Source organism: Saccharopolyspora gregorii (genome assembly GCF_024734405.1).
Taxonomy (GTDB): Bacteria; Actinomycetota; Actinomycetes; order Mycobacteriales; family Pseudonocardiaceae; genus Saccharopolyspora_C; species Saccharopolyspora_C gregorii.
The window spans coordinates 3607343-3664889 of sequence record NZ_CP059556.1; the positions used below are offsets into that span (position 1 = coordinate 3607343).

The window sequence follows — 57547 nt, forward strand, 5'->3', positions numbered from 1 at the left end:
TCCGGTTCCAGCACGTGTACCCGCCGCCCCCACCGCGCATGCACCGCGTTCGGATGCGGCCCACCATCAGCCAACCGATACCCATACGGCGGACGGCCGCCAAGGAAACGTCCCTGCGATCGCACCTGGGCCGCCATGGCGGCCTTCACCCGATGCCGAGCCCGCACCACCTCGCGCTGCGCCTGCGCACCCAGCAACACCATCAACGCCTCGACAACCGGACTGCCCAGCTCCACCGGACCGCCAGCCTCGGGTAACCAGACTTGCACCCCGAGCTCGTTCAGCCGGGCTACAACGTCTCGAAACTGATCACCGTAGAAAGCGCGCTCGTATTCGCCCACTACCACGGCATCGAACTCGCGATCCCGATCCTCCGCGGCCGTCAACAGGGCGGCCGCGGCCCGCCGATCCCACCACGACCACCTCCGGGACCAGCCCTCATCAAAATAGTCGGCCACGATCGCGCCGACCCCCTCAACCAACTCCTCCGCCACAGCACGCTGCCACCCACGCGACGTCCCCCGATCCTGAAACTCACTAGTCGACATCCGCCCATAAAACGCAAACCGCACACCAACAGCCGGTTCTCCGGCCCCTGGCAGCGAGGTGCGACGACGTCCCGCGACAGCATCCGCAAAGCCCGACCCACTCAACCTGCTCATCTCGGCCCCTTCCCTAGCCCTAGAAGCCGAGACCCACAGGCCCCTCACCCATGACAACGAGCCCTTCCGCTTCCACCCGAACAGAGCAGTCGCCCCAGAAATCGACAACGGGACCCCCACAGCAGGGACGTTGGAGAGAGCGCGGCCGGGATCGCCATTTCACGGACGGCTGCTCTCCGGGCCCACGACCTTCGCTACGCCGTGAGGCTGCTGACGAGTTCCGAACGAGCGCATGCGACGCAGGTGGCGCGGCAGGCCACGGAACGGGACCGGTCGTGGCCGAGCGTCGTCGCGGAAGTAGGCGTCCGAGCCTCCGTCGACGAACACGACGCTTCCCACCAGGAAGTCCGCGGCCTCGGAGCGCATGAACACCACCCGATCCGCGAGCTGCGAGGGATCGCCGTAGCCACCGATCGGGACCGGGAACGACTTGATCGCGCCGGCCTGGGAGGCATCGGCCAACTGACCTTCCAGCAACGGGGTCAGGACGGCACCCGGAGCGAGAGCGTTGAGCCGGATCCCCGAACCCGCCGATTTCCCGGCAGCACCGCGTTGCGGCGCACCCAGCGGCTCAGCGCGATCTTGGAACCGGCGTAGAGCATCGCGGCAGCGGTTCTCCCGTACCACCGCACGCTGCGCAGCGCCTTGTCCGCGTCACCGGCCAGCAGTGCGCGAATCGCACGACCTCGCACCACGGGTGTCGTGGTCGTGGAGTTGCTGGAGAACACAACGACCTTGGCGTTGCCCGCGGCGGCCAGAGCGGGGCGCCACTGCCGCAGCAGCTCCACCGCACCGATCGTGGAATTCGGGGCCTACGTCACGCATCCGGCTGGGCGACGAAGCGGCTCCGGAACGGCACCGGGGCACGACGTTCGACGAGCTGTTCAGCGCGGGAACGCATGGCGCCTAGCACCATCTCCGGTTGCGTGACTATGTAGAACTCGCCCTGCGCGGCCTGATCCATGATCGTCTCGGCGGCCTCGGTAGGCGTGATCGCGCGCTCGCGGACCGCGAACATGTCACGGCGGTGCTGTTCTGCCGCGTCCACATCGCCGTGGTCAACGCCGCCGGCGCTGGTGAAGATGTCCGAGTCGACCGCTCCGGGCAGCACGGCCGCGACGTTGATCTCCACGCCGAGGAGCCCGATCTCCTGGTGCAGGCATTCGGCGATGGCGAGCACGGCGTGCTTGCTCATGATGTAGGACGACTGCATCGGCATGGACACCACCGAGCCGATGGAAGCCATCACCAGCACGTGTGCGCTTGCCGGGGCTGCGATCATGCCTGGGAGGAACGCCCGGGCGGTGTGGAACACGCCGTTGATGTTGACCTCCACCAACCGCTGCCAGCTGTCGGCAGGGGTGTCCCAGAGGTAGCCGAACTGCTGCAGTCCGGCGTTGGCGACCAGCAACCGCACCGGCCCCAGTTCGGCGCCCACCCAGTCGGCCATCGCCGCCATCGCCTCGGCGTCGCGCACGTCGACGACGTAGGGCACGCCGCGCCCGGGGGCAGGAAGTTCACCCGCCACCCGGCGCGCGGCGGCCTCATCGATGTCGGCGATCACGACCGTCATGCCCAGTCGTCCGGCCAGGTGGTGGGCCAGACCTTCGCCGATCCCGGCTCCCGCGCCGGTGACCACGGCCAGCCCGCCGCCGAAGAGCTCCTGCTGGGTCGCCATGCCTGCCCCTTCGCTCAGCGGGTTTGGCTGCCGCCGTTGAGGTCGATGGTCTGGCCGGTCAGCCAGCCCGCCTCCGGGGAGGCGAGGTAGATGACGGCGGCACCGGCGTCCTCCGGCGTACCGAGCCTCCCCGTCGGGATTCCCGCGGCGACCTCCTCGGTCCCGGTACCGCGCCCGGCGTTGCTCATCAGACCCAGCGCCAGCACGTTCGCCGTGACGCCCGCGGACGCCTCTTCCTGGGAGATGTGGCGGATGAAGCCCTCCACACCGCTCTTGCCCGAGCCGTAGAGCGCCACACCCATGCTCAATCCGACGCGGCCCGCGCCGGAGGAGATCTGCACGATCCGCCCCCAGCCCGCCTCGCGCATGCCGGGCAGCACGGCGTGCACGCAGTTCATCGCGCCGAACAGGTTGATCTCCACGGGGGTGCGCCACTTCGCCGGGTCGAGATCGCGGAACGGGCCGTAACCCATGTCGCCGATGTCAGCGGGGATTCCCGCGTTGTTGACGAGCACGTCGACCGGTCCGCCGAGTTCCGCTCCTGCCTTGGCCACCCCGGCACGCACGCCGTCGAGATCGGTGACGTCGAAAGGCACCGGGACGGCTCGACCACCGGCCTGCTCGATCTGGGCGCAGGTCTCCTCGGCTCGGCCCGGTTCGAGATCGTTGACGGCGACCGCCGCGCCCTGACCCGCCAGCGCGCGGGCCATGCCGGCGCCTGCGTTGCGGCCCGCTCCGGTGACCAGCGCGATGTGGCCGGTGAAGTCGAACATGGTGCTTTTCCCTCCAGCAGTGGTGTTCTCAGCGGTGCAGCAGCAGATCGTCGGGGTCGGGGGCGCGCAGCATCGTCCAGTAATCGACCAGGCGCCACGGGCAGGACACCCACGCTCGACCGGCGGCGTTGCGGTAGTAGCCGTTGGCCGTGCCCCCGTGCTGCCAGACGGTCCGGTCCAGCTCGGCGTCGACCCCGGCGTTGTAGGCGTCGGTGGCCTCGACGGTCGGTTCAGCGGCCGCGTGTCCCCCGTCGATGAGGAACCGCAAGGTCTCCACCGCGTAGTGCACGTGCTCCTCACTGGTCACGTTGTGCCCACCGCCGTGGTTCGGCGCCGAATTCGGCCCGGCCGTGACGAAGAAGTTCGGGAACCCCGGCACCGTGATGCCCAGGTAGGCGCGCGGATCGCGGCTGTGGTCCCACTTCTGGGCCAGCGTGACCCCGTCGCGGCCCACGACGTCGAGGAAGTTCAGGTACTCCAGCTTGAAACCGGTCGCCCAGATGATCACATCGGCTTCCAGGAACTCCCCGCTGGCCAGGTGCACGCCGTTGGGCTCGATCCTGTCGAAGGTCGTGCGGTGCAGCGCGACGTCCTCGCGGCGCGCAGCGGCGAGGAAGCCGGGGTCCTTGACGATGCGCTTGGCGAACGGCGGGAAGTCCGGGGTCAGCATCTCGACCAGGTCGGGCCGGTCACCGAGCTCCTCGTGCAGGTGCTTCAAGCAGATCTGCATGAGCGCGTCGTTGGCCGGTGAGCAGGAGACGTGCTCGGCGTACCAGTCGGGGTCGATGCGAGGGATCTGGAAACCCTTGTCCGCGGTGAACCAGTGCGTCACCAGCCGGTACCACTGGTGGAAGTACGGGATGTGCCGCAACGCCCATCGCACGTCCTCGTCCACTCCGGACACGACGTTGCGCTCCGGGGTGATCCAGTGCGGTTGCCGGAACACCACGTCCAGGTGCTCGGCGCGTTCGGCGAGGTCGGCGACGACCTGCACGGCCGTGCACCCGGTGCCCAGGACCACGACGCGCTTGCCGTCGAGCTCGACGGAATCGTCCCACTCGGCGGTGTGCATGGCCACGCCCTCGAAGCTCTCCGCCCCGGGGACCTCGGGGATGGAGGCGGCGTTGAGGATGCCGGTGGCGGTGATGACGGCGTTGGCCTCGTAGACCTCCGGGGAACCGTCGGGGCCCTGCACGCGGACGTGCCACAGCAGCCGCTGCTCGTCCCACTCGCACCCCAGCACGCGCGACCGCAGCTCGACGTGGTCGCGGACCCCGTACTTGTCGGCCACGTGCCGCAGGTAGGCCATGTATTCCGGGCCCATCGGGTAGAACTTCGACCAGTCCGGGTTGAGCTCGAAGGAGTACGAGTAGAAGTGGCTCGGGGTGTCCACCGCGGCACCGGGGTAGGTGTTGCGCGACCAGGTGCCGCCGAGGTCGTCGGACGCCTCGAAGACCCGGAACTCGATGCCGGCCTCGGCGAGCTCGACCGCCGCGTTGATGCCGACCATCCCGGCGCCCACTACGGCCACCCGGAAACCGTCCGGGACCGGGCGGTGCTCGGGTTCGGAGGCGGGAACCGGTGGGAAACCGGCTTGTTCCCGCAGGTAGGCCACGTACTCCGGGCCGATGTCGTCATCGGTGGCGACCCGGCTCATCTCCAGGAAGAGCTCGTCGTCGGGCACGCGCAGCTCGGGTACGAGCTCGGAGCTCAGCACCGCGCGAGCCCGGCGGCGCACCTCCTCTGCGACCTCGGCCGGGTACTCCCCCGGTGCCGACGCCGGTTCGGCCGCCTTCGCCTTCTCCAGCAGGGAGGCGAACTCGTCCAGCAGCGACCGGTCGCCGGTCAGGTGCACCAGCGTCATCAGCAGCGGTCCCGGGGCGACCGCGTCGATCGCCGCGTTCAGCCGTTCCGGGTCCGCGTCGTGGACCGCGTTGACCGCGCGGGTCGAGCGGTCCCCCGGAATCACCGACGTCGTCATCAATCCTCCGTTTCGTGAGCGCGCGGGGTCACCACGGCAGCGGGTGGGCGACCTTCGCGCGCAGGACACCGGCGATCTCGGCCAGTGCTTGTCTGCCGCGCGCCAGGTGGTGGAGCTGCATCAGGAACCCGTGGCCGACGCCCGGATACCGGGTGAAGGTGGTCTGCACACCGGCGTCGCGCAGCCGCTCGGCGTAGCGCTCGGACCAGTCCCGGAGCGGGTCCATCTCCCCCACCGCCACGATCGCCTGCGGCAGTCCGCTCAGGTCGGGGGCGTAACAGGGCACCTCGTCCGGGCCGGTCGGGTCGGGTTCGCCCGCGCGGGCGAGTTCGTGCAGGTAGAACACGTCGTCACGGGTCAGGCCAGGACCATCGGCGAATTCCTGGACCGAGGGCGCGGCCATGTCCCGGTCGAGTCCGCCGTACATCAGGACCTGGCAGAACAACTGCGGTCCGCGGTCACGGGCGCGCAGCGCCACGAGCGCGGCCAGGGTGCCGCCCGCGCTGTCGCCCGCCACCGTGATGTGTTCGGCGCGCACGCCCAGTTCCCGGGCATGCGCAGCCACCCATGCGGTCGCTGCGCAGGCATCGTCGACCTGGGTCGGCGGTGGGTGCTCCGGCGCGAGCCGGTAGTCCACGGCGAAGACTCGATGCCCAGTGTCGGCGGCGATGGCTCGGGCGAAGGGCTCGAAGGAGTGGTTGCTGCCCATGACCATGCCGCCGCCGTGGAAGTACACGATCGCCGGGAGTTCCTCGTCCTCGGTCGGGCTGTAGATCCGCAAGGCCACGGTGCCCACACCGCTGGGGATCTCCCGGTCCTCGACCGCTGCCATCTTCGCCATGTCCGGCGGGTGCGGCAGCTGCTCCAGGCCCGCGCGGACCGCTTCCAGGCCGATCTCGCGCATCGTCCCCGCGCGCTGGGACCGGCGCTGCCGGTCCAGCGCCGCGAGATCCGGATCCAGGGCCGGGATGTGTACCGCCATCGACCTGCCTCTCCTCGTTGACCAAGCGGGTCAGAGTCTTGCGGCTCCCGACCGGTCCGGCTCGTGCGATTCCCGCTGATCGGGACACCTGTTCGCCGGTCACACCCGCGTGCGCATGTCGAGTGCGGCGAGGTGGTAGTCGATGAGGGCGGCACCGGTGTCCAGAAATGCGTCCTGCACGGCGGGTGGGGTGCGATCACCGACGACGGCCCGGAAGTAGGTCCTCGCGTCCTCCACCGTGTCCTGATCCCCGGCCCGCTTGAGCGCCGCGTTGCACGGAAACCACAGTCCCCCACCGGAACAGGCAGTCGTACCGCCGAGGTGACCGGCGGCCTCGACCACGACGACCGACAGACCCTCCCTGGAAGCCGGGTAGGCCCCCGTCAGAGCGCCGCCGCCCGGATCCCACGAAGCACATCGCGCTCATCCCATGCCACGCTCATCGCAGCGCCTCCTGCTCGTCTCTTGAGGACGCGACATCGAGGTCGTGACGGCCTCGGTAGAAAAGCAGGGGCCGTCCCCCGCGTTCGGCGCGCAAGGAGGTGACGCGGCCGACGACGATCTCGTGGTCCCCGCCATCGTGGATCGACTCGATCTGGCAATGGATCCAGGCCAGAACGCCGTCCAGCAGCACTTCACCCGCTGGGCCGCTCCGCCAGTCGACGGCGTCGAACTTCGATCCTCCGCTGGATCCGAAAGCCGCGCAGACCGCGCCCTGGTGTTCCGCCAGGACGTTGACCGTGAACCGGCCGCCTGCGCGGATGCGCGGCCAGCTCGTCGAACCCCGGCCCGGGCAGATCAACACCAGCGGCGGATCCAACGACACCGCGCTGAAGGACTGGCAGGCGAACCCGCGGGGTCGGCCGCCTCCGATCCCGGCAACGATGGTGATCCCCGTGCAGAAGCGGCCGAGCACGTCGCGGTACTCATCCGGCGGAATCAACGTTTCCCCTCTCACCGCGGTCGATCTCATCTGATCGTCGGTTCTCGCGGGGAGGGAGACCATCAGTTCTCCCGCTCATCGGGCAGCATCGTGCTGAAATGAGCGAGCGGGGCGGCCCATCCGGTCCGCCCCGCCGCATCAACGCCGGTCACCGAAGCGCGGCGAGATCCTCCGCGGTCAGCCGCCACCGCGCGGCGGAGACGTTGGCGCGCACCTGCTCAGGACGGGTCGCCCCGGTGATCACCGAGCTCACACCTCGCTGCGCGACGAGCCAGGCCACCGCCAGTTCCAGGATCGTGTGGCCTCGTTCCTCGGCGAACGCGGTCAACCGCTCGACCTCGTCGAAGTTGTCGTCGCTGACGACCTTGTCCGCCAGGAAGCTCAGCTTGTCGAACCGGCTTCCTTCGGGAAACGCTTCGCCCTTGCGGTACTTTCCCGTCAACAAGCCCGAAGCCAGCGGGAAGTACGGCACCACGCCCAGCCCGCACTGCGACGCGGCAGGCACGATCTCGGTTTCGACACCGCGGTTGAGCAGGTTCCACTCGATCTGCGTTCCGGTGAACCGCGCCACCGACCTCTGCAGGGACACCTCGGCGGAGCGGTTGATCTGGTCGGCCGAGACGTTCGACGAAGCCACGTGCAGCACCTTGCCGGTGCGCACCAGCTCGTCCAACGCCTCCAGCGCCTCGTGTTCCGGTGCCTCGGTGTCCGGGTAGTGCTGGTAGTAGACGTCGATCCGGTCGGTGCGCAACCTCCGCAAGCTGCCCTCGCACGCCTCGCGGATCCGCTTGGCCAAGGCACCCGGTGCGTACGGCTCCTCTGGGGGCCTCGGCAGGAACTTCGTCGCGATCACCACGTCATCGCGACGCGAACCCAAGCACTCCCCGATGATCTCCTCCGACCGGCCGCCGCCGTACATCTCGGCGGTGTCCAGGTGCGTGATGCCGGCTTCCAACGCCGCGTCCAGCACCGCTCGGGAGTCCTCCAACTCCAGCTTCATGCCGAAGTTGTTGCACCCCAGGCCGATCACGGACAACTCCGGCCCATCGGTTCCGAGCCGACGCTTCTCCATCTTCCACCTTCCAGTCATTCGTCGTAGGTGACCGCGACCTCGTCGGTCGCAGGCAACGCCTGGCAGGCCAGCACCCATCCCTCGGCGAGGTCCTCCGCTTCGAGGACGTCGTTGCGGGTCATGTTCACCTGACCCGCGGTGACCTTGCAGGCGCAGGCGCTGCAGGCGCCCTCGCGGCAGGAGAACGGCGCATCCAGGCCGTCCGCGCGCAGCACGTCGAGCAGAGGGGCGTTCTTCGGCCAATCCAGCACGTGTCGTTGTCCGTCGAGGTCGACGGCGACCCGCGCCGCCGGTCCCATCACCGTCTCGACTGGTGGCAGATCCGGTTCCGCGAACGGGTCGCCGGTCAGCGACTCGAACCGCTCCACGACCACCCGCTGCACGCTGAGGTCGCGCAGCGCTGCGGTGGCGGCGTCCATGAACGGCGCCGGCCCGCACACGAATGCGGCCGCGCTCGATGCGAACGGCCGCAGCAGGTCGCGCAACCGTGCTTCGGTGGGCAGGCCTTCCACGGACTCCAGCAGGTGCAGCGTCACCAGTCGGCCGGGGTGTCGTTCTGCCAGTTCGCGCAACCGCTCAGCGAAGATCACCGAGCGCTCGTCGCGATTGGCGTAGACGAGCACCACCGAACCGGATCCCCGTTCCAGCACGGAACGGACCACCGAGAACATCGGCGTGATACCGCTGCCACCGGCGACCAGCAGCAGGTCCGCATCCAGCGACGGGGGAACGAACCGGCCTGACGGGGGCAGGACCCGGAGCCGGTCACCCGGCCGCACCTCGTCGCAGATCCAGTTCGACACCAGACCACCCGCCACCCGCTTCACGGTCACGACGAGGGAGTCGTCCACTCCCGGAGCACTGGACAGCGAGTAGCAGCGAGCCGCCGCCGGCTCACCGGGCATCCGCACCGTGAGGAACTGCCCCGGTTGATAGCGAAACCGCTCGGAGAGCTCGTCGGGCACGTCGAAGACCAAGGACTTCGCGTCGGGAGTTTCGGTCACCACGTCCCGCACCACCAGGCTGTGACCCGGACCTTGAGCAACGCTGTTCTCGCTTCCGGTGTCCGCTGTCGGCACCGTCACGGCTCCGGCACCTCGATCACCCCGGCCCGGACCGCGTCGTCGATCGACTCGCGCATCTGCGAACACCCCGGCCGCAGCGCTCGTTCGGTCAGGTCGGTGGGTGTCAGCTCCGCGCAGCGGTTGGCCTCGGTCCACTGGACCGAGGTGTGCGCGAAGCTGTTCTTCTTGACCAGCACGTGATTTCCGCAGCGGCGGCAGTCGAGAGGTTGCACGGTGGTTCTCCAGAGTCTTTCCGCCGAGGGTCAGCGGGTTCCGGTCTCGGCGGCGCGTTCGGCTTCGAAGCTCTCCACCGCCGGATCCGAGGTGATCAGCCGTCCCGCGGCGATGTTGTCCTCGACCTCGCGTTGCCAGTACGAGATCGCGCGTTGGGTGTCGATCTCGAACTCGAAGCGCTGCGTCATCTCCGGAGTGACGTCCTCGACGTCGACGTAGAACTGCTCGTACCAGCGACGCAGCTGGTAGACCGGCCCGTCCTCCTCGCACAGCAGCGGGTTGTCGATCTTGGCCTTGCTCCGCCAGATCTCCACGTCCTGCACGAAGCCCTTCTCCACGCCGGCGGCGAAGGAGCCGGCCATCTCGGCGGCCTGCTCGTCGGTCATGCCCGCGGGCTTCTTCACGCTCACGCCCCACTGCAGGACGAAGCTCGTCGCCGTCACCGGGTAGTGGCAGTTGATCAGTACCGTCTCGATCGTGCCCAGCGGCGAGTCGTTCCACAGGTAGTCGATCATGTACGACGGGCCGTAGTAGGCCGCCTCGGATCGGCCGACGGCGTCGTCGCTCTGGGAATAGTTCGTGCCGATGTCGACGTCCGGGCGCGGCCGCGAGTTCATGTGCTGCGCCGCGATATGCCCTTCGAAGATGTTCTTGAACAACGTCGGGAACGAGTAGTGCACGTAGAAGAAGTGCGCCATGTCCACGACGTTGTCGACGATCTCCCGGCAGTGGGAACCCTCGATCTTGATCGAGTTCCAGGTCCACTCGGTCCAACCCGGATCTCCGAAGGACTCGATCTCCGGGATCGTGACGTCCTCCGGCGGCGGGCTGCCCTGCGGATCGTGCCAGACGAACAGCTGCCCGTTGCGCTCCAGCACCGTCCACGCGCGGGTGCGGGCGCGCGGCGGAACGCGCTTGGCGTAGGGGATGCTCTGGCAGCGGCCGTTCCCGCCCCAGCGCCAGTCGTGGAACGGGCAGGCCACCGCGTCGCCCTTCACCTCACCGCGAGTGAGGTCGCCACCCATGTGCCTGCAGTAGGCGTCGAGCACGTTGATCTTCCCGCTGCTGTCGGCGAAAACCACCAGTTTGGTGCCGAACGCCTCGACCGGGTGCGGTCGGCCGTCCCGGAAATCGGCGGCAAGCCCCAGGCAGTGCCAACCCCGGGCGAACCGGGTCGGCGGGGCCACCGCCTCGACGGTCCTGATCTCCTCGTCGGATCCAGTGGTGGTCATCGCTACCTCCGTGTCAGCGGCGCCGCAGACGGCGGACGTGGTGCATGCCGACGGTTCGGCGCCGACGCTAAGCGGCGACGCCCGGAGGCTCCATCGTTGTTCCCGCTCATCGGGATCCTCCCGATGAGCGGGAACCGCAGCCCGGCCCGAGTGCTTCCGTCCCTACCGTCTCCACCATCGCCGCCGTGGCGGCCTCACGACGCACCTGGAGGAACCATGACGCACGAAGTCGTGCAGAAGGTGGAGGCCCTGGGACCGCGGTTCGCGGCTGCCGCGGCCGACACCGAACGGCTGGGCAAGCTCTCGCCCGAGTCCGTGGCCCTGGTCCGCGAAGCAGGCGTGATGCGGATGCTCCAGCCCAAGGACTTCGGTGGTTTCGCCGCGCACCCGCGCGACTTCGCCGAAGCCGTCATGGCCGTGGCCCGGCGCTGCGGCTCCACCGGCTGGGTGTGCGGGGTCGGCGGCGTGCACCCGTGGGAGATGGCGCTGTGCGACCGCGAGGTTCAGCACGAGGTGTGGGGCGAGAACCCCGAGACCTGGATCGCCTCGCCGTACATGCCCAGCGGCGTGGCCGTGCCCACCGACGGCGGCTACGTGCTCAACGGCCGCTGGCAGTTCTCCTCCGGCACCGACCACTGCGACTGGATCTTCCTGGGAGCACTCGTCGGTGACGCCGACGGCAAGCCGCTCACCCCGCCCAGCGGGTTGCACGTGATCCTGCCTCGCGCGGACTACACGATCGTCGAGGACTCCTGGAACGTCGTGGGTCTGGCGGGGACCGGCAGCAAGGACATCGTCGTCGAGAACGCCTTCGTGCCCACCTACCGCACGATCGACTCCGCCGAGGTCGCCGAAGGGGAGATCGCCGCCGAACGCGCCGGCCGGACCGAGACCGTCTACCGGCTGCCGTTCTGGTCCATGTTCCCGCTGGGCATCACCTCCGCCGTCGTGGGCATCACCGAGGGCGTGCTCGAACACCACCTCGCCTACCAGCGTGACCGGACGATGTCGACGGGGACCAAGGTCAAGGAGGATCCCTACTCGCTGTACGCGATCTCCGACGCCGCCGCCGAGATCGCCGCGTCCCGCGCCCAACTGCTCGACGGCATCACCCGCCTCTACGACCTGGCCGACGCGGGCAAGACCATCGCCTTCGAACAGCGGGCCCTGGTGCGGCGCAACCAGATCCGCTGCGCGTGGCGGGCGGTCACCGCCGCCGACCAGATCTTCGCGCGATCCGGCGGCAACGCGCTGCGTCTGGACAACCCGATGCAGCGGTTCTGGCGCGATGCCCACGCGGGCCTGCACCACGCGATCCACACCCCGGGGCCGACCTATCACACCGCGGCGCTGACCGAGATGGACATCGAACCGTCTCCGGCGCAGCGCGTGATGATCTGAACGGCATCGCATTTCGAGGAAGGAGGCGCATGTCCCTCAGCACCGACGAACTCCGGGAACAGACGTCCCGGACGCTGCCCGGGTCCGAGCCACTGCACTACCACCGGGTCGGCGACGGCCCCGGCCTGTTCCTGGTCCACGGCAGCGGGCCAGGCGTGTCTGGCTGGGCCAACTTCGGAGCGAACGTGCCGGTGTTCTCCCGCGACCGCACGGTGATCATCCCCGACCAGCCCGGATTCGGTGCCAGCCACCGGCCCGACCTCACCGCCGCGCCGTACGCGACGACTTCGGTGGCGGCTCTCCTGCGGATCCTCGACGCCGAAGGACTCGACGTGGTCGACGTGGTCGGCAACTCGCTGGGCGGGATGGTCGCCACCCACCTGGCGCTGCAGCACCCCGACCGGGTTCGCCGGATGGTGCTGATGGGACCGGGCGGTATCGCACCACCGCTGCTGGCCCCGCAACCGACCGAGGGAATCCGGCTGCTCATCGAGTTCTGCGAGGATCCCACGCGCGAAAGGCTCGTCGCCTGGATGCGCGCCATGGTCGGTGACCAGCGCTTCCTCACCGAGGAACGCGTCGAAGAGCGCTGGAAGACCGCCTCCGCCCCAGGCGGTGTCGACTTCGTGCGCGACTTCTACCGCGCGGCGATGCGCCCCGGTGCCACGGCCGGTACTCCACTCTGGGCCCGGCTCGACGAGATCGCGCACCCGGTGCTGCTGACCTACGGCCGCGACGACCGGGTCACACCGCTGGAATCCGCACTGCATCCGCTGCGCACCATGCGCAACGCCGAACTGCACGTCTTCCCCAACTGCGGGCATTGGGCCATGCAGGAACGCCAGAACGACTTCGAGCGCGTGGTGCTGGAGTTCCTCACCCGCGACGACCGGCAGGAGGATCGATGACCGACATCAAGGCGCTCGGCTACGTCCGAGTTCGCGCCACCGACATGCGGGCGTGGAAGGAGTTCGCCGCCGAGGTCATCGGCTTCGCCTTCGGCGACGGACCCGAGCAGGAGGCGCTGTACCTGCGGGTCGACGAGCGACCGGCGCGGATCGTCGTGCTGCCCGGCGACACCGACCGGGTCGAAGCCGTCGGCTGGGAGGTCGGCGACGGGGCAGCGCTGGCGAGGGTGCGCGACCAGGTCGAGGCTGTCGGAGTCGCGACCGCACCGCTGTCCCAGGACGAGGCCGACCTGCGCCGCGTCGAGGCAGGATTCACCTTCGACGCGCCCGGCGGCACCCCGACGGAGATCTTCCACGGTTCCGGACTGGACCACTCGCCGCTGGCGACTCCGCACGGAAACCGGTTCGTCGCGGGCGAGCTCGGTCTCGGCCACGTCGTCGTGCCGGTCGACGACCTCGACGGCGCGTTTCGGTTCTACGGCGACACCCTCGGCTTTCGCAGCCGCGGCGCGTTCCGGCTGCCCACCCCGCCCGAGGCCGGACCCGTGCGACTGCGGTTCATGGGTGTCAACCCTCGCCACCACAGCCTGGCCATCCTGCCTTCGCCGGAGCTGAAGTCCCCTGCCCTGGTGCACATCATGGTCGAGTGCGAAACCCTCGACGAGGTCGGCCGGGCCCTCGACCGGCTCACGGCCAAGGGTTATCACCTGTCCTCCACCTTGGGCAGGCACACCAACGACAAGATGGTCTCGTTCTACGCCCGCACGCCCGGCGGCTGGGACCTGGAAGTCGGCTGCGACGGCATGCTCGTCGACGACGACCACTACTCCGCGGCGGAGATCACCGCCGACAGCTACTGGGGACACCAGTGGGACTTCTCCTGACCGAACCACGCTCCTCCTGATGAGGCCCGCGGCGTCTCCCGACCGCCGCGGGCCTCCCGCTGAGCGGGCAGGAACCCGCTACAGCGCCGTCGGGGATGTGAAAGTGCCGTCATGGCGGAGAATCGAGTGACAGCGGCGATCGTCGGACCGGGCAACATCGGGACCGACCTACTGGCGAAGCTGGCCCGCAGCGATCTCATCGATGTGCGGTACGTGGTCGGTGTGGTGGAGTCCGACGGCCTCGCCCGAGCACGCGATCAAGGCGTGGAGGCCTCCGCGGAAGGCGTGGACTGGCTGCTTCGGCAGGACCCGCTGCCCGAGATCGTGTTCGAGGCGACCTCGGCGAAGGCCCACCTCGCCAACGCCCCGCGCTACGCGGACGCCGACATCCAGGCGGTGGACCTGACCCCGGCGCACCTCGGACCGATGGTCTGCCCGCCGGTCAACGGAACCGAGCACCTCGACGCCCGGAACGTCTCGATGATCACCTGCGGTGGCCAGGCCACGATCCCGGTGGTGCACGCGGTCTCGCGCGTGACTCCGGTGACCTACGCCGAGATCGTCGCTTCGGTGTCGTCGCGCTCGGCCGGACCCGGCACGCGGGCCAACATCGACGAGTTCACCCGCACCACCTCCGGTGCGGTCGCCGAGGTCGGTGGTGCCGAGGAGGGCAAGGCGATCATCATCCTCAACCCGATCGAACCGCCGATGATCATGCGCGACACCGTGTTCTGCATGATCCGCCCGGATGCCGACCAGGACGCGATCACCGCCTCCGTGCACGCGATGGTCGCCGAGGTCCAGCAGTACGTCCCCGGCTACACCCTGCGCGCCGAGCCGCAGTTCGACCGGCCGCGCCCGGGGTGGAACGGCAACGCCCGCGTGGCGATGTTCCTGGAGGTCGCGGGCAACGGCGACTACCTGCCGCCCTACGCGGGCAATCTCGACATCATGACCGCCGCCGCGGCCCGCACCGGAGAGCAGATGGCCGCCGCCCGCACGAACGGAGCACAGGCATGAGCGCCCGACCGCCGCTGGCCCACGACGTCCGCATCATCGACACCACGCTGCGCGACGGTTCGCACGCCATGGCACACCGGTTCACCGAAGCCCAGGTCCGAGACACCGTCCGGGCGCTGGACTCCGCCGGAGTGGAGGTCATCGAGGTCACCCACGGCGACGGGCTCGGCGGTTCCTCGTTCAACTACGGCTTCTCGCACACCGACGAGAGGCACCTGATCGCAGCCGCCCGCGAAGAGGCCGTGCAGGCGAAGATCGCCGTGCTGCTCGTACCGGGCATCGGAACGGTCGAACACCTCAAGATGGCCCGTGACTCCGGCGCCGACATGGTCCGCGTGGCCACGCACTGCACCGAGGCTGACGTGTCCCCGCAGCACTTCGAGGCAGCGCGCGAGCTGGGCATGGAGACCGCCGGGTTCCTCATGATGGCCCACCGCACCAGCCCGGAGGACCTGGCCGAGCAGGCGCGCATCATGGTCGACGCCGGCTGCCAGGCCCCGTACTGCACCGACTCCGCGGGCGCGCTGCTGATGCACGAGGCGCGCGACCGCTTCGAAGCGCTGATCACCGAGGTCGGCGACCAGGCGTGGATCGGCTACCACGGGCACCAGAACCTCAGCTTCGGTGTCGCGAACTCGGTGATCGCCCAGGAGGTCGGTGTGCGCTACATCGACGGCTCGCTGTGCGCGCTGGGCGCGGGTGCCGGCAACTCCCCCACCGAGGTCCTGGCCGCGGTCTTCGACCGCCTCGGCGTGACCACTGGACTGGACGTGATGGGTCTGCTGCACGCCGCTGAGGAGGTCGTGCGCCCGTACCTGAACCGGTGGCCGAAGATGGACCGCAACGCGATCGTGCAGGGCTGGGCCGGGGTGTACTCGTCGTTCCTGCTGCACGCCGAGACCGCCGCGGAGCGCTACGGCGTGCCCGCGCACGAGATCCTCAAGCGCTGCGGTGAGCTCGGTTACGTCGGCGGCCAGGAGGACATGATCATCGACGTCGCGCTGTCCCTGGCGGCCGACCGGTGACCCCCGAACTGGCACGGCAGCGCGCCCTGGCGCTGTACCGGGCTCGGGCGACGCGCGAGCCGATCGCCCCGTTCACCGACGAGGATCCGACGCTGGGCATGGACGAGGGCTACGCCATCCAGCGCGAGCTGGTGTCGATGCTCCTGGCCGATGGAGACGACATCATCGGGCACAAGGTCGGGGTGACCTCGGCACCCATGCAGCGGATGCTCGGCGTCAACTCCCCCGACCACGGACCGGTCCTGGCTTCCACCCGATACCGCGACGGCGGCACCGTGAGCCTGCGCGGGTTCATCGCGCCGAAGATCGAGGCCGAGATCGTGTTCGTGCTCGGGACTCGTCTGGAGGGGCCGGACGTGACGGTGGAGCAGGCGCGGCAGGCCATCAGCGGGGTCGTGGCCGGGTTGGAGATCGTGGACTCGCGGATCGCGGACTGGCGGATCGAGCTGGCCGACACGGTCGCCGACCTGGCCTCCAACGGCGCCCTCGCGCTGTCGGACCGGGTCGTCCCGTTCGACGAGGTCGCCGATCCCCGGTTGGTGGGAATGGTGCTGTCCCGCAACGGAAACCTCGTCGACACCGGGGCCGGGGCTGCCGCGCTGGGCGACCCGGTCGCGGTGGTGGCCTGGCTCGCCAACGTCCTCGCCCGCAACGGCGTCGTGCTCGAACCCGGTCACCTGGTGATGACCGGGGCTCTGCACGCGGCGGTCCCGATGTCCGAGGGCGACGAGTTCCTCGCCGAGTTCGACCGCCTCGGCACCGTCCGCCTCAACGTCGGCCCGTAGGTCGCCGCGGGCATCGTCAGGTTCGGGCGGCCAGGAGGTCCTTCAGCTTGCCCGGCAGCCTGGCGGTGTCCGCGCTGAGCTGCGCGCCCCCTGCGATGGCCCGGCGGGCGGCCAGGAACTCGGCCGGTGCGTTGACGCATTCGGCCGCCACCAGGACGCCGTCGCGGTAGCGCAGCACGGTCTGCTGGCCCTCGCGCAGCGCGGGACGGACCACTTCCTCGTCCGAAGTGGCCGCCAAGCCCGCGATCTGGAGCTTCGCCGAGGGCTGTTCGGACCAGAACCACGGCACCCCGCGGTACGGGCGCGGATCGCCGACGAGCGTGGTGGCCGCCGCGCGGGCCTGCTCGACGGCGTTGTCCACGCTCTCCAGCCGCAACCTCGACGACGGCCCGGGCACCGGTGACGGGTCGGGCAGGTTCGCGCAGTCTCCGACGGCCAGCGTCCGGCCGTCCGAGGTCACCGAGAACTCGTCCACCACAACACCGTTGTCGCACTTCAGCCCGGCACCACGAGCCAACTCGTCGACCGGCTCGACTCCCACGCCCACCACGACCAGCGACGCCCGGAACCGGGTTCCGTCGGCCAGCTCCACGCCTGCCACCCGGTCGCCACCGACGATGCGCTGCGGGAGGGCTCCGGTGCGCACCTCGATTCCCGAGCGCTCGTGGGCGCGGCGCACGAACTCCGCGGTGGCCGAGCCCACGGCCCTGCCCATCAGCGCCGGCCCGGCTTCCAGCACCACGACCCGACACCCGAGGGCGGCAGCGGTACCGGCCACTTCGAGTCCCACGAACCCACCACCGATCACCACCACCTCGGGTGCGCGTTCCAGTTCGGCGCGCAACGCCTGCGCGTCGTCGAGCCCCCGCAGCACGTGCACGCCCGGCAACTCGGCGCCGTCGATCGGCAACCGACGGGGCCGGGAACCGGTGGCCAACGCCAACCGTTCGAAGCCCAACCTCCGCCCGGACGCGGTGATCACGGCATCCGACCGCAGCTCGGTCACCGCTTCACCCAGCACCAGCTCGATGTCGTGCTCGGCGTAGAACTCCGCGCTGCGCAGTTCCAGCGAAGCGGCGTTGCTCTTCAGGAACGCCTTCGACAGCGACGGGCGGGCGTAGGGCGGGTGCGGTTCGGCGCCGATGATCGTCACCGGCCGGTCCCAGCCGAGTTCCCGCGCGCTGCAGGCGAGTTGGACGCCCGCCTGGGACGCGCCGACGATCAGCAGTCCGCTCACAGCTGCTCGTCCGCGATGACCACGTGCAGGTCCCGGTCGGCCAGGACCAGCTGGCAGGACAGGCGTGAGGTGTCCTCCCGATCCACGGCGGTGCCGTCGAGCATGTCCTCCTCGTCCTCGCTCGGCGCGGGGAAGGCCGCCAGCTCGTCGGCGTCGACGAACACGTGGCAGGTCGCGCAGGACAGTTCGCCGCCGCACTGGGCGACGATGCCGGTGACGCCGTTGCGCACAGCTGTCTGCATCACCGAATCGCCGGCAGCTGCCTCTACGACGCGTTCGGTTCCGTCAGGCAGGGTGTAGAAGACCTTGGGCATGTCAGGGCTTTCTTGTTCGATCAGGTGTCGGTCACCACGCCACGGGCATGGAGGTCATCGGCTGCGAGATGTGCTCGCTGCTGTAGGTGGGCTCGCCGTCCAGGCGCAGTCCGGGCAGTCTGCGGAAGAGCTCGGTGATGCCGACCTGCAGCTCCATCCGGGCCAGCGGAGCTCCCAGGCAGTGGTGCAGGCCGTGGCTCAGCGTCAGGTGCGGGTTGTCGGTACGTCCGATGTCGAAGCGGAACGGGTCGTCGAAGACCTCCGGATCGTGCCCGGCCAGGCCCGGGTCGACCGCGATGGCCTCCCCCTCCTTGACCAGCTGCCCGTCGATCTCGACGTCCTCGGTGGCCACGAACGGCACGAGGCTCCCACCCCCGCCCATCTGCAGGCTGACCGCGGTGCGCCCGTGCCGCAGCACCTCCTCGGCCGCGGTGGACGCGAGACCGTCGATGTCGGCCAGCAGGCGTTCGCGCTGGTCGTCCGAGCGCAGCAGCGCCAGCACCCCGGACGCCAAGAACGTCGCGGTGTTGTCGAACCCGCCGATGATGAGGATGAACGCGATCGGCAAGATCTCGTCGTCGGTGAGCGTCTCGTCCTTGTCACGGGCGTTGGCCAGCGCGCTGAGCAGGTCCTCGCGCGGCTCCTCGCGGCGGCGGGCGATCAGCTCGCTCATGTAGCCGGCGAGCTCGGCGACGTCCTGCCCCATCTCCTCGACGGTCTTGCCGGAGGTCTCCAGGAACGACGAGCTCCAGTGCTCGAATCGCTCTCGATCCTCCACGGGAACGCCTAGCAGGTTCGAGAGCATCTGGATCGGCAGCGACATCGCGTACTCGCTGATCAGATCACGAGTACCGCCCTTGACGACCATCTGGTCGATGAGCTCGTTGGCGAAGGCCACGGCCGACTCGCGCATGGCCTTGACCCGGCGCGGGGTGATGCCCTTCTGCACGAGCTTGCGCAGCTTCGTGTGCTGCGGCGGGTCCTCGAACTGCAGCGTAGAGCGCAGCATGTCCGGGAACGGCGCCATGAACGGCACCTCCCGCTCACCGGTGCGGAACGGCTCGCGCACGAACCGCTTGTCGCTCAGCAGCTCCTTGGCGGCCTTGTTGCGGTGCACCACCCAGACGTCGCCGCCGACGGGCATGGTCACCTTGGTCATGGGGCGGTCGCGCAGGATCGCGCGGATGTGCTCGGCGGCCTGCTCCATCGGCAGCGGCCCGAAGGGGTATTCGGCGGTCTGCGTCATCGATGTCTCCTCGGCAGTCACTGCTCGGTCGAAATGGTCTGCGGGGCGGAGTCCGGGGTGATCGCCATGACCTCGTCGAAGCGCTCGGCGACGGTTTCCGGGGTCAGAGCCGGGTCGTGGATGCCGGCCGTGTTGACCACGGCCATGCGGTTGACCGCGCCACCTGCGACGTTGAATACCTCGCCGGTCACCGCGCAGGAGGGGTGGACGAGGTAGGCCGCGACCGGAGCGACGTGTTCCGGCAGGAGCCGGGTGCGCAGGTACTCCAGCACCTCCGGCGCCAGCGATTCCGCCGAGTTCTCGGCCATCCGCGTGCCCGCGCCGGGCGCGATGGCGTTGACGGTGATGCCGTGCGCGACCCCTTCGATCGCGAGGTTGCGGGTGAGTCCGAACACCGCGCCCTTGGAGGAGCCGTAGTGGGTCATGAGCGGGTTTCCCAGCATGGCGGCCGAGATCGTGTTGACGATCCGTCCGCTGCCGGAGGCCTTCAGGTGCGGCCAGGCAGCGCGTGCCAGCAGCAACGAGCCGAAGTAGTGCACGTCGAGGTGGCGCTGGTACTCGGCGAGATCGACCTCGTCGAAGCGCGCGGTGCGCACGATGCCCGCGTTGCTGATGAGCGCGTCCAACCGTCCGAAGTGCTCGACCGCAGCCGAGACCATCGATGCCGCACCGGCTTCGGTCGACACGTCCGCGCGTGCGGCCACGGCGATCCCACCAGCATCGGTGATCTCGGCGACCACAGCACCGGCGGGGTCCTCGTCTTCGACACCTGAACCGTCGGTGCGGGCGCCGAGGTCGCCCACCACCACCGACGCGCCACGCGACGCCAGCAGCAGGGCGTGCGCCCTGCCGATGCCCCGCCCGGCTCCGGTCACGACGATCGCGCGACCGGTGAAGTCCAGTTCTTCCATGCCTTGTCCAGTCCTTCGCGAGTCGGTGGTCAGGGGCGGGCCTGTCCGCCACCGGTGTCGACGGAAGCGGTCCAGATCGACCCCTTGGCCTCGCGACGGGACTTCTCCCAGTCGAAGACCTCCACACCGCCCGCGACGTAGAGGGTTTTCCGATCGGCTCCACCGAGGACGCAGGCCACCGGGATCACCTCGGTCCTGTCGAACCGAACGACGTCGGTGAGCGTCCCGCCGTCGAGCATCCGCGCGACGAAACCACCGGCCGGCGAGCACAGCCACGCGGCTCCTTCGCCGTCCAGGCACATCCCGTCGCCGGGCGCGGGCAGTTCACCGAACGCGTGCGGGCGGCTGAGACTTCCCTCGGAGTCCCGGTCGAAGGCGTGCACGGTGGTGCCGAACGCCTCGACGGTGACCACGGACGCACCGTCCGGGCTGATGGCGATGCCGTTGGCGCACTGGAACTCGCCGAGTTCCGCGAGCACCCGGGCGCTGCCGTCGGGCTCGACGACCAGCAGCGGCGAGGGGCGCGCGTCCTCGCCCCGGAACAGCTCGAAGCCGAGCTGGGTGATGTAGCAGCGGCCGTCGGTGTCGACGACCATGTCGTTGATCGGACCGGTGGCCAGGCCACTGAGGTCGGCGTGTTCGGTGAGCTCGTTTCCGTCCCAGGCCAGGACCAGGCGCTCGTGCATCGAGTTGACCACGATGCGGCCGTCCGGGAACCAACCGAACCCACCGAAGATCACCTCGGCGCCGTTGCGCGATTCGCGCTGCGAACCGTCGATGACGACCTCGGGCGCCCCGGCCTCGTCGAGCCGGAGCAGTCGGTGGTTGTACATGTCCGTCAGGTGCAGCGCGCCGTCGTGCCAGCGCGGGCACTCCGGCCAGCTGTAGCCGCTGGAGAAGCGTTCCGACGTTGCCACCGCTGCCGTGGCGAACGGGTCGGAAGTGGTTTCGGTCATCGCAAGTCTCCCTCCGCTCGACCGCAGCCGGAACCCAACCTACGCAACACTTGCGTTTTGTCAAATAAATTGCTCAATGGCCGCCCCCTAGTCCTCTTCAGTCGCGAAAATGTCCGGTGCGCCCGATGGTTCGTGCGCGTGGTGCGATCACGATCCGGCCGCACCCCGCGTCGGACAATCGACTCTCCCGATCACCGGGAGGGGCGCCTCACGCGAGCGCTTGGTCAGCGGAGGCGGCGTGGCGGGCGGCGATGAACCCGTAGACCAGACCCTGACCGATGGTCGCGCCCGCGCCCGGATAGGTCTTGCCGAAGGTGTTGGCGGCGGTGTTGCCGATGGCGTAGAGCCCCTCGACGGGCGAGTCGTCGACTCGCAGGACCCGCGCGCGGTCGTCGGCGCGAAGCCCTCCGCAGGTGCCCAGGTCGCCGAGCACCACGCGCACGGCGTGGAGAGGTCCGGACAGCGGCCGCAGGTTCGGGTTCGGTGCGATCGTCGGGTCGCCGTAGTAGCGGTCGTAGGCGCTCTGCCCCCGCCCATGGTCGTGGTCGACTCCCCCGCTCGCCAACTCGTTGAACCGGGCGAACTGCGCGGCGAAGGCCTCCTTGGGCAATCCGGCCGCGAGCGCGAGGCCGACCGGGCTGTGCGCGCGGTGGGCGATGCCGCCGTCGAACCAGGACTGCGGCAGCGGCATCCGGGGGTAGAGCGAACCGGCGAAGACGTAGCTGTTGCGGTAGCGCTGATCGAAGATCAGCCAGGTCGTTCCGACCGGATCTCCCCTCCGTTCGCGCTCCTGGACGCGTTGCCCGAAGCTCATGTAATCGGTCGCCTCGTTGACGAAGCGCCGCCCGGTCGAGTCGACCATGAACGAGCCGGGCAGCGAGCGCTCCGCGAGCAGCACCTGCGGCGGGTTCCCGCCGAACGGCGCCACTTCCGGGAACCACCACGCCTGATCCAGCAGCGCGGTGTCCGCACCGACCTCACGACCCGCTCGGATACCGTCCCCGGTGTTGCCCTCCGAGCCCAGGCTCCACCCCGGTTCCAGCGCGGTGAGCTGGTGCCGACGGCGCGTCGCGATGTCGTGGTCGAACCCGCCGGTCGCGAGCAGCACTCCGCGGCGAGCGGTCACGGTGACCTCGCACCCGCCCTGCTCCAGCACGGCTCCACCGACGCGATCCCCGTCGAGAACGAGGCGCTGCAGAGAGGTGCGCGTCCACACCGGGATCCCCGCGGCCAGCACCCCGGCGTAGAGCCCGGCGGCCAACGCCTGCCCGCCTGCCAGGTACTCGCGGCCCAGCGCCAGCCCGCCGATGCCCTGCGCGGCCCGCTTGAGCACCCGCGGCAGCGCTCTGCCCGGTAATCGGGCCAGCAGGTTCATCCACTTGTAGTCGGCGCCGGTGACCGGCATCGGCACCGGCGATTCCATGACTCCCGGTCGCAGGCGGGCGCGTTCACCACCGAGGACGGACGCGTCGAACGGTCGGCACTCGCAGGTGCGTCCGATGGCCGAGCCGCCGGGCGACTCGGGGTGGTAGTCGGAGTAGCCCTCGGCCCAGAAGAACCGCATCGGCGTCGTCCGCCGCAGCATCTCCACCGTCTTTGGCCCGCTGTGCAGGAACGCACGCCGACGCGGCTCCGGCGAGGAGTCGCATACGACCGAGTCCAGGTAGGCGCGAGCCGCCTCGGCCGTGTCCGCGGAACCGCAGTCGCGCAGCACCGGGCTCGCCGGGATCCAGAACGCGCCGCCGGAACGCGCCGTGGAACCGCCCACGTAGCCCGTCTTCTCGACGATCAGGACCCGCAGACCCTTCTCGTGAGCCGCCAACGCGGCGGCCATCCCGGTACCGGAGCCGATCACCAGCAGGTCCACCTCGTCGTCGCGCGCGGGCGCGGAGGCAGGAGGTTCGTCGTGGGTCACGATGGGGCTCCTCCGGTTCAGGGGGTCAGGTCGTTGAAGGGGTTGCGCTCCCGGCCGGGGCCGGTGAACACGAAGTCCAGCTCCACGACGGAGTCGAGCATCGCCAAGCCGGTGGCGAACAGGTCGGTGCGGATGTGCACCTGCACGGTGTTGCGGCCGTAGGCGTGCTCGGCCTCGGCGAAGACCGCGGAGGAATCCATCCTCGCGGCGACGGCCTCATCACCGTCCTCGCCGCGCGCCCGCAGCACCCGGAGATCCTTGATGCGCGCTCCGAACACCGGATCGGCTTCGATCTCGGAGCGCAAGCGCCCGACAGACGCCTCCAGCTCGTCGAGGGAATCGAAGACGAGCCCGAAGTGCAGGTAGGACTCCAGCCATTCGTTGCGGTGCGCGTGGAACGCCCCCACCGCCGGGTGCTCCTCGGCGGTGCCGATGCGCAGCGCGGAGGCGATGACCTCCTCCAACTCGGCCTGCGCCGGTTTGAGCGCCATCAGGAAGATGATGTCGCTGGCTCGATCGGGCTCGGCGCCGTTCATCGCAACCAGGTAGATCGGTTCTGGGGACAACGGGTTCGGGAACTCCCGGATCCGGGCGCCCAGCAGCTGGAAGAAGCGCGTGGCCAGCTCGCGTTCGCCGGGGCGGAAGTGCACCGCCAGGTGGGCGAGCGCGGTGGGAGTATTCGCCAGCGTGTTGAACGTTCTCGGTGCGTTTCCAGGCGATTCGGATGTCGGCACGGGCACTCCTGTTCGTTGCGGCGCCCACTCCACGGTGAGCGGACGGCTCGGCCGTGAGGTCGGTCCTGCGTACGACGCGCGATCACATCGCGACGTCGGTCGACGGAATTCGGGTCGGTGCCTTGACCCTGCGCGGCAGCCGCGACACACCGGTCGCGGCGTACCAGATGTCCATCGCCGTGGTGCGCAGCGCACCCGCGACGCGCTCCACCCGCACGAGCTCACACGGACCCGACACCGACAAGGCCATCCGCGCGCGGACTCCCTCCGGGCCGATGGGCGCGGCCACGACCGTGATGCCGGGTATGCCCAGCTGCGCATCGATCGAGAGACCACCGGAGCGCCGCACGTGGGCGAGCTCGCGCTCCAACTGCTGGGCGCTGCGAATACCGCGCGGCGACGGCGGCCCGAGGACCTCGTGCGGGAGCTCCTCCGGCGCCAGCCATGCGAGGAGCGCCCGTCCAGGAGCGGTGTGCACCGCGGGGCTGCGCGTGCCGACCGTCCAGTTGGCACCGTCGGCACCGACCCGCTCCAGGTGCACGACCTCGTCCTCGGACAGGGCGCTCAGATGCACCGACAACCCCGTGGCGCGATGCAGGTCGCCGAGCACCAACGCCGCCGCGCGGTGCACCGGGTCGTGTCGGGCGACGTGGGATCCGAGTTCGAAGACCCGGATTCCCAGCCCATAGCCGTAGCCGTCGCGCTCGACCCATCCGAAATCCACCAGCCGCTGGAGAATCCGGTGCGCGGATGACCGGGGAAGGCTGGATCGACGCGAGACCTGCGCCAGCGTGAGCCGCTGGTGCCCGCGGAGGAGCTCCAGCACCGAGACCATCCGGTCGATCATGGATGCGGGTGCGACCTGCGTCGTCTCCAAAGAGAGCACCTCCGGCGTCGTCGCCTGGTACGTCGTGGTGAGTCATCTGCCACTCCTAGCTGGGAGAACTTGTCGTCGATGAGCGAAGTGGCAGAAACTGACACCCGCGAAGGTAGCTATAAATTTGACGAAAGGCAATCTTTTGACGAGGCCCGTGCACGACGACGCCCTGAACACGCGGCCCACATCCGGGCTCGACGCCAGACGCCTGGACGTCTCCCGCACGGCGATGCGCATCTTCGGCGAGGACGGCGACATCTCGGCCACCGTCGAGCGGATCGCTGCCGAAGCCGGAGTCTCCGCACGGACTTTCCACCGCTACTTCCCCGCCAAGGAAGACGTCGTCCGACCGGTGTTCGAGCGCAGTGCCGAGCTCACCAGCGCCGCCCTGCGCGCGGCACCGCGCAACGGCGATCCGGTCGACGTGCTGGTGGACGCCATGATGGCGCTGCTCGACGAGACACGGCAGCGGATGACGCCACAGCACCAGGTCTTCATGCGGCTGGTCTCAGAACTGCCGGAGCTGCGGCTGCGCTGGCGAGAAGCCGCCGGGACGACCGAGGACGCGGTGCGCGAGTTCCTGGCCGGGCGCGTCGCACCGGACCCGGATCCTCAGCTGCAGGACCTCCCCGCGACGCTGGTCGTGCACGCCGTGCACCACGTGCTGGAGCTGTGGTTGCGCGGGGCCACACCGGAGGAGCTGGATCCGCTGCTGCGGCGGGGCCTGAGCACCGTGTTCGACGGACTGCGACTCCGCGGAACCGGGCGGGCGCGGCGCGCCAGGTGAACTCGAGGGGCCCGGCGCGACTATCCTCTGCAGACGTGGTCGAGTCCTCCAGCAGCAGCCGGTCCCGCGCGGACGCGCACCCAGAGCTGGAAACCGAGACCCTCCGCCTGATCAACCTCATCGGTTACAGCGCCCACGGGCGCACCTTCGCCCGGCGCTTCGAACGCGCCACGGGCATCTCGCTCCCCGGGAGCGACCTGCGCGCGCTGATCGCGCTGCGACCTGCGCCCCCCGCTCCGATCGGTGAACTCAGCGCGGAGCTGGGCATCGATCTCGGACAGCTCAGCAGGCAGGTCGCCACGCTCGTCGAGGAGGGCCTGGCGCTGCGCGAACCCGATTCCGCCGACCGGAGGCGGATGCTCGTCGGGCTCACCGACGAGGGCGCCCGGCTGGTGCAGCGGTGGCGGCGCAGCTGGGTGCAGGACTACCTCGACCCGGTCCGCGACCGGAACCCCGATCAGTTGGCGGCCCTGGCCGAATGGCTCGACCACGTCGCCGACCGACTCGCCGAGGCGCTCGACACCCAGGACTCCGGGCTCGGGCTGCCCGCCGGGTGGCAACGGGCCGCCAAGATCAGCGACCCGGATCCTGCGTTGAAGGACTACCTGCGCGCAGTGGTGCGATTGGCCGAGATCGTGGGCCGCTCGCACGGTTTCGACGACATGCTCTCCGCCGTCGACGCACCCGTGCGCCAGCACTCTTGGGTGACTCTTAGGCTGATCAGCACGCACGGCCCGCTCGCGGTCTCCGACCTCGCCGCCCGCATGGACATCGACGTGCCGCGCGCCAGCAAGCGCCTGCGCGCGCTGCGCGAGCTGGGACTGGTGCACCGCCGCCCCAGCGAGCAGGACCGGCGGGTCGGGGTCATCGAGGTGACACCGGTCGGCGCGGACCTCATCCGCCACGTCGAGGAGTTCCAGCTCAAGGGCTTCCGCCAGACCCTCGGCCCCATCACCCGGGCCGACCGCACTCGCTGGACCCCACCCCTGACGACTCTCGTGACACGCCTCGCGGCACCCGCCACCACCCAGCGATGATCACGTCTCCGGACAGCAGGTGAATTCGCGCTCTCCGGGCTCGACTTCGACGTGCTTCCCGTCCGGCAGAACGACGTCGGCGGTCGTGTTGGCCGGAACGATCACCGACACCCGGATCCGGCCCGGTTCGCGCTCCCACCGGCACGCGACCGTCCCGTACGGGCTGTCGTAGCCAGCTCCTGCGTGGCTGAGAGTGCCGCCGGGGTGCGGGGCGATGGCGAAGCGGTTCTGGCGGTAAGCCCGCTTCACGCCCTCGGCGTAGTCGGCGAACAAGCTCGCGTCGGCGAACTCACCGAGATGGTCGGCAACCTCGGCCAGGTGCTGCATCGTGTAGTGCAGGTAAGCCGTGGCCTCTTCGGCGCGGGGAGTTCTGCTCCTGCCCGACAGGACGTCCTGGTACTCCTCAGGTTCCACCTTGCGCCCCGCACGCTTCATCATGAACTTCCCGTAGGACCGCATCATCGGGTAGCACTCGCGCAGCAGCTCCCAACAGATGTCCTCCTCCGAGCGGCGCAATGGTCCTCCCGCACGCTGCCCCACGACCGGACCGCGGTGGACCGGCTCAACGGAATCACGGGTGTGGTCCGATGAGCGGGACACCCCACCCCACGGCATGGCATCGCCTCATAACGTCCAGCGCGCTTCGGTCACGCAAGTGCGTCGACCGGCGTTCAAGGAGGTTCGAGATGGGTAAGCGTGTTGTCTACGCCCGCAGCGTGCACGACCAGGCCGAGATCGATGCGGTGCTGGAGGTGCTGCGCGCCGGGCCTCTCGGCATGAAGATCGGCAAGAACGTGGCCGAAATGGAGCGGCGCGTCGCCGAGCTCTACGGGAAGCGTCTGGGGGTGATGTGCAACTCCGGCTCCTCGGCGATCTACCTCGCCGTCGAACTACTCGATCTGCCACGGGGTTCGGAGGTCATCACCTCGCCGCTGACCTTCTCCACCGACGTCGCTCCGCTGGTGCGCGCCGGGCTGGTGCCGGTGTTCGCCGACGTCGAACCCGACACCTACAACATCGACGTCGGCAAGATCGAAGCGCTGGTCACCGACAAGACCGAGGCATTGCTGATCCCGAACCTCGCGGGCAACGCCCCGGACTGGGACGCCATCCGCGACATCGCCGACCGGCACGGGCTCAAGGTCATCGAGGACTCCTGCGACTGCATCGGCACGACCCTGCGCGGCACACCCACCGGACTGCGCAGCGACATCACCGTCACCAGCTTCGCGATGGCGCACATCATCACCTGCGCCGGCAACGGCGGCATGGTCTGTCTCAACGATGAGCAGCTGCGCGACAAAGCGCTGATGCTGCGCCGTTGGGGACGCCGTTCGGAGCCGCACCTCTTCGGGTCCGCGGGCACCGGCAGGATCTTCCGCGAGGATCTCGACGGCATCGCCTACGACAACGACTTCATCTTCGACCTGCTTCCCTGGAACTTCGAGCCCTCCGAGCTCGGGGCAGCTTTCGGCCTGCAGCAGTTGGCGAAACTCGAGAGGAACTACGCCCGCCGGGCCGAGATCTTCCGTGCGTACAACGACGCCTTCGGAACCTATCCCCACCTGTTCTCGCTCCCCCGGCAGCTCGCGGACTTCCACACCGCGTGGCTGTGCTACCCGGTCCTGGTCAAACCCAACGCCGGTTTCGAGCGCAGCGACCTGCAGGAAGCCCTCGAAGCTGCCGGTATCGATACCCGCACGGTCTGGAGCGGCAACGTCACCCGCCACCCCATGATGCGCGGCGTGACCTACCGGGTTCCCGAGAACGGGCTCCCGGTCGCCGACGAGGTCTTCCAGCGCGGCATGTCCCTGGGCATGAGCCACGGCACCACCGACGACGAGCTCCAGCACGTCGTCAGCAGCATCCACGACTTCGCGAAGCAGCACGCGTGAGCGGAACCGCCGACGTTCAGTCCCCTGTGGACTCCCGCACGATCACCGCGGCGTCCACATCGGGGGATTCTTCGGAGTCGACCGGTTTCCCCTCGGCGTGCAGCAACGCCAGTCCCGCCCAATAGCGGCCCACGTTCACCGGATCCAGGCGGATGCTGGAGATCGAGGGCAGGAACACCCGGGCCAACGGACTGTCGTCGTGCCCGATCACCGACAGATCCCCTGGCACGTCGAGACCGTCGCGGACCGCGGCACCGATGACAGCGGCCGCCGCGTCGTCGTTGTAGGCGACCACACCGGTGCGGCCCTGCGACCTCCAACGCCGCACGGCGGCGAACGCGGAATCATCGCGATGATCGACGGTCACCACATCGATCTCCCCGGCGGCTTCCTCGGCGACTCGTGCGCGGCGCTCCACCAGCGGGGACAGGCGAGGATCGGGGGAAGCGGCGAAGGCCAGCCGCTCGTGCCCGCGAGCTCGCAGATGCTCGACCTGCAGCCTCGGGCCCGCGGTGAAGGCCGAGCTCTCGAAGAACCGCTCCGCGTGCTCAGGAGTCGGGAAGACATCGGTGACGCCGCAGGCACGCATGGAAGCGATCTCGTCCGAGTCGAACGGGGTGAAGCCCAGCACCACCGACGGTGCGAGCAGTTCCCAAAGAGGGCGCGTACGCCCGAACTCGTGGCGCGTGTAGGTGACCAGCGAGTACCCGGCCTCGTCGAGCGCCAGCGAAGCCTCCTCCAGATGGCGTCGCATGGTGAACTCGATCGGCCAGTCCGGCAGCACGAGAAGAACGAGCCTGCTGCTGCCACGACGCAAGGCCTGCGCCTGCCGATGCGGCCGATAACCGAGCCGCCCGGCCTCGGCGAGCACGCGCTCGCGCGTGGCCTCCGAGATCGTCTGTCCCGGCGTGTTGTTCAAGACGAACCCCACCGTCGCACGCGACACGCCCAGAGATCGGGCCACATCGGCCGCGGTCACCCGCCGCCCCGATGCGGAACCGCCCATCGCGACCACCTTCACTTCCTTGCACGTGCTAGTAGCGCCGACGGTAACAGGTTCGACTCACGCAGATCGCGTACTTGCACGTGCTAGTAATCACGCACTAGCCTCCCCGGAACTATCACGTGCTAGCTCATGCACCTCAACACGGAGTCGCCATGAAGGCAGAAAACGGCCCCGAAGTCTCCGCTCCGTCCCCCATCCCCACCAAGGTGACGCCCTCACCTGATGCACCGACCAGCGGCGGAGAGCAGCCTCCCGTCTCCTCCCGCTACATCTGGCTCATGGTCGTCGCGCAGTTCGGCGTGTTCCTCGCGCTCATCACACCGATCGCCGTCTCCCTCTCCATCCGCGTCAACCAGCTCGCCCCCGGACACGAGGAATACCTGGGCTACGTCACCGGAGTGGGAGCCGCGGTCTCGGTTATGGTCGGACCGCTGCTCGGGGTCCTCTCGGACCGCACCCGCAGTCGGCTCGGCCGGCGCAAGCCCTTCCTCATCGCCGGCCTGGTGCTCGGACCGATCTCACTGGTCGTGATCGCACTGGCGCCCTCCATGATCGTGCTGGCGGTCGGCTGGATCATGAGCCAGGTGACGTGGGGACTCGCTCTCGGCGGCCTCACCAATTCGATGGCCGACCGCGTCCCGGAACAGCAGCGCGGACGCCTCGCGGGGTTCGTCGGTTTCGTCAACCTGGTCGCCCCCGTGGCCGGCGTCGGCATCAGCAGCGGATTGGCCGGCAACAACCTCCTGTTGTTCGGCGTCCCCGGCCTGCTCGGAGCCCTCCTGCTGGCCCCGTTCATCCTCCTCGTCCCCGAGTCCGACAGCCGGAACATGCCCGACATGGGTCGGCTCTCCCCGGGCACCGTGCTCGGCAAGTACGTGTTCAACCCGGCGCGCTACCCGGACTACTCGTTGAACCTCCTGGGGCGCGCGCTGTTCTACTTCGGACTCACCTTGTGCACCACGTTCACGGCCTTCTTCCTCGCTTCTCGGATGGGCGTGGGGGTGCAAAACGTGGCCGGCACGATGGCCGTGCTCTCCGCGCTCGGCGTGGTGGCCACCGCGATCGGTGCGCTGGGGAGCGGATTCCTGTCCGACCGCTTGCGGCGTCGCCGCGCCTTCGTCCTGGCGTCGGGGATCCTGTTCGGGCTCGGCTCGGTCGGGATGGCGCTGTCGCCGACCGTGCCGCTACTGTTCGCCTCCCAGCTCACCACGTCCCTGGCTCTCGGCATGTTCTCGTCGGTGGACCAGGCGCTGGCACTGGACGTGCTGCCGGAGCGCGCCACCAACGCGGGTCGGTTCATGGCCATCTTCGGCCTCACCGCCAGCATCCCGCAGTCCGTCGCGCCGCTGGTGGCCCCGGTCTTCCTGACGATCGGCGTCGCCGCGGGCCAGAAGAACTACCCCCTGCTGTTCGCGATCGCCGGCGCGTTCACCGTGCTCGGCGGCATCGTGATCACCCGAATCAGGTCAGTGCGTTGAGAAGTGGAGCGGTCTTGCCCATCGATCAGCAGGCGGGATTCATCACCGCCCCGTTCGGCGACTGGACCCGGCCCGGCGCCGCGGCGCCGTACTTCCGCCGCGAGTTCCAGGCGCCGAGCGCCCCCGTCAGAGCCGTGCTGCAGGTCAGCGCGATCGGGCTCGTCGAACCGCACCTCAACGGGTCCCCGGTCGGCGACGAGGTCCTCGCGCCCGGTTGGACGTCGTACCGTCACCGGCTGGCCGTCTCGCACTACGACGTCACCGGGAGAATCGCCACGGGTCCCAACGTCATCGGCGCGATCCTCGGCGAGGGATGGGCCGTCGGGCGCCTGGGTTTCGAAGGACGGCGCAACCACTACAGCGACCGGCCCGCCTTGTTCCTCCGCCTCGAGCTCGACTACGGCGACCACACCGAGATCATTGGCAGCGACCAGGAGTTCCAAGTCTCCACCGGTGCCGTGCTGAGCAACGACCTCTACGACGGCGAAAGCCACGACGCCAGGCTGGAACCCCGCGGATGGGACCAACCCGGTTTCGACGCCGCCAAGTGGAGCCCAGCCGAGCCCTTCGAGTGGAACCTCGACGCTCTCATCGACACGGGCGCACCGCCGATCCGCCGGATCGAGGAGATCGATCCGGTCGACGTGGCGACGAGCCCGAGTGGCAAGACGATCCTCGACTTCGGACAGAACATCTCGGGCCGCGTGCGCTTCACCGTCACCGGCAAGGCCGGCCAAACGGTTCAGCTGCGGCATGCCGAGGTCTGCACCGGCGGCGAGATCGACACCGAAACCCTGCGCACGGCCGTCGCCACCGACCGCTACGTGCTGCGCGGCGGAGGGACCGAGACGTGGGAGCCGAGGTTCACCTTCCACGGGTTCCGCTACGTCGAGCTCGGCGGCGATGTCGAGCCCGACAAACTGCGCGCCGTCGTGCTCCACAGCGACATGCCCCGCACCGGGTGGTTGGAGACCTCCGACGACCGGTTGAACCGGTTGCACGCCAACGCCGTCTGGTCCATGCGGGACAACTTCGTCGGGGTCCCGACCGACTGCCCGCAGCGCGACGAGCGGCTGGGATGGACCGGTGATCTCAACGCCTTCGCACCCGCGGCGAGCTTCCTGCACGACGTGCGCGGCGTCCTCGACTCCTGGCTGGCCGACCTGGCCGCCGAGCAGCGGGAGAAGGGGTACGTGCCGTGGGTCGTGCCCGACGTGCTCTCGACTCCGTCACCTCCGACCGCGTTGTGGAGCGACGTCGCCGTCAGCCTCCCCTGGGCCCTCTACCGCGAGTACGGCGACGCGGAGATCCTCCGCCGGAGCTACCCGTCGATGACGACGTTCATCCGGGACGTGGCCGACCGGCTCGACGACAACGACTTGTGGAGCACCGGTTTCCAGTTCGGTGACTGGCTCGACCCCGATGCCCCGATGGACAACCCCGCCGGCGGCAAGACCGACCGGCACCTGGTGGCGCAGGCGTTCCTGTGCAAGACCACGCGCGAGATGGCGCTGGCCGCCGAAGTCCTGGGCGAGGACACGACCGAGTTCGCGCAGCTCGCCGACCGGGTGCGCACCGCGTTCCGCCGCGAGTACGTCACCCCGTCAGGACGGATCTCCGGGGAGACCGCGACCGCCTACGCACTGGCGATCCGCTTCGGCATCCTCGATGACGACCAGCGGACCACGGCGGGCGACCGACTCGCCGAGCTGGTCGCCAAGGACGGCTACCGGATCGCCACCGGCTTCGCCGGGACGCCGCACGTCACCGCAGCCCTGTCGGAGACCGGGCACCTGGAAGAGGCCTACCTGCTGCTCACCGAGACCGGCTGTCCCTCGTTCCTCTACCCCGTGACCATGGGTGCGACGACGATCTGGGAACGATGGGACTCCATCCGCCCGGACGGAACCATCAACCCCTCCGGCATGACCTCGCTCAACCACTACGCGCTCGGCGCCGTGGTGGACTGGATGCACCGGGTCATCGGCGGCCTGGAAGCGGATGAACCGGGCTACCGCAGCATGATCATCGCGCCGCAGCCCGGCGGTGGTCTCACCCGCGCGAAGGTCGATCACGACACCCCGCACGGCCGTGCGTCCGTGGCCTGGCGCATCACTGACCAGCGGATGCGCGTGGAGGTGAGCATCCCCGCGGGCACCACGGCCACCGTGGTGCTTCCCCTCGACCCGGAGGCGCGCGTCGAGCGCGTGGCCGGAGGTGAGCACCTCTGGGAGTACGCCCTTCCCGAGGACGTCTCGGCCGAGCGACACACGATGGACACCCCGTTGCAGACGCTCGCGAAAGACCCCGCCGTCTGGCGAGACCTCACGGCCGTGTTCGCCGAGCACCTGCCGGGCATCCCCATCGACGGCACCGCACCCGAAGCCGCGGGCATCTCGCTGAACGGCCTCCTGCAGCACATCCCGGGCGCCTCCCCCGACTTCGAGTCGGACCTCCGCGACGCACTCGGCCACCAGAAAGGACGATCATGACCGACTCGACGCGTCTCTCCCTCGACCAGAAGGCCGCCCTGCTGTCAGGGCAGGACTTCGCACACACCAAGCCCGTCGACGAGGCAGGCGTTCCCGCCCTCACGCTCGTCGACGGTCCGCACGGGCTCCGCGTCCAAGACGCCGACCAGGACCACCTCGGGGTGCACGAAAGCCGACCTGCCACCTGCTTCCCACCGGCGGTCGCCGTCGGATCCAGCTGGGACCCCGACGTCGCCGGCAGCGTGGGCGAGGCCGTGGGCCGCGAAGCCCGGGCCGCCGGGGTGGCGGTCAACCTCGGACCAGGCGTCAACATCAAGCGCTCCCCGCTGTGCGGCCGCAACTTCGAGTACTACTCAGAGGATCCGCTGCTGTCCGGTGTGCTCGGTACGGCTCATGTCCGCGCGCTTCAGAGCCAGGGCGTCGGGGCCTCCGTCAAGCACTTCGCGGCCAACAACCAGGAGACCGAGCGCATGCACGTCAGCGCCGAGGTCGACGAACGCACCCTGCGCGAGATCTACCTCCCGGCCTTCGAACGCGTCGTCACCCAGGCCGACCCCGCGACGGTGATGTGCTCCTACAACCGCATCAACGGCGTCGCCGCGTCCCAGAACCGGTGGCTCCTGACGGAGGTCCTGCGCGACGAGTGGGGGTTCGAGGGCGTCGTGATCTCCGACTGGGGCGCCGTCTACGACAAGCTCGCCTCGCTCCTGGCCGGGCTCGACCTGGAGATGCCGGGATCCGGCGGTAAGAACGACGTCCGGCTCGTCGAGGCCGTCTGCAGCGGAGAGGTCCCCGAATCCCGCGTCGACGAGGCCGTCCAGCGCGTCCTCACCCTCACGCGGCACCACACCGAGCCCACCGGTCGATTCGACGCGGACGAACACCACGCTCTAGCGCGCCGCCTGGCCGCGGAATGCGCCGTGCTGCTCAAGAACGACCGGCAGAGCCTTCCGCTCGCCCATGACGCCGAGGTGGCGGTGATCGGCGAGTTCGCCCGTGCTCCGCGATTCCAGGGAGGCGGCAGCTCGCACATCAACCCCACGCGCGTGCAGAGCGCTCTGGACTCCCTGCGCGAGCTCGGCACGAACGTCACCTACGCACCCGGGTTCCACCTCGACGGCTCGCCGGACGAGTCGCTCAGGTCGGAAGCCGTCAGCGCGGCCAGGGCCGCCGATGTCGCGGTCGTCTTCGCCGGACTCCCCGATGCTCACGAGTCCGAGGGCTACGATCGGGACACCCTCGATCTGCCCGCGGATCAGATCGCCACGATCCGGGCAGTGGCGGACGCCGCCGCCCGCACGGTCGTGGTCCTCTCGCACGGCGGAGTCGTCTCCCTGGAGGGGTGGCACGACGACGTCGACGCCATCCTCGACGGGTTCCTGCTGGGCCAGGCCGGCGGTGGTGCACTCGCGGACCTGCTGCGCGGCGAGGTGAACCCGTCCGGCCACCTGGCGGAGAGCATCCCCCTACGCCTCCAGGACAACCCGACATACCTCAACTTCCCCGGGGAGCAGGGCCACGTCCGGTACGGCGAAGGTGTCATGGTTGGCTACCGCTACTACGAGACCGCGCAGGTCCCGGTCCGGTACCCGTTCGGCCACGGGCTGTCCTACACGACCTTCGAGACCGTCGATCTGACGGTGACCACGACCGGGCCGGACACCGCAACGGCTTCGGTCACCGTCACCAACACCGGCAGCCGTTCCGGCAAGCACGTCGTCCAGCTCTACGTCGCCACCGACGCAGGCCCCGTGCGCCGCCCGGTCCGCGAGCTGCGCGCCTTCACCAAGGTCGCGCTCGAACCGGGCCAGACCCGCACCGTTGAGCTGGAACTGGACTCCCGCGCCTTCGCCTACTACGACATCGAAGCCGGCCGCTGGGTGACCACCCCGGGTGACTACACGGTTCAGGTCGGCCTCAGCGCGGGTGACGTGGTCGCGGAGCAGCGCATCTCGCTCGACGGCGAGGTGATCCGCAAGGAGCTCACCCTCGACTCGACGGTCCAGGAGTGGTTCGGGCATCCCGAAGTCGGTCCGCGATTCCTCGACTGGATCACCGCAGGAATGGGCGAGCAGCAGGTTCACGACCCCGACCGGAGCACCGGCGAGCTGCGCATGATCGATTCCCTTCCGCTGCACCAGTTCCTGAACTTCCTCGAAGGCTTCGGTGGCGGTGTTCCCGCCGAGGAGATCGAGGAGCTCATCCAGCTCAGCAAGACCACCGACTGACGATCAGGAGTCCACATGCAACGCTTCACCGACCGCAAGGTGCTTCTCACCGGGGGCGCGTCAGGGATCGGCCGCGCCACGGTCCTGCGACTGCTCGCCGAAGGCGCCGACGTCGTCGCGGCCGATCTCTCCGAGGAGGGCCTGGCAGGCACCACCGAGCACGCCGTGCAGGCCGGTACCGATTCCCGCCTTTCCACGGTGGTCCTCGACATCGCCGACGAAGCCGCCGTGGATCAGGCGGTGCTCAACGCCGTCGAGCGCTTAGGCGGCCTCGACGTGCTGGTCAACGCCGCGGGGATGCTGCGCGGCGGCCACACCCACGAGTTCTCCCTGGACTTGTGGAACCACATCCTCGCCGTCAACGCGACCGGCACGTTCCTGCTGACCAGGGCCGCGCTGCCCGCGCTGCTCGACAGCGGACGCGGAGTGATCGTCAACTTCAGCTCCACCTCGGCGAGCTTCGCGCACCCGTTCATGGCCGCCTACTCGGCCAGCAAGGGCGCGGTGGAGTCCTTCACCCACGCCATCGCCCTCGAATACGCCAAGCGAGGCCTGCGCGCGGTCTCGATCAAGCCGGGCAGCATCTCGAGCGGTATCACCAACAACATCTACGAGTACATGCCCGTCGACACCGATTGGTCGCTGATGAGCAAGCTCAGCCCGGCCCTCGGTGACGGCTTCGCAGACCCGGAATCCGTAGCAGGCGTGGTCGCCATGCTCGCCTCCGACGACGGCAGCTTCATCACGGGCACCGAGATCAGAATCGACGGCGGAACTCACGCCTGAACCCGGGTGGGGCATCACGCCCGCTCGCGATGCCCCACCCGAAAGCACGGCAACTCGACCGACGGGACCAGCAGCCAACACGCCGACCAATCCCATGCGTCGACGACCCGCACACTGTCCCGCAGACTCACACGAGAAACACTGTGTTAGCTTCAAACCCATGGAGATGAATCCCACGAACGGGGATTCCTCCCACTGGCAGGGGTTCAAGTCCCCCCTCGGACACGCACACTATTCACCCGGCTTCGTGCCGGGTGAATTTTTATGTCCGCTGCGCGGTCTTCGTGCTGGTAGCGGACCGGGAGGTCCACGGCGGTGTACAGACCCGCCAGGTGATCCGGTTTCCCCTGGTCGAGGGCGGCCCCGACGTCGCCGAGCGAGTCGATCATGGCGTGGATCTCGGCGTCAGTCAGCGTGCTGGGAGTGGGCGCGTGTTCGAGTTCAGCTCTGAGCGCTGCTCGTTCGTTCTGAGCGGCGTTGATCGCTTCCACCATTGCAGCCGGATCGACGCCCGCTCCGATGGCGGCATGGAACTTGCTCAGCCTCGCTTCCGCGTCGGCGAGCTTCTGCTTCAACCGCACCTGCTCGCTCGGGACACCGCTGGAGCCGCCCTGTGAAGCGACCAAAGCCGCCACGGTCCCATCGATGTTCTTGCGGTCGAACAGTCGTCCGAGCCATCCGTTGACCGCTTCGCGGATGACGTCTTCTCGGAGGTAGACCGAAGGCGGGTGGGATTCCAGCGCCGGTGAGCCGGGCGCGAGCGTGCGAGCTGGGCACCGGTAGTACATGCCGTGCGCGCGGGGACTGCCTTCCATCTTGCGTCCGCAGAGAGCGCAGCGGATTCGTCCCCGGAACAGGTAGACGTGTTTGGTTGCTCGGCCGCTGCGTTCGGCCTTGCGCGCGGTCTTGAGTCCTCCTGAGGCTTTCGAGCGGCGCAGCAGTTGGGCTTGGGTGAAGTCTTCGATCGAGACGATTTCCGGGTGGGCCGGTTCTCTCGATCTCACGACGCGGTCCGGGCTCGATCGACGGAAGCGGACCGCGCTTCCGGCGGCGACGTCGTCCGGGTCGATCAACGTCTCCTGTCGAGTCCATCGGCCGAAGAACGCGTAACCGGTGTAGCGCGGGTTCTCCAAGATCGCGCGCACGGTGCTGCCCTGCCATCCGTCGGCGAGCCGGTGTCGGTTCTGCTCCGGTCGCCGCGCTGACGGGCACGGAACGGCATCGCGATTGAGACCGTTCGCAATCGCCCGATCACCCTTACCGCTGATGTACTCCGCGAAGATCCGCCGCACCACCTCGGCCGACGCCTCCTCGACCACGAGCACACGCAGCCGATAGCCCTCAGCAGCCTTGCGCGGGTTCGGGTGCGGACCACCGTCCGTGGTGCAATACCCGAACGGTGCCCGGCCGCCCTGGTGACGTCCCTCGTTGACGACCTGCGCATCCATCGCCGCCCGGACACGCGCCTGCACGTGCTGCCGCTCCGATTCGCTCATGCCGCCGAGCACGCTCATCAACATCTTGTGCGACGGGTTGCGCGCGTCGAACTTGCCACCCAACTCCGGCACCCACAGTTCGACTCCCTGCACGGCGAACTTCGGGGCGACCAACGAGAACTGGTTGCCGAACCAGCACCGCGTTCCTTCGCCGACCACAACGGCGTTCCACCCGCGGTCCGGGTTCTTCAACGCCGCGAGCAGCCGCCCGGCTTCATCCCGACGCTCCCACGGCACCGAACGGGACTGCCCGATGTCGAAGTACTCAGCGGCCACGGTCGCACCCAGGGGTTCGACGAACTTCCGCGCAGTGTCGAGCTGCCAGCCGTGCGAGGTTTCCGGGTCCTGGTTGTCCTCCGTCGAGCACCGTCCGTAGAAGGCGATCGGACCCAACGGGTTCGACAACTTCCAGCCGAAGCCCGCAGCACGGGCGCCAGCAATGCCTCCACCCGGGCACGGATCACCTCGTCGCGCGACGTTGTGCCTCCGATCACGATCTCGACGCGGACGAGCGCCGTCACCCGCTCCTGACTGCACTGGGCCGCGCTTGCAGCAGGGTTGCCCCTCGCTGTGGAATGGTCATCGTGGCGGCTGCCCCTGATCGAGGTCATGGGCGCGTTACCGCTGAATCCAGCGGCTCCGTGAGTGGAATCCCGACAATGCGGCCCCCGTACCGCTGTCGCGATCTGTCGGGCGGGCCCGCGTGATGAACTGTTGCCCGACCGGTTCCTCTCACCGATTCCTCTCTCCAGGTGTCTTCATGCCAGCCGACGCTCGGTTCGCCGTGCCTGCCGAAACCCGCATTTCCCGATACGTCCGCCGTGGGTGCGCCAGAGCGAGCAGGCTCCGCTGGACGACGGCGCTCCGCGGGCGAGGGCCGACCCATCTGCTGGCCCGGGTCAGGTCCCTCGACCCGGCTGTGCTGGCGCGGCGGGGTGTTCGATGCGGACGGCCAGTACGTGGAGTCGCTAAGACATCCAGTCCCGGTGGCCGGTCCCCGCGCTCGACGTCGAGCCGGCGATGGCGCTGTCCATGCCCGACTTGGAAGCGGTGCACCGGAAAGAGCCGGTGAGCTGGCTGGCGATCTGGACCACCCTGTCCGAGGTGTTGGGCGACCTCGCAGACCTGGTGAGCACCTGAACCGCGGGCAGCAGTCCCGCGACAGCGATGGCAGCGGACGGTTCGGCCGCGCTCCGAATAGAACTAGCGAGGAGAATAGATGCGTTCGGTCTTGATGCTCAGCACCGCGGTGGCCGTGCTGGGCACTGCGGGGTTTGTGGGCCTGCTGTCGATGGCCCCATCCGATCCGCAGACGGCGTCGGTGGCGGCAGCGTCCCAGGCCGTGGAAGCACCGCAGCTGGACCCCCGGTGGTACGGGGCGGCACCGTACGTGACACCGATGTACGGCAACCCGCCGGACCTGCCCCGCGTAATGCGCGAAACCGGGCAGAAGACCTTCCAACTGGCGTTCGTACTCGCTCCGAAGAGCGGGGGCTGCCAGCCCACTTGGGACGGCACGACCCCGGTCTCCGCGGACGACGGAACGGCGGCCATCGTCGACGGCGTTCGCGCGGCGGGTGGTGACGTCTCAGTGTCCGTTGGCGGCTACGGCGGGACGAACCTCGGCCAGACCTGCGGCACGCCGGAGGCCACGGCCGCGGCCTACCAGCAGGTCATCGACGCGCACCAACTCCGCGCGATCGACTTCAACCTGGAAGAGCCGGAGATCCAGCAGCCCGACGCGATCAGGAACGAGCTCGCCGCGGCACAGATCCTGCAGCGGAACAATCCCGGCTTGTACGTCTCGGTGACCACCGTCGCGTCCACGACCGGCACGACACCCGCCGGGCAGAACCTGCTGGACACCGCCAAGGCGCTGAACTTCGTCCCGAACAACTACGCGACCATGCCGTTCAACGGGTTCCCGGACGTCGACAGCCAGATTGCCTCGCTCGAAGCGTTCCACGGCACCTTGATGAGCACGTTCGGCTGGGACAGCGCCACCGCGTACGCCCACGAAGGCGTCTCGTTGATGAACGGGCGCTCGGACGCGGGCGAGTACTACCGGCAGGAGGACATGCGGGCGGTGCTGGACTACGGGATCAGCCGCGGGTTCTCCCGGTACACGTTCTGGTCGCTCAACCGAGACCGCCAATGCGACCAGCCCGACAACGGCCAGACGTCGGGGACGTGCAGCAGCGTGCCGCAGCAGCCCTGGGACTTCACCAAGCTGACCGCGCAGTTCGCCACCGCTGCACCGCCAGCACCGGCGCCACCGGTCGCCGGCGGCTGACGCGAGAGCAGGCGTGGTCGCGGGAACTCACCCGCGACCACGCGCTTTCGGAGTCCGCGTGCTCCGCTCTGCCGACGCGGCGCTCGCCGAGCGGCCCGATACGGCATGGCCGCCACGTAGATCGCTTCACCCGACGACATCAACCACGCACTCCTCCCGCCCGAGCGGACGATCCCTTGAGCGATGTGGTGCTCGACGTCGTGCCGCGCGAGCTTCCGTGCCCAGAGAAGAACATTCATTGCCAAACCACGTTCCGGCAAAGGATTGCCCCTACGACGCCGGTGTAGTCCGGCCGCACCGAAAGCCGGCCGGCGGCGGTGTTCCGGAAGAACATCTCGGCCAGGCCGGTTTCGTGGAAGCGGCAGTGGCCGTTGTTCAGCTCTTCGACCAGCTGGGGATCGGTGCCCACGCCGACGACGTCCACGCCTCGGTCGGCCAGCATCGCCGCGATGCACGACCCCAGGTATCCGAGCCCGATGACCGACGCCTTGAGCGAACGGCGTTCTGCCAGGAAACACATGTGCCCTCCACGATCAAAGGAAGGCCCTGTTCAGTCCCTTTTGGATAGATGGTGGGCACGAACTCCGATCGTCCACTGTGCCACGCCGACTTCCATCGCCCCTGGATCACTCCGGTCAGATCCGCCCGGCATCTCCCTGCGTGCTTCGCGCGAGCAGCGCGTGCAGCAGGCCGATCAGGTCGCGCCCCGGCGATGCCGGATCAGGTCGACGACCTCGTCGAGCGGGATCCACTCGATCCGCTCCGATTCATGCGAATCCGAGGGGGCCGACGTAATTCGCTCCCTCGGCCACGAAGACGTACTGCTCGGCGTTGGTGATTCCGGCGATCGGCTGGACGTAGGCCGTCTCCCGCAACGCACGCGGCCGCCAGCCGGTCTCCTCCTCCGCCTCGCGGGCAGCGGCTTGCAACGGACTCTCACCGGGTTCCACGGTGCCGCTGGGAATCTCCCAGTTCCAGGTGTCCGTCGTGAACTGGTGCCGATGCAACAGCAGCACCTGTCCCGCTCATCGCACACCACGACACCGGCCGACGGGTCCACCCGGACGAGGTGGAGCTCGAAGCGCGCTCCCCCGGGGAACCTCCACGTCGGCGAGGACGAGTTCGACCCACGAACTCGCGTACACCTGGCGTTCCCCGTGCACAGTCCACTGCGTTCCGCCACGCTCCTCGGGCCGTCCTCCGGTCCGAGGAGCGTGCAGTCGGACGGCCGGGCACACATCTTCGTACGTGCTGAACCGTTGCCTTCGGACACATCGATCCGCCGATCGAACAATCCCTTGCACGGAGGTATTTCCGCCGAAGTTACTCCATACTGCGGTTTCGGAGAATCCCGGTTGGCAACAGTTGACACCGCATGCACCCCTGGACACGATTGTCTCGCTCCGCCCAAACTCCGATTCGGATGCGGCTGCCCGCCGCCCTCACCGACAGGGTTGATCCACTTGACGACGACGTACGACCCGAATCCCGTCCTCGATGAGCCGTGGCTCGAGATCGGAAAACACCAGTTCAGATCCCGGCTCATCGTCGGCATCGAGCAGTACGACTCCGTTCCCGTCGTCAGGGACGTGCTGACCGCGACCGGAGCCGATGTCTTCATCACCACCGTGGACCCGGAGAATCGCCGTTCCAGCCTGCTCCTGTCAGATCTCGACGACGCGCTCGCCCTGGAGAACTTCAGCTGGATCGGCACCACCTCGTTCTCCCGCTCGAAGGACAGCGCGGTCAAGACCGCGGGAATTCTGCGGGATTCGCTGGGAATCGACGTCCTGAAGCTGGACGTCCGGGGCGAGGACAACATGCCTGACAACCGGATGACGATCGAAGCAGCTCAAGAACTCCGTGCCCAGGGAATGGAACTCATGCCGTTCATCCTGCCGGATCTCGAAGCGGCGCGGGAACTACAGGACCTCGGTTGTGCCGCGCTGCGCGTGATGGCGTCGCCGGTTGCTTCCGGCCGAGGCATCGTCGACCCGACGCGAATCCGGGAGGTCATCGAGCACTCGGACGTCCCGGTGATCGTCGAAGGCGGGCTGGGGAGCGCGAAGCACGTCGCATTCGCGATGGAACTCGGAGCCGCGGCGACGCTGATCAACACCGCGTTGGTGCGAGCAGGTGAGCCGCTCAAGATGGCCAGAGCCATGCGGTACGCGGCGACCGCTGGACGCCTGGCGTTCGAATCCAGCCCGATGCCGGAGGACCTGGCCGCCTGATCGTCGAACCCGTTTCGCGCTCGGCGTGTTCGACGGGCCCGGGATCCAGCTGATTGGACGAACTCGACAGACATTTCCACCGTGATCGCCCTTCCGCGCGAAGCGGACGCTCGTGTCGAGTGAGGCACGCGTCGGCGCACGAACCGCACAGGTCACCGGGCACAGCAGCGTGCTGGTCCTGCTCGCCGTTGCCACCACCATCGCCAGCACCGGCTTGGCGGCAGGCGGGACGGCCGGAGCCCTTCTCGCCGTGGACGGAGTGAACAGCGTCCATGTGCTCAGCTCGGCTGGTCGGCAACTCGGTTCGCTTCGTGCCGAGGGTGCTACGACCCCCGTCCGCATCGAGAGAAGTTCTTGTTCCAGGCACCGCTGGAAGTCTGGCCCGGGAAGACTTCCGATGAGGCGGGGTCCTCGGTCGTGCAGTGGTGTTTCCCGATCAGACCGCCGTGTAGCCTCCGTCGACGGTCACGGCGGTGCCGGTCATGAACGATGCACCTGGGGAGCACAGGAACGCGATGACGTTCGCGATCTCCTCCGGCGAACCGGCGCGGTCCATCGGCGGAGTCGTCCACCGCTGTGGGCCCGCTGACACCACGGAAGCACCGTAGACGCCCTCGCTGTTGGTGGCCAGGTTCGTCGAGACATGGCCGGGGCACACGCAGTTGGCCCGGATTCCGCGGTCGGCGTACTCCGCTGCGATCCCGCGCGTCAGCTGCACGACGCCGCCTTTCGTCGCGTCGTAGGCGGCGCTGCGCCCCGCAGCGACGAGCGATCCGACCGAGCCGACGGTGACGAGGGAACCGCCACCGGCCGCGAGCAGTTGCCGCAAACCGTGCTTGGCGGTGAAGAACATTCCGGTGAGGTTGACGCTGACGAGGTCGTGCCAAGACTCGGACGACATCTCGTGAGCGGGACCGCCGATCACGATGCCGGCCGCGGCGACAACCGAATCAAGCCCGCCGAACCGCTCTCCGGCCACCGTCATCGCGTGGGCGACGCTGTCCTCGTCGCCCACGTCGCACTCCACACCGACGCACGCCTCGCCGAGCGACTCGGCGACCTCCGCTGCGGCATCGCCCCGCACGTCGCAGACCACGACGGACGCGCCGTCCCGGGCGAAGCACTCCGCCGTTGCGCGTCCGATACCGCTTCCCGCACCGGTGACCAGAATCCGCTGTGGAGTCATGCGCCGCTCCCCTTCATTTCGATGCCGTACGACGTCGCCGTCAGGCCTCCGTCGACCGGGAGGTCAATGCCGGTGACGAACGCGCTCAGGTCCGAACCCAGCCACGCCGCCGCTTCACCGATGTCGGTCGGACGACCGAGGCGCCCCAACGGCAGCTTCGCCGCGTACGCGCCCCAATCCGCCTGCGCGAACTGCGGGTCACCGACGCTCATGCCGCCTTCGATCGGTCCCGGGCAGAGCGCGTTGACCCGGATTCCCAGCGGTCCGAGCTCCACCGCGGCCGACTTGGTGAGCCCGCGCACGCCGAACTTCGTCGCGGAGTACGTCGTGGCACCCGCGCCGCCGATCAAGCCACGCGCGGAAGCGACGTTGACCACCGAACCGCTTCGGGCCCCGCTCTCCCGGTGGAGCTCAGCGAACGTCTGCAAGCCGAGGAACGTGCCCATGACGTTGACCCGGAAACTGCGTTCGAGATCAGCACGGCTGGACTGGGCAAGCGTCTTCCCGACGATGAGGCCGGCGTTGTTGACGAGGACGTCGAGGTGCCCGAGATCGCGGCGCACCACATCGGCCGCTTCCGCCCACGCAGCGGGATCAGCCACGTCGAGCGGTCGACAAGCCGCGGACCTCCCCAACGCGGCAGTGGTCCGCTCCAGTTCCTCGGTCAGCACGTCGGTGAGCAGAACCCGCGCGCCATGCCGCACGCACGCGTCGGCGATGGCGGCACCGAGGCCACCGGCCGCACCGGTCACCAGCACGGATTTCCCCGCGAGCAGCTGCATCCCCACCTCGTCGATTGTTGAGGCACTCCGAGAACGGTTCGATTCCTGGGCTCGTTCAGCGCGGGTCACGGGTGCCGTCGTCACCTGTCCGCACGTACCGCGCCACTCCCTCCACGAGCTCGACCGCGAGTCGTCCGCGTTCGACGAGCACGTCGAGGTGTGCGGCCGTCTCGTTCACCGCGAGCATCTGGTTGAAGGCGTTGAGCTCTGCGAACGGGACCTCGTGCCTGGTCCACATCAGATCCCGTGCCACCGCCGAAGCGTCGCTCGTGCGGCGGCCGAGCGCGTCGATGGTGGCGTCGAGCCGTGCGTCGTGATGTTCGAGGAGTTCGGCGACTCTCGCGTGCGCACTGCCTCCGGCGGGCCCGTGCGCCGGCAGCAGCTCCGCGTCCGCGAACGCGGTGACGAGGTGCAGCGAGTCCAGGTAGTCCGCGAGCGGCCGACCGGACGTGGTCAGTTCGAAGCCGATCGACGGAGTGATGTGCGGAAGCACGTGATCGCCGGAGAACAGCAGGCCGCGGCTCTCATCGAGGTACACGACATGTCCTCTGGTATGGCCGGGCGTCGGGACGACGCGCAGCGCGTGCCGCTCGAATCGGACCACGCCGGGACCCAGCCATCGATCCGGCTTCTCCCAGACGCTCGCATCGAATTCGCTACGGTCCATGTCCCGCAGAACGCGTTCGGCGAGTTCGCCGGCGCCTGCCCGGCGCAGGGTGTCCAGGGAGGTGACCGGAACGTCCGTGCGGACCTCGTCCAGCATTTCCAGTCCTGGACGTTCGCCGGCTCCCAAGTACACCCGCGAGCCGACCAGCCTGCGCAGCTCGACGGCCTGGGTGTAGTGGTCTCGGTGCACGTGCGTGACCAAGATGTGGCTGACGTCGCCGAGGTCGTGGCCGAGCGCGGCCAACCCGGCTTCGAGCTCCTTGCGCGACTCCGAAACCGCCCAGCCGCCGTCGATCAGGATGACGTCGTCGCCGTCTTCGAGGACGTAGACGTTGACGGCCCGGAGACCGTCGTTGGGCAGCGGCAGCGGTATCCGATGCACGTCCGGCCGGATCGTCTCCACCCCGCTGCAGGCCCACGGCCCCCTGTCCAGTTTCGTCACGTGCTTCCCTTCGCCGCGTTGGAGCTCGGTTCAGTTCTGCTGCGAGCCGGCTGTTCCCCTTCCGCGTCAGAGCCGTGAACGATCGGGTCGAAGGGGTCCCCGGTCGCGGCTCAGTCCGCGTGCGGTGGGAGGAAGCGCGGTGGGCGTTTGGCCCGGAATGCCGCCAAACCCTCGACGCCCTCGGGTGACACCGCCGCTGCGGCCAGGGACCGGGATTCGCGATCCAGTTGGGTGTCAAGTCCGCTGGAGAGCCCTTGGGCGACGAGGTGCTTCGTGGCACCGAACGCCCCCGTCGCGCCGCGCGCCAATTGACCGGCGAGCCGCTGCGCCTCGTCGACCAGCGTCTCGCCATCGGTGACGCGGGTGATCAGCCCCATGGCCGCCGCCTCGTCCGCGGGGATTCGGGGGTTGGTCAGCAGTAGTTCCATGGCGCGCTTCGGACCGACCAGGCGCGGCAGCGACCAGGTCACCCCGGCATCCGGCGAATAGCCGATCCCGGTGTAGGCGAGCAGGAACACCGCGTCCGCGGAGGCGATCGTCAAGTCCGCGGCTGCCGCTAGGCCGACTCCGGCACCGGCCACCGAGCCGTGCACAGCGGCGATGAGCGGTGCCTCCATCGACGCGAAGATTCGCAGCGCGTCGTGCAGGGCGTCGGTGACGGAAATCAGGTGATCCCGTCGATCCTCGACGTCCACCGCCTCGAAGTCGCGAAGGTCCCCTCCGACGCAGAACGAATGTCCTTCGCCGCGCAGCAGTACGACCCGGGCGTTCGCACGGCGGCAGGTCCGTGCAGCGTCCAGAAGTGCGCACGCCATTACGAGATCGATGGGGTTGCCTCGGTCTCCGCGTCGCATGACCACATGGGCGATCGAATCGCGCACCTCGACGGTGACGGGTGATCTTTCCACGCTGTTCCCGCTCACGGGTCCGTTCGGCTCCCGTCGACGATCGCCGCGCAGTTCCTCGGTCATCTCGGACCTCACTCTCGTGTCGTCAGATGCGTTCGACGACTGTCGCGTTCGCCATGCCGCCGCCCTCGCACATGGTCTGGAGGCCGTACCGCCCGCCGGTCCGGCGGAGGTGGTGGATCAGGGTGGTCATGAGCCGTCCCCCGGTCGCGCCGAGCGGATGGCCCAGCGCGATGGCCCCGCCGAGCACGTTCGTCTTCGCCCAAGGAGCCCCGGATTCCTTCAGCCAGGCCAGGACCACCGAAGCGAACGCCTCGTTCACCTCGAACAGGTCGATCTCGTCGATCGTGAGGCCGGCCTTGGCCAGGACCGCCTCCGTCGCGGGGATCGGGCCCGTGAGCATGAACACCGGGTCGGACCCCACGACCGCCATGGTGTGAATCCTCGCCAGCGGTGTGAGTCCGTGAACCTCGACCGCCTTCTCGGACGCGATCAGCATCGCGGACGCGCCATCGGAGATCTGGCTCGACACGGCAGGTGTGAGCCGGCCGCCCTCGCGGAGGGGCTTCAGGCCGGCCATCTTCTCCAGCGAACCGTCCGGACGCGGCCCTTCGTCAGCGACGACATCACCGACCTGCACGATTTCTTCGGCGAAAAGACCGTCAGCGGTGGCCGCGATGGCGCGCTGGTGGCTGTCGAAGGCCAGCCGCTCCATGTCCTCGCGGGAGATGCTCCACTCCTGCGCGATGAGCTCCGCGCCGCGGAACTGGGAGATTTCCTGATCTCCGTATCGATGCGTCCAACCCTCACCGCCGTAGGGGAACCCCATTCCCTCTCGTTGGCCGACGACGGCCGGACCGGCGAGCGGCACCAGCGACATCACCTCGACACCACCGGCGACGACGAGGTCCTGGGTCCCGGACATCACGGCCTGCGCCGCGAAGTGGATCGTCTGCTGGGACGACCCGCACTGACGGTCGATCGTGGTCGCGGGGACCGTCTCCGGCAGCCCGGCGCTCAGCCACGCGTTGCGGGCGACGTTCCCGGCCTGCGCACCCATCTGGTCGACGCACCCCAAGATCACGTCATCGACCGCCGCCGGATCGACGCCGGTCCTCTCCAGCAACGCGGCGAGGACGCGTGCGCCGAGATCGTTCGGGTGGACGGCGCTGAGCCCGCCGCCACGACGTCCGACCGGCGTTCGAAGAGCTTCGACGACGTAGGCCTCGGGCATGGTTTCTCCAGGTGCGACGAAGTTGCGAGACGGCCGAACCGGGTGAGTTCCGTCGGCGCACTTCCGGCGTGCGCTCCGCACTTGCCGGCCGCTCGAGCAAGCCTCAAGTTAACAGAACTGAATTCAGTTGCATAGGTTCGAACAGCTGGGAACCGGGTGACCTACGAGCTAAACTGACTCCAGTTCAGTTCCACGGGAGGGCATGTGACCAGGCGACTCGACGGCAGCACAGCACTCGTCACCGGCGCCACCGGTGGACTCGGCGTACCCATCGTCCGCCGACTCGTAGCAGAAGGAGCGCGGGTGGTCATCACGGATGTCGACGCCTGCGCGTGCGAACGGCTGGCCGCCGAGCTCGGCACCGGCGCGGCGGCCCACGCGCTCGACGTCACCGAACAACAGCGTTGGCACGAGGTGACGGCGGCGGTGGAAGCCGAGCACGGGGGCCTGGACGTGCTGGTCAACAACGCCGGCATCGGCAGCCTGGCCACCGTCGAGGACGAGACGGTCGAGCGCTGGGAGCAGGTGATCGACATCGACCAGCGGGGCACCTGGCTCGGCATGAAGCATTGCGGGCCGCTGATCGAGCGCAGTGGCGGAGGGTCGATCGTCAACATCGCGTCGATCCTCGGTGCGGGTGGCGGCTTGGCCAACAGCTTCGGCTACGCCGCCGCGAAGGGCGCCGTGCGCTCGATGACCGCGAACGCCGCTCTGCACTGGGCCGAGCGCGGCGTCCGCGTCAACGCGGTGGTGCCCGGGTTCATCGGCACCGCCCAGCTGCACGAGCGTTTCGACGGCAGCGAACGGCACCGCGCCATGCTCGCCAACACCCCGATGGGCAGGTTGGGACGACCGGAGGAGGTCGCCGCCGCAGTCGCCCACCTGGCCAGCGACGACGCCGGCTACACGACCGGTTCGGAGCTGTACGTCGACGGCGGCTGGACCGCCAGGTAGCTCCGGCGAGGCAGCGGGGCCGCCCTTCACCTCGAAGGGCGGCCCCGCTTCTTCTCGTTGCGCCGTCAGATGGCGCTGCGCTCGCTGAGCTCACGGGCCGTGCGCGCGGCATCCGCGCGGGACAGCTTGCCGACCCGGTTCAGCGGCAGCTCGTCCACGCGGAACAGGTACTCGGGCCACTTGGCCTTCATCAACCCGCGCTGGTCCAGATGCGCCGTCGCGGCGTCGAGGTCGAAGCCGGCGTCCTGCGTCACGACCAGCGCCGCGACCCGCTCGCCCAGGAGCTCGTCCGGCACCGGCACGACGCACAGCTGCTCGATGGCGGGGTGCGAGGCGAGGGCCGTCTCGACCTCGACGATGTCGATGTTCCGACCACCGCGGATGATCACGCTCTTCTCCCTGCCCCGCACCGACACCACGCCGTCGGCCCGCACCGACATCAGGTCGCCGGTCGGGAAGAAGCCGTCCGGGGTCACCTCGGGCGCTTCGACGGTTCCGTTGCGGGCGTACCCGAGGAACAGCGATGGGCCGCGCACCTGCGCCCGCCCGACCTCGCCCGCCGCAACCGGCACACCATCCAGGTCGACCACGCGCAGCTCCGTGCCGGGAAACGGTCGGCCATCCGTGCCCAGGCGCGTCTCGTCGGGGTCGTCCATTCGCGGCGACGTGTGCCCCAGGCACTCGGACATGCCGAACACGCGCAGGATCCGCGTGCCGAGACGTCCCTCCGCGCGCGCCAGCGCCGCCGCCTCCATCGGCCCGCCACCGATCGTCATGGCCCGCACGTCGCGCAGCGGCCGGTCGCCCTCCACGGCGCTCGCCAGCTGCAGGGCCATCGTCGGTACGCACATCGTCCAGCGGACGCCGTGCTCGGCCATCAGCCGCAGCGCGGTCGGCGGATGCCACCGGTCCAGGAACACGATCCGGCCGCCGAGCATGAGCGGCAGGTACAGGCCGAAGCAGAACGCCGCCGCCGACGACAGCGGAACCAGCGCCGCGACGGAATCACCGGAAGCGAGGCCGACCGCGTCGATGGTGCTCCGCCCGGCGTAGCGCAGCGCCGCTTCGGACTGCACCACGCCCTTGGGGCGGCCGGTCGACCCGGAGGTCAGGCCGATCACCACACCACCGCTCCAGCGCGGGCCCGGACTAGCCGCCCGCGTCCGGCTGCCCCACCCGTCGAGCACCTGCGGGCCCTCGGAGTCCGGTAACCACTCGCCGAGGCATTCCGGCGAGGCGATCACCACGGCCGGGTCGATGTCCTCGCACGCGGCGTCGTACTCGGCGCGAGTGGCGTGGTGGCTGAGCAGACCGAGCGTGCCGTCCAGCTTGCCCGCGGCGAGGGCGGCGACCACGGTCCGCCAGGAGTTGTCCGCCTGCACCAAGATCGTCGCCTGCGGTCCGGCCACGTCGCGCACCGCGCTCGACAGTTCCTCGGCGGCGCGCAGCAACTCGCGCAGCGAATGCTCGCCGTCGACGTCGGCCGCGATGACCGCATCGCCGCCCGCCAGCGTCGTAGCTGCTCTGGACTCGAGTTCGGCCACCAGTTCCCGCATTGCATTCGCCTCCGTTGGCTCAGGGACTCAGCCCGAGAACATTTCCCGCTCTTCGCCGAGCACCGCGATGCGCTTGCCCCGCATGCGCCCGACGTGGCGGATCGCCGCGTCCCACTCCGCGCTGGCCAACGCCGCGCGTGCCGCCTCTTCGGAATCGAAGCTCAGCACGGACAGCCCGTCCCAACCCTCCGATCGCGGCTCCATCGCGCTGGTGATGGCGGTGTGCCGCCACGCCCGCAGACCCGGCAGCGGGTACGTCACCTCAGCGTGTTCGCCTCGCCACCACTCGATGAACTGCTCATGGGTCCACTCCGGGGGACGGGAGGCCAGCAGAGCCAGATTGAACATTCCACGTCGTCCTTCCACACCTGGCACCCGCTCAGTCGGACTCGTGCAGTTCCAACATGGGCGAGCGACCGATCATCAGATTCCGTACCGCGCCGTCGGCTCCGAGCCGGGCCGCCGCGACGAAGGTCGACTCGAACACCTCACCGCGCCTGGTCTCACCGAGCACGAGTTCGTCGTGGCCATCGGCGCTCGCCGACACCACGTGGTGCGTGAGCACCCCCTTTTCGCGTTGCCGCAGATAGCCCTCGAGCGCCTCACGGTCGCCCGCGAAGTCCGTCGCCTGCCCCGCGCCCGTGCCGAACACGATCGAGAACCTGAAATCCGGCGCGATCAGGTCGAGGATGCCTTCGGGGTGGTCGGAGTCGATCAGCGCGAACCACCGGGTCAGCGTGGGAGCACCTGCCGTGGACGTCACGCCGCCTCCTCGGGGAGCAGGGAGAACGTCGGGTGGAAGAAGGACTGGTAGCGGGCCAGTTTCCCGCCGGGCGAGACCACACCCGCAGAGGCGAACGAACCGGTGGGCTTCTCCTCCGGTCCTTCGACGACCACGCCGTAGACCATCTCCAGCTCGCCGTCCCGGGTGGACCTGAGAACGCGGTGCTTGCGCCCGACCGCCGGGCGGCCCGAGATGTAGGAGGCGAGGTCCTCCAGGCCGCGGCCGGAGACCTCGTTGCCCGGCAATGCGAGCAGGAACTCGATATCGGACTCCACCAGCTCCAGCCCGCTCAACGGATCCGGGCCGTCCAGCCGTGCGAAGTAGTCTGAGATGAGCACGTGCGGCTCCTCCTTGTCGCCGTTGACGAGGTGGTACACCAGCCGGAACGAGATCGGCCACTGGATGGATCACTCGGCCCGCTCGACAACTAAGCTGAATTCAGTTCGCTCCGTCTGACGCTAGCGCTCCCCCAAACACGCCGCAAGACTCAAAATCGCCCAGCCGCGGAGAAGGCGTCGGAACAGGACGGAGCTCCCCGCGCGGACGTCGGAGTCGACGCGCGGGGAGCGCACGGATACCGCTACTCACAGCGGGTACCGGTTCGATGGAAAGGTGACGCGGCGACCGTTCAGGGCCGCGAGGACGAGGGGTCGGAGATCAGTGGTGAACGCGGACGGCGCGCACCGCCGCGACGGCCGCACGGCGCACGCGGCGCGCGGTCACGGTGTCACGATGCGCACGCAGCAGTGGGTCACCAGCTCGCAGATCGCATCGAGACCGGTCTCCCCACCGGGTCGGTACCAGCGCCACACGGCGACGATCGTGCCCAGGAGCGTGCGCGCCAACAGCTGCGGATCACGGCGCGCGAACTCACCGGAATCCATTCCCTGGCGGAGCAGCTCCGTCCAGTTCCGCTCGATCCTGGCGACCAGTTCCCGGCACGCCAGCCGCTCGGCCTCCTCCCGCTCCGAGCTGCGCTCGCTGACCAGCAACGCGATGTTGGCCTGCAGGATCCGGTTCTGCCGCACTTCCAGATCGGAGATCTCGTAGGCGCTGCGCACCGCCCGGCGCAGCGCCTCGTGCGCGCTCGGCGCGTCCGCGGTCGCCGCGCGGAACGCCTCGTCCGAGTTGTGCAGGCCGATGCGCATCACCGTGAGCAGGCAATGCGCTTTCGACTCGAAGTAGTGGTACAGCGCGGTCTGGCCGATGCCGACGTGCTTGGCGATCTCCGACCACTTGGTGGCTTCGAAGCCGACCTCACCGAAATGTTCCACGGCAGCGCCCAAAATCGCCGCTCGCTTCGACCTGGGGCCGTCGTCGGCCTCCCGCAACGTCTCGACGCCCACACCTTTCCCTCCGTCGGTGAGGATCCAGCATAGATGCCAACCGATGTCAGTTCACGAGGGATCCGGCCGCGGCGCGCCGCCCGAACACGATCGCCGGTGCCAGTCCCCCGGCGTAGGCGCGCTCGTACAGGCCACCGATGTCCGCACCTGCCGCGAACAGGCCCGGGATCGGCGCACCGCTCGACGACAGGACCCGCGCCTGCGGGTCTATCCGGACACCGGTGAACGGGAACGTCACGGCTGGCCGCGCCTCCACGACGTAGTACGGCGGTTCGTCCAGCGCCCGAGGATCGGACTCCCGGCCAGGCCCTGCCGACTCGCCTCGGGCGAGGCGCCCCAGCTCCTCGGCGATCTTGGGGCCGTCGTAGCCCCACTCAGCGGGCATCTCGGCGAAATCGGACACGCTGTCGGCGACCACGCACCGCGCGCCCCGGGACCGGGCCAGCGCGAACTTGTCCAGGCTGTCGGCTCCCTCTACGTAGGCACCGGTGATCCGCTCCCGGTAGCCGCGGGCGTCGGTGACCAGCAGGCCCCGCGCCTCGGGTTGGTCGAGCAACGCCATCGCCGTGAGGTGATCCGCCTCCGTCTCGTCGACGAACCGCTCGCCCGCCAGGTTGAACAGGGCCGCGTGTTCGCTGTAGTAGAGCGTGATGTCCACGAACAGCTCCGGCTCCAGCGCGACACCGGACGGGATCAGGTGGCCGTAGAACCCTGCGCCCTCCGATCCGATCGCCGCACCGGCCTCGATCGCCAGCCGCAGTCCGTCACCGCTGCTGAACGGGTTCGACCGCAGCTCAACGTCCCGCGCCTGCTCGTGCAGGTACCGCGCACGCAGCTCGGGATCCGCCTGGAAGCCGCCGGTGGCCAGCAACGTCGCCGTCGCCTCCACGGTCCGCACCGAACCATCGGCCAGGCCTATCTCCGCGCCGCGCACCACGCCGCCGTCGAGCAGCAACCTCCGGGCCGACGCCTCCGTCACGATCACGCCGTTCTTCCCGACCACGTGCCGGCAGCCGTCGACGTAGTGCGCCGTGTCGAACCGGTGCCCGCGCCCGTAGCCGATCACCGGTACGCGCTTGCCGCAGCTCACCCCCAGCGAGCCGATCCACTGGACGGCGTCGTCGAAGTCGTCCACCAGCGCCCTCTTCAGCCCGGGGTCGCCACCGGGGTTCACCCGGTCCATCACGTCGTGGTCGGGCGCGGTCCAGATGTATCCGGCGTACTGGCCCGATCCGCCGAGCAACGGGCCCTTCTCCACCACCATCGCCGACCCGCCACCGCGGACCGTCGTGGCCGCGGCCGTCATACCGGCGATACCACCGCCGAGCACCAGCAGATCGAACATCGCTCACCGCACCTCCTCGTAGAACGTCATGCGAGTTCTTCCGGATGAACGAGGGCTCACCCGGCCACCGAGCCGCTGCCGAGCGCCGGGCTCACGCGGGTGGCGACCACCAGCGAGGTCACCGCGGGGAGAACACCACCACGAGACGGCCGTGGATCGCAAAGTCGTTGTACTCCAACGCCATTCCGGCAGCAGCCGCGGGACTCGCTCGTTCACCGACGAACATCTGCTGCCGTGAAGCGGTTTCTCTGATGATCACCGTTGCCCCTTCAGCGGTGTACGCGGTCGTCCCGCCCACCTCCAAGGTCACCGGTCACCCGGCGTCGACGTGCAGACCGGACAGCAGGCGCTCCTGGTGGGTGTGCCGATCACCGAAGAGCACCGCGCTCGTGGCCGCCCGGCGGAAGTGCAGGTGCGCCGGGTGCTCCCAGGTGAACCCGATGCCGCCGTGCACCTGGATGGTCTCGGCGGCGACGTACTCGTAGGACCGGCTGCAGGTCAGCGCCGCTGCGGCTGCGGCGATGCCGGCCTCCGGCGAGTCCTCCGCGATCAGCCCGGTGGCCCACAGCGATGCCGACCGCGCCGACTCGAGCTCCACGGCCATGTCGGCGCAGCGGTGCTTGATCGCCTGCAGCATCCCGATCGGACGTCCGAACTGGACACGGTTCTTGACGTGCTCGACCGCCATGTCCAGCGACGCCGCCGCGCCACCGGTCTGCTCGCAGGCCAGCGCCGTCACCGCGCGGTCGCGCACCCGCCCGAGCACCCGATCCCCGGTGCCCGGATCGCTGACCAGTCGTGCCGGTGCCCCATCGAAGGTGACGGTGGCCAGTTGCCGGTTCGGGTCCATAGCGCGGTCGGTGGTGCGGCCCACACCCGGCGCGTCACCCTCGACGACGAACAGGGCCAGCCCGTCTTCCGCCCGGGCCGCGACGAACAGCAGGTCCACCGTGGCGCCCTCGACGACCAGGAGCTTGCGACCGGTGAGGCGCCAGGTGCCGCCGTCGTGCGCGGCTCGCGCCTGGATGCTGTGCCCGTCCAACCGGTCCGGGGTCTCGGCCCAGGCCAACGTGGCGGTGCGCGCACCGTCCGTCAGCGCGGGCAGCAGCTGCCTCCTGCGTTCCTCGGCCTCCACCCCCTCGGCGTGCAGCAGCACGCCGACGCCGAGCACGGCGGTGGTGAACCACGGCAACCGGACCAGGGATCGGCCCAGTTCCTCGGCCACGACCGCGACCGGGCGGAATCCGGCGTCCGCGCCGCCGTAGATCTCCGGCACGTCCAGCCCGACTACGCCGAGCTCGCCGGCGAACCGGTTCCACACCGCCGGATCCCCAGCACGCTGCTCGCGCATCTCCCCGAACACCGCCGCGGTGTCGGCGTACTCGCGCAGGAATTCCCGGACGGCACCGCGGAACTCCTCGACGTCGGCGTCGTGCGTCAGCCTTCGGGCGGTCATGCCGCACCGCCCGCCGCCGGGTCGACCTCATCCGCCTCGGCGAGCAGCTCGGAGTACCGGCCGAGCGCCTCCCGGGTGAGTTCGGGTCCGATGTAGGGCGGGAAGAGCCCGTCGTCCGGCGTGGTGCTGCGCACGAGCGCCTTGGCGAGGTTGGTCTTGTGGACCTCGGTGGCGCCGTCGGCGAGTCCCATGTGGAACGACTCCATCACCCACTTGCCGAACGGCAGCTCCTTGGAGATGCCCAGCGAGCCGTGGATCTGGATGGCTCGGGACGAGACGTCCAGCAGCACCTTCGGCATCGCGGCCTTCACCGCCGCGATGTCGGCGCGCACCGCGCGGTAGTCGTCATGCTTGTCGATCTTCCACGCCGTCCGCAGCACCAGCAGCCGGAACTGCTCGATCTGGATCCACGAGTCGGCGATCATCTCCTGCACCAGCTGCTTGTCCGCCAACCGCGCGCCCTTCGTGGTGCGCGACAACGCGCGGCGCTTCATCAGCTCGAACGCGCGCTGGACCAGGCCGACGGTGCGCATCGCGTGGTGGATGCGGCCGCCCCCGAGCCGGGTCTGCGCGACCGCGAAGCCCTCGCCGCGCCGCCCCAGCAGGTTCTCCGCCGGCACCCGGACATCGGTGTAGCGCAGGTACTGGTGGGTCCCCACGGGTTCCTCGTGTCCCCACACCGACACGTCCCGCACCCGCTCGACCCCGGGCGCGTTCGCGGGCACCACGAACATCGACATCCGTTCGTGCGGTGCGGCGTCCGGCTCGGTCACCGCCATCACGATGAGGAATTCGGCGAACAACGCGTGCGAGGAGAACCACTTCTCCCCGTTGATGACCCAGCTGTCACCGTCGAGCACCGCGGTGGTGCGGAAGCCCGTCGGGTCGGACCCGCCGTGGGGCTCCGTCATCGAGAACGAGGACACGATGTCGCCCTCGACCAGGGGCTCCAGGTAGGTCTTCTTCTGGAAGTCGCTGCCGTAGTGGGCGAGGATCTCGGCGTTGCCCGAATCCGGCGCCTGGCAACCGAACACGACCGGTCCGGAATGCGTGCGCCCCAACTTCTCGTTCAGCAGCGCCAGCCGCAGCTGCCCGTACCCCTTGCCGCCCAGCTCCGGGCCGAGGTGGCAGGCCCACAGCTCGCGCTCCCGCACCCGTTGCTGCAGCGGCTTGATCAGCGCGTTGCGGCGCGGGTCACGGGTGTTCCAAGCGTGCTCGATCACCTGGTCCACCGGTTCGACCTCGTCGCGGACGAACTCCTCGACCCAGTCCAGCTCCCGCTGCACCTCGGGGTCGGTTTCGAAATCCCAAGCCATTCCCTCGTCCTCTCAGCGGGTCAGAACCGTGCACGCGCTGATTCCGGGCGCACCGTAGACGTGCGTGAACCCCACGTGCGGTCGAGTCGACACCTGGTGGGCACCGGCGTCGCCGCGCAGCTGGAGCGCGTTCTCGTAGATCTGCCGCAGCCCGGAAGCCCCGACCGGCTCACCGTTGGCGATGCACCCGCCGTCGGTGTTGATGGGCAGCCGCCCCTCGATCTCGTTGTCCCCGGCCCTGATCAGGTGCTCCTGTTCACCGTGCTCGCACAGACCGGTCTCGGCCATGTGCATCAGCTCCGCTCCGGACTCGGTGTCCTGGATCTGCGCGATGTCTACTTCGGACGGTGCGATGCCCGCGGCTTCGAACGCCGCCTGCGATGCCTGCACCGTGGGCGACTCTGCGCGCTCGGCGGCGATCCAGGGCGCGTACACCTCGAACGAGCCGTAGCGCCTGCTGCGGAACGCCGCGCCTCTCAGGAAGACGGGTTCCTCGCTGTACCGGCGCGCCTGGTCCGCGCGGCACAGCACCAAGGCCACCGCGCCCTCGCCCGGGGAGCAGTACATGTATTGCGTCAACGGGTGCGAGATCATCGTCGCCGCGGCGATCTCAGCAGCGGTGAGCGTGTCGCGCCGCCACGCGTTCGGATTCAGCGATCCATTGCGGAACGACTTCTCCGCGATCACGGCGAGGACATCGGGACTGATGTCGTGGTCGTGCAGGTATCGCTGGATCTTCATGCCGAAGAACTGGGTGGTGACCATCATCCCGGTCTCGCCGTACCACGATCCGATGCCGTGCTCGGCCGGGTCCACGTTGAACGCGCCCCGGGGATGCTTGTCGAAACCGATCACGATGCCGAGATCGTGCTGCCCGGAGCGGATCGCGGCATCGGCGGAGATCAGCGCCGAACCGCCGGTCGCACAACCGTTGGCCACGTTGATGAACGGCAGACCGGTCAGGCCCAGCTCGGAGACCAGCGTGTCGGCGTCTCCAGCCGAGTGC

The 57547-nt window shown here is 69.1% G+C and carries 57 protein-coding genes (2 of these 57 cut by a window edge); 16 read left to right on the forward strand and 41 right to left on the reverse strand.

All coding sequences use genetic code 11. The features are described 5' to 3' along the window. The 13 genes from H1226_RS15665 to H1226_RS15725 all read right to left on the reverse strand — a co-directional run. A protein-coding gene (locus H1226_RS15665) for a recombinase family protein (protein ID WP_373690080.1) crosses the window boundary here: on the reverse strand, positions 1-572 show its start. It extends 859 nt beyond the left edge of the window; only the first 572 of its 1431 coding nucleotides appear in the window; its start codon is at positions 570-572; its stop codon lies off the left edge, out of view. Positions 573-821: 249 nt separating this feature from the next. Beyond that, positions 822-1229 (reverse strand): SDR family oxidoreductase, encoded by a 408-nt coding sequence (locus H1226_RS15670; RefSeq protein WP_258349428.1) that lies wholly within the window; start codon positions 1227-1229, stop codon positions 822-824. Continuing rightward, positions 1145-1450 (reverse strand): Rossmann-fold NAD(P)-binding domain-containing protein, encoded by a 306-nt coding sequence (locus tag H1226_RS15675; protein WP_258349531.1) that lies wholly within the window; start codon positions 1448-1450, stop codon positions 1145-1147. The genes H1226_RS15670 and H1226_RS15675 overlap by 85 nt, the downstream gene beginning before the upstream one ends. Positions 1451-1479: 29 nt before the next feature. After that, complete coding sequence (locus H1226_RS15680; RefSeq protein ID WP_258341380.1) at positions 1480-2340, reverse strand: SDR family oxidoreductase; 861 nt, start codon at positions 2338-2340, stop codon at positions 1480-1482. Positions 2341-2354: 14 nt separating this feature from the next. After that, positions 2355-3113 carry an SDR family NAD(P)-dependent oxidoreductase gene (locus H1226_RS15685; protein WP_258341381.1) on the reverse strand — a complete coding sequence of 253 codons (759 nt, stop codon included), beginning with the start codon at positions 3111-3113 and terminating at the stop codon, positions 2355-2357. Positions 3114-3141: 28 nt separating this feature from the next. Beyond that, entirely contained in the window at positions 3142-5094 is a 1953-nt protein-coding gene (locus H1226_RS15690) for a flavin-containing monooxygenase (protein ID WP_258341382.1), read from the reverse strand. A 28-nt stretch (positions 5095-5122) separates the two neighbouring features. After that, positions 5123-6076 carry an alpha/beta hydrolase gene (locus H1226_RS15695; protein ID WP_258341383.1) on the reverse strand — a complete coding sequence of 318 codons (954 nt, stop codon included), beginning with the start codon at positions 6074-6076 and terminating at the stop codon, positions 5123-5125. 99 nt (positions 6077-6175) lie between these two features. Then, complete coding sequence (locus tag H1226_RS15700) at positions 6176-6463, reverse strand: FAD-binding protein (protein ID WP_258349429.1); 288 nt, start codon at positions 6461-6463, stop codon at positions 6176-6178. Positions 6464-6515: 52 nt separating this feature from the next. Continuing rightward, on the reverse strand, positions 6516-7082 hold the full coding sequence (locus tag H1226_RS15705) for a flavin reductase family protein (protein ID WP_258341384.1): 567 nt from the start codon (positions 7080-7082) through the stop codon (positions 6516-6518). An 85-nt stretch (positions 7083-7167) separates the two neighbouring features. Further along, entirely contained in the window at positions 7168-8091 is a 924-nt protein-coding gene (locus H1226_RS15710) for an aldo/keto reductase (RefSeq protein WP_258341385.1), read from the reverse strand. Between the two features lie 14 nt (positions 8092-8105). After that, a complete protein-coding gene (locus H1226_RS15715) occupies positions 8106-9170 on the reverse strand; it encodes a ferredoxin--NADP reductase (protein ID WP_258349430.1) in 1065 nt (354 codons plus the stop codon). Positions 9171-9172: 2 nt separating this feature from the next. Continuing rightward, the gene (locus H1226_RS15720) at positions 9173-9388 is read right to left on the reverse strand and encodes a hypothetical protein (protein WP_258341386.1); all 216 of its coding nucleotides are present in this window, start codon (positions 9386-9388) and stop codon (positions 9173-9175) included. 30 nt (positions 9389-9418) lie between these two features. Further along, positions 9419-10621, reverse strand: a complete 1203-nt coding sequence (locus H1226_RS15725; RefSeq protein WP_258341387.1) for a 3-ketosteroid-9-alpha-hydroxylase subunit A — start codon at positions 10619-10621, stop codon at positions 9419-9421. A gap of 216 nt (positions 10622-10837) precedes the next feature. Between H1226_RS15725 and H1226_RS15730 the strand changes: the two genes are divergently transcribed. The 6 genes from H1226_RS15730 (at position 10838) to H1226_RS15755 (ending at position 16644) form a co-directional block, all read left to right on the forward strand. Beyond that, on the forward strand, positions 10838-12022 hold the full coding sequence (locus H1226_RS15730) for an acyl-CoA dehydrogenase family protein (protein WP_258341388.1): 1185 nt from the start codon (positions 10838-10840) through the stop codon (positions 12020-12022). Between the two features lie 29 nt (positions 12023-12051). Beyond that, a complete protein-coding gene (locus tag H1226_RS15735; RefSeq protein WP_258341389.1) occupies positions 12052-12930 on the forward strand; it encodes an alpha/beta fold hydrolase in 879 nt (292 codons plus the stop codon). Continuing rightward, on the forward strand, positions 12927-13814 hold the full coding sequence (locus H1226_RS15740; protein WP_258341390.1) for a VOC family protein: 888 nt from the start codon (positions 12927-12929) through the stop codon (positions 13812-13814). The genes H1226_RS15735 and H1226_RS15740 overlap by 4 nt, the downstream gene beginning before the upstream one ends. A gap of 111 nt (positions 13815-13925) precedes the next feature. Continuing rightward, positions 13926-14834, forward strand: coding sequence for an acetaldehyde dehydrogenase (acetylating) (locus H1226_RS15745; RefSeq protein WP_258341391.1), 909 nt, complete (start codon positions 13926-13928; stop codon positions 14832-14834). Continuing rightward, the gene (gene dmpG, locus H1226_RS15750; RefSeq protein ID WP_258341392.1) at positions 14831-15859 is read left to right on the forward strand and encodes a 4-hydroxy-2-oxovalerate aldolase; all 1029 of its coding nucleotides are present in this window, start codon (positions 14831-14833) and stop codon (positions 15857-15859) included. Before H1226_RS15745 ends, dmpG begins: the two co-directional genes overlap by 4 nt. Continuing rightward, positions 15856-16644 (forward strand): 2-keto-4-pentenoate hydratase, encoded by a 789-nt coding sequence (locus H1226_RS15755; protein WP_258341393.1) that lies wholly within the window; start codon positions 15856-15858, stop codon positions 16642-16644. Before dmpG ends, H1226_RS15755 begins: the two co-directional genes overlap by 4 nt. Before the next feature lie 16 nt (positions 16645-16660). Here H1226_RS15755 and H1226_RS15760 read toward each other — a convergent pair whose 3' ends face one another. From H1226_RS15760 to H1226_RS15795, 8 genes are all read right to left on the reverse strand, one after another. After that, positions 16661-17881, reverse strand: a complete 1221-nt coding sequence (locus H1226_RS15760; RefSeq protein WP_258341394.1) for an NAD(P)/FAD-dependent oxidoreductase — start codon at positions 17879-17881, stop codon at positions 16661-16663. Continuing rightward, positions 17878-18195: a 2Fe-2S iron-sulfur cluster-binding protein gene (locus H1226_RS15765; protein ID WP_093422347.1), complete on the reverse strand. Its 318-nt coding sequence runs from the start codon at positions 18193-18195 to the stop codon at positions 17878-17880. Before H1226_RS15765 ends, H1226_RS15760 begins: the two co-directional genes overlap by 4 nt. A gap of 31 nt (positions 18196-18226) precedes the next feature. After that, positions 18227-19441: a cytochrome P450 gene (locus H1226_RS15770; RefSeq protein ID WP_258341395.1), complete on the reverse strand. Its 1215-nt coding sequence runs from the start codon at positions 19439-19441 to the stop codon at positions 18227-18229. Positions 19442-19458: 17 nt separating this feature from the next. Then, positions 19459-20352 (reverse strand): SDR family NAD(P)-dependent oxidoreductase, encoded by an 894-nt coding sequence (locus H1226_RS15775; protein ID WP_258341396.1) that lies wholly within the window; start codon positions 20350-20352, stop codon positions 19459-19461. A gap of 29 nt (positions 20353-20381) precedes the next feature. After that, positions 20382-21308 (reverse strand): SMP-30/gluconolactonase/LRE family protein, encoded by a 927-nt coding sequence (locus tag H1226_RS15780; protein ID WP_258341397.1) that lies wholly within the window; start codon positions 21306-21308, stop codon positions 20382-20384. Between the two features lie 208 nt (positions 21309-21516). Continuing rightward, entirely contained in the window at positions 21517-23223 is a 1707-nt protein-coding gene (locus H1226_RS15785) for a 3-ketosteroid-delta-1-dehydrogenase (RefSeq protein ID WP_258341398.1), read from the reverse strand. 17 nt (positions 23224-23240) lie between these two features. Continuing rightward, on the reverse strand, positions 23241-23957 hold the full coding sequence (locus H1226_RS15790) for a hypothetical protein (protein ID WP_139274150.1): 717 nt from the start codon (positions 23955-23957) through the stop codon (positions 23241-23243). Between the two features lie 82 nt (positions 23958-24039). After that, entirely contained in the window at positions 24040-24843 is an 804-nt protein-coding gene (locus H1226_RS15795) for an IclR family transcriptional regulator (RefSeq protein ID WP_258341399.1), read from the reverse strand. Positions 24844-24988: 145 nt separating this feature from the next. Between H1226_RS15795 and H1226_RS15800 the strand changes: the two genes are divergently transcribed. Both H1226_RS15800 and H1226_RS15805 read left to right on the forward strand, forming a co-directional pair. Continuing rightward, the gene (locus tag H1226_RS15800) at positions 24989-25621 is read left to right on the forward strand and encodes a TetR/AcrR family transcriptional regulator (protein WP_258341400.1); all 633 of its coding nucleotides are present in this window, start codon (positions 24989-24991) and stop codon (positions 25619-25621) included. Positions 25622-25656: 35 nt separating this feature from the next. Beyond that, entirely contained in the window at positions 25657-26658 is a 1002-nt protein-coding gene (locus H1226_RS15805) for a MarR family transcriptional regulator (RefSeq protein ID WP_258341401.1), read from the forward strand. Here H1226_RS15805 and H1226_RS15810 read toward each other — a convergent pair whose 3' ends face one another. Continuing rightward, positions 26659-27174 carry an alpha-L-rhamnosidase C-terminal domain-containing protein gene (locus tag H1226_RS15810; RefSeq protein ID WP_258341402.1) on the reverse strand — a complete coding sequence of 172 codons (516 nt, stop codon included), beginning with the start codon at positions 27172-27174 and terminating at the stop codon, positions 26659-26661. A gap of 200 nt (positions 27175-27374) precedes the next feature. Between H1226_RS15810 and H1226_RS15815 the strand changes: the two genes are divergently transcribed. Beyond that, positions 27375-28553, forward strand: a complete 1179-nt coding sequence (locus H1226_RS15815) for a DegT/DnrJ/EryC1/StrS family aminotransferase (RefSeq protein WP_258341403.1) — start codon at positions 27375-27377, stop codon at positions 28551-28553. A 16-nt stretch (positions 28554-28569) separates the two neighbouring features. Here the strand turns inward: H1226_RS15815 and H1226_RS15820 are convergent, their stop codons facing one another. Then, entirely contained in the window at positions 28570-29559 is a 990-nt protein-coding gene (locus H1226_RS15820; protein WP_258349431.1) for a LacI family DNA-binding transcriptional regulator, read from the reverse strand. A gap of 152 nt (positions 29560-29711) precedes the next feature. On the opposite strand from H1226_RS15820, the gene H1226_RS15825 reads away from it, so the two are divergent. Genes H1226_RS15825 through H1226_RS15840 form a run of 4 tightly spaced genes read left to right on the forward strand, consistent with a single transcriptional unit; the run spans position 29712 to position 36543 of the window. After that, positions 29712-31037 (forward strand): MFS transporter, encoded by a 1326-nt coding sequence (locus H1226_RS15825; protein WP_258341404.1) that lies wholly within the window; start codon positions 29712-29714, stop codon positions 31035-31037. Between the two features lie 14 nt (positions 31038-31051). After that, complete coding sequence (locus tag H1226_RS15830; protein ID WP_258341405.1) at positions 31052-33529, forward strand: glycoside hydrolase family 78 protein; 2478 nt, start codon at positions 31052-31054, stop codon at positions 33527-33529. Continuing rightward, positions 33526-35757, forward strand: coding sequence for a glycoside hydrolase family 3 C-terminal domain-containing protein (locus tag H1226_RS15835; protein WP_258341406.1), 2232 nt, complete (start codon positions 33526-33528; stop codon positions 35755-35757). The genes H1226_RS15830 and H1226_RS15835 overlap by 4 nt, the downstream gene beginning before the upstream one ends. 15 nt (positions 35758-35772) lie before the next feature. After that, entirely contained in the window at positions 35773-36543 is a 771-nt protein-coding gene (locus H1226_RS15840) for an SDR family NAD(P)-dependent oxidoreductase (protein ID WP_258341407.1), read from the forward strand. 206 nt (positions 36544-36749) lie between these two features. Here the strand turns inward: H1226_RS15840 and H1226_RS15845 are convergent, their stop codons facing one another. Then, positions 36750-38432 carry a recombinase family protein gene (locus H1226_RS15845; protein ID WP_258341408.1) on the reverse strand — a complete coding sequence of 561 codons (1683 nt, stop codon included), beginning with the start codon at positions 38430-38432 and terminating at the stop codon, positions 36750-36752. 841 nt (positions 38433-39273) lie between these two features. Here H1226_RS15845 and H1226_RS15850 point away from each other — a divergent pair. Beyond that, positions 39274-40332: a glycoside hydrolase family 18 protein gene (locus tag H1226_RS15850; protein WP_258341409.1), complete on the forward strand. Its 1059-nt coding sequence runs from the start codon at positions 39274-39276 to the stop codon at positions 40330-40332. A 235-nt stretch (positions 40333-40567) separates the two neighbouring features. Here the strand turns inward: H1226_RS15850 and H1226_RS15855 are convergent, their stop codons facing one another. Continuing rightward, entirely contained in the window at positions 40568-40852 is a 285-nt protein-coding gene (locus H1226_RS15855; RefSeq protein ID WP_258341410.1) for a 2-dehydropantoate 2-reductase N-terminal domain-containing protein, read from the reverse strand. Between the two features lie 247 nt (positions 40853-41099). Beyond that, positions 41100-41348 (reverse strand): NUDIX domain-containing protein, encoded by a 249-nt coding sequence (locus tag H1226_RS15860; RefSeq protein WP_258341411.1) that lies wholly within the window; start codon positions 41346-41348, stop codon positions 41100-41102. 447 nt (positions 41349-41795) lie between these two features. Here H1226_RS15860 and H1226_RS15865 point away from each other — a divergent pair, with 447 nt between their 5' ends. Then, positions 41796-42566, forward strand: coding sequence for a beta/alpha barrel domain-containing protein (locus H1226_RS15865; RefSeq protein ID WP_258341412.1), 771 nt, complete (start codon positions 41796-41798; stop codon positions 42564-42566). A gap of 436 nt (positions 42567-43002) precedes the next feature. Here the strand turns inward: H1226_RS15865 and H1226_RS15870 are convergent, their stop codons facing one another. From H1226_RS15870 to H1226_RS15890, 5 genes are all read right to left on the reverse strand, one after another. Next, positions 43003-43752 carry an SDR family NAD(P)-dependent oxidoreductase gene (locus H1226_RS15870; RefSeq protein ID WP_258341413.1) on the reverse strand — a complete coding sequence of 250 codons (750 nt, stop codon included), beginning with the start codon at positions 43750-43752 and terminating at the stop codon, positions 43003-43005. After that, positions 43749-44534: an SDR family NAD(P)-dependent oxidoreductase gene (locus H1226_RS15875; protein ID WP_258341414.1), complete on the reverse strand. Its 786-nt coding sequence runs from the start codon at positions 44532-44534 to the stop codon at positions 43749-43751. Before H1226_RS15875 ends, H1226_RS15870 begins: the two co-directional genes overlap by 4 nt. 55 nt (positions 44535-44589) lie before the next feature. Beyond that, positions 44590-45642 (reverse strand): MBL fold metallo-hydrolase, encoded by a 1053-nt coding sequence (locus H1226_RS15880; protein WP_258341415.1) that lies wholly within the window; start codon positions 45640-45642, stop codon positions 44590-44592. Positions 45643-45752: 110 nt separating this feature from the next. After that, positions 45753-46613 carry an enoyl-CoA hydratase/isomerase family protein gene (locus H1226_RS15885; protein WP_258341416.1) on the reverse strand — a complete coding sequence of 287 codons (861 nt, stop codon included), beginning with the start codon at positions 46611-46613 and terminating at the stop codon, positions 45753-45755. Positions 46614-46635: 22 nt separating this feature from the next. Then, positions 46636-47784 (reverse strand): acetyl-CoA C-acetyltransferase, encoded by a 1149-nt coding sequence (locus H1226_RS15890; RefSeq protein WP_258341417.1) that lies wholly within the window; start codon positions 47782-47784, stop codon positions 46636-46638. 204 nt (positions 47785-47988) lie between these two features. Between H1226_RS15890 and H1226_RS15895 the strand changes: the two genes are divergently transcribed. Next, complete coding sequence (locus H1226_RS15895) at positions 47989-48738, forward strand: SDR family NAD(P)-dependent oxidoreductase (RefSeq protein WP_258341418.1); 750 nt, start codon at positions 47989-47991, stop codon at positions 48736-48738. A gap of 65 nt (positions 48739-48803) precedes the next feature. Here H1226_RS15895 and H1226_RS15900 read toward each other — a convergent pair whose 3' ends face one another. From H1226_RS15900 to H1226_RS15945, 10 genes are all read right to left on the reverse strand, one after another. Beyond that, entirely contained in the window at positions 48804-50294 is a 1491-nt protein-coding gene (locus tag H1226_RS15900) for a class I adenylate-forming enzyme family protein (RefSeq protein ID WP_258341419.1), read from the reverse strand. Between the two features lie 27 nt (positions 50295-50321). Beyond that, positions 50322-50642 carry an EthD family reductase gene (locus tag H1226_RS15905; protein ID WP_258341420.1) on the reverse strand — a complete coding sequence of 107 codons (321 nt, stop codon included), beginning with the start codon at positions 50640-50642 and terminating at the stop codon, positions 50322-50324. A 31-nt stretch (positions 50643-50673) separates the two neighbouring features. Next, the gene (locus H1226_RS15910; protein ID WP_258341421.1) at positions 50674-51057 is read right to left on the reverse strand and encodes a nuclear transport factor 2 family protein; all 384 of its coding nucleotides are present in this window, start codon (positions 51055-51057) and stop codon (positions 50674-50676) included. Next, positions 51054-51416, reverse strand: coding sequence for a nuclear transport factor 2 family protein (locus H1226_RS15915; protein WP_258341422.1), 363 nt, complete (start codon positions 51414-51416; stop codon positions 51054-51056). The genes H1226_RS15910 and H1226_RS15915 overlap by 4 nt, the downstream gene beginning before the upstream one ends. Before the next feature lie 381 nt (positions 51417-51797). Further along, positions 51798-52409, reverse strand: coding sequence for a TetR/AcrR family transcriptional regulator (locus H1226_RS15920; protein ID WP_258341423.1), 612 nt, complete (start codon positions 52407-52409; stop codon positions 51798-51800). Between the two features lie 61 nt (positions 52410-52470). Further along, on the reverse strand, positions 52471-53769 hold the full coding sequence (locus H1226_RS15925; protein ID WP_258341424.1) for an FAD-dependent oxidoreductase: 1299 nt from the start codon (positions 53767-53769) through the stop codon (positions 52471-52473). Between the two features lie 118 nt (positions 53770-53887). After that, the gene (locus H1226_RS15930) at positions 53888-54079 is read right to left on the reverse strand and encodes a hypothetical protein (protein WP_258341425.1); all 192 of its coding nucleotides are present in this window, start codon (positions 54077-54079) and stop codon (positions 53888-53890) included. A gap of 3 nt (positions 54080-54082) precedes the next feature. After that, positions 54083-55225, reverse strand: coding sequence for an acyl-CoA dehydrogenase family protein (locus tag H1226_RS15935; protein ID WP_258341426.1), 1143 nt, complete (start codon positions 55223-55225; stop codon positions 54083-54085). Next, positions 55222-56541, reverse strand: a complete 1320-nt coding sequence (locus tag H1226_RS15940) for an acyl-CoA dehydrogenase family protein (protein WP_258341427.1) — start codon at positions 56539-56541, stop codon at positions 55222-55224. The genes H1226_RS15935 and H1226_RS15940 overlap by 4 nt, the downstream gene beginning before the upstream one ends. A gap of 12 nt (positions 56542-56553) precedes the next feature. Then, positions 56554-57547, reverse strand: partial view of a thiolase family protein gene (locus H1226_RS15945; protein ID WP_258341428.1) — the 3' portion only. It continues 155 nt past the right edge of the window; 994 of the gene's 1149 nt are visible here — the last part of the coding sequence; its start codon lies beyond the right edge, outside the window; it ends in the stop codon at positions 56554-56556.

Bases quoted from the DNA above. Each gene is read 5' to 3' on its own strand.
- H1226_RS15885 (WP_258341416.1), bottom strand. From the start codon at position 46,613: ATGACCGAGGAACTGCGCGGCGATCGTCGACGGGAGCCGAACGGACCC.
- H1226_RS15770 (WP_258341395.1), bottom strand. From the start codon at position 19,441: ATGACGCAGACCGCCGAATACCCCTTCGGGCCGCTGCCGATGGAGCAG.
- H1226_RS15735 (WP_258341389.1), top strand. From the start codon at position 12,052: ATGTCCCTCAGCACCGACGAACTCCGGGAACAGACGTCCCGGACGCTG.
- H1226_RS15705 (WP_258341384.1), bottom strand. From the start codon at position 7,082: ATGGTCTCCCTCCCCGCGAGAACCGACGATCAGATGAGATCGACCGCG.
- H1226_RS15925 (WP_258341424.1), bottom strand. From the start codon at position 53,769: ATGTTCGATCTGCTGGTGCTCGGCGGTGGTATCGCCGGTATGACGGCC.
- H1226_RS15835 (WP_258341406.1), top strand. From the start codon at position 33,526: ATGACCGACTCGACGCGTCTCTCCCTCGACCAGAAGGCCGCCCTGCTG.
- H1226_RS15775 (WP_258341396.1), bottom strand. From the start codon at position 20,352: ATGGAAGAACTGGACTTCACCGGTCGCGCGATCGTCGTGACCGGAGCC.
- H1226_RS15890 (WP_258341417.1), bottom strand. From the start codon at position 47,784: ATGCCCGAGGCCTACGTCGTCGAAGCTCTTCGAACGCCGGTCGGACGT.
- H1226_RS15825 (WP_258341404.1), top strand. From the start codon at position 29,712: ATGAAGGCAGAAAACGGCCCCGAAGTCTCCGCTCCGTCCCCCATCCCC.
- H1226_RS15900 (WP_258341419.1), bottom strand. From the start codon at position 50,294: ATGCGGGAACTGGTGGCCGAACTCGAGTCCAGAGCAGCTACGACGCTG.
- H1226_RS15870 (WP_258341413.1), bottom strand. From the start codon at position 43,752: ATGACTCCACAGCGGATTCTGGTCACCGGTGCGGGAAGCGGTATCGGA.
- H1226_RS15875 (WP_258341414.1), bottom strand. From the start codon at position 44,534: ATGCAGCTGCTCGCGGGGAAATCCGTGCTGGTGACCGGTGCGGCCGGT.
- H1226_RS15680 (WP_258341380.1), bottom strand. From the start codon at position 2,340: ATGGCGACCCAGCAGGAGCTCTTCGGCGGCGGGCTGGCCGTGGTCACC.
- H1226_RS15710 (WP_258341385.1), bottom strand. From the start codon at position 8,091: ATGGAGAAGCGTCGGCTCGGAACCGATGGGCCGGAGTTGTCCGTGATC.
- H1226_RS15855 (WP_258341410.1), bottom strand. From the start codon at position 40,852: ATGTGTTTCCTGGCAGAACGCCGTTCGCTCAAGGCGTCGGTCATCGGG.
- H1226_RS15730 (WP_258341388.1), top strand. From the start codon at position 10,838: ATGACGCACGAAGTCGTGCAGAAGGTGGAGGCCCTGGGACCGCGGTTC.
- dmpG (WP_258341392.1), top strand. From the start codon at position 14,831: ATGAGCGCCCGACCGCCGCTGGCCCACGACGTCCGCATCATCGACACC.
- H1226_RS15850 (WP_258341409.1), top strand. From the start codon at position 39,274: ATGCTCAGCACCGCGGTGGCCGTGCTGGGCACTGCGGGGTTTGTGGGC.
- H1226_RS15905 (WP_258341420.1), bottom strand. From the start codon at position 50,642: ATGTTCAATCTGGCTCTGCTGGCCTCCCGTCCCCCGGAGTGGACCCAT.
- H1226_RS15820 (WP_258349431.1), bottom strand. From the start codon at position 29,559: ATGGGCGGTTCCGCATCGGGGCGGCGGGTGACCGCGGCCGATGTGGCC.
- H1226_RS15725 (WP_258341387.1), bottom strand. From the start codon at position 10,621: ATGACCACCACTGGATCCGACGAGGAGATCAGGACCGTCGAGGCGGTG.
- H1226_RS15745 (WP_258341391.1), top strand. From the start codon at position 13,926: ATGGCGGAGAATCGAGTGACAGCGGCGATCGTCGGACCGGGCAACATC.
- H1226_RS15690 (WP_258341382.1), bottom strand. From the start codon at position 5,094: ATGACGACGTCGGTGATTCCGGGGGACCGCTCGACCCGCGCGGTCAAC.
- H1226_RS15740 (WP_258341390.1), top strand. From the start codon at position 12,927: ATGACCGACATCAAGGCGCTCGGCTACGTCCGAGTTCGCGCCACCGAC.
- H1226_RS15840 (WP_258341407.1), top strand. From the start codon at position 35,773: ATGCAACGCTTCACCGACCGCAAGGTGCTTCTCACCGGGGGCGCGTCA.
- H1226_RS15780 (WP_258341397.1), bottom strand. From the start codon at position 21,308: ATGACCGAAACCACTTCCGACCCGTTCGCCACGGCAGCGGTGGCAACG.
- H1226_RS15765 (WP_093422347.1), bottom strand. From the start codon at position 18,195: ATGCCCAAGGTCTTCTACACCCTGCCTGACGGAACCGAACGCGTCGTA.
- H1226_RS15940 (WP_258341427.1), bottom strand. From the start codon at position 56,541: ATGGCTTGGGATTTCGAAACCGACCCCGAGGTGCAGCGGGAGCTGGAC.
- H1226_RS15685 (WP_258341381.1), bottom strand. From the start codon at position 3,113: ATGTTCGACTTCACCGGCCACATCGCGCTGGTCACCGGAGCGGGCCGC.
- H1226_RS15935 (WP_258341426.1), bottom strand. From the start codon at position 55,225: ATGACCGCCCGAAGGCTGACGCACGACGCCGACGTCGAGGAGTTCCGC.
- H1226_RS15695 (WP_258341383.1), bottom strand. From the start codon at position 6,076: ATGGCGGTACACATCCCGGCCCTGGATCCGGATCTCGCGGCGCTGGAC.